At 29.7% G+C, this 57,671-nt stretch carries 52 protein-coding genes and 3 pseudogenes (1 of these 55 running past the window's edge); 13 read left to right on the forward strand and 42 right to left on the reverse strand.

Annotation, left to right across the window (positions count from 1 at the left end; translation table 11 throughout):
• The 6 genes and pseudogenes from KQI42_RS12085 to KQI42_RS12110 all read right to left on the reverse strand — a co-directional run.
• Nucleotides 1–307 (reverse strand): annotated as a pseudogene (locus tag KQI42_RS12085) (RNA-guided endonuclease TnpB family protein); the annotation flags it as partial.
• Between the two features lie 411 nt (nt 308–718).
• Complete coding sequence (locus KQI42_RS12090; RefSeq protein WP_216520108.1) at nt 719–2,203, reverse strand: LysM peptidoglycan-binding domain-containing protein; 1,485 nt, start codon at nt 2,201–2,203, stop codon at nt 719–721.
• A 58-nt stretch (nt 2,204–2,261) separates the two neighbouring features.
• Complete coding sequence (locus tag KQI42_RS12095) at nt 2,262–3,581, reverse strand: Na+/H+ antiporter NhaC family protein (protein WP_216520110.1); 1,320 nt, start codon at nt 3,579–3,581, stop codon at nt 2,262–2,264.
• Nucleotides 3,582–3,619: 38 nt separating this feature from the next.
• Nucleotides 3,620–4,540, reverse strand: a complete 921-nt coding sequence (mnmL, locus tag KQI42_RS12100; protein ID WP_216520112.1) for a tRNA modification radical SAM protein MnmL/YtqA — start codon at nt 4,538–4,540, stop codon at nt 3,620–3,622.
• A gap of 11 nt (nt 4,541–4,551) precedes the next feature.
• Nucleotides 4,552–4,950, reverse strand: a complete 399-nt coding sequence (locus KQI42_RS12105; RefSeq protein ID WP_216520114.1) for an FtsX-like permease family protein — start codon at nt 4,948–4,950, stop codon at nt 4,552–4,554.
• A 248-nt stretch (nt 4,951–5,198) separates the two neighbouring features.
• Nucleotides 5,199–5,897 carry a response regulator transcription factor gene (locus KQI42_RS12110; protein ID WP_216520116.1) on the reverse strand — a complete coding sequence of 233 codons (699 nt, stop codon included), beginning with the start codon at nt 5,895–5,897 and terminating at the stop codon, nt 5,199–5,201.
• Nucleotides 5,898–6,120: 223 nt separating this feature from the next.
• Here KQI42_RS12110 and KQI42_RS12115 point away from each other — a divergent pair, with 223 nt between their 5' ends.
• Entirely contained in the window at nt 6,121–6,483 is a 363-nt protein-coding gene (locus KQI42_RS12115; protein WP_216520118.1) for a DUF3899 domain-containing protein, read from the forward strand.
• A 22-nt stretch (nt 6,484–6,505) separates the two neighbouring features.
• On the opposite strand, the gene alr is transcribed toward KQI42_RS12115, so the two are convergent.
• The 3 genes from alr to KQI42_RS12130 form a co-directional block, all read right to left on the reverse strand.
• A complete protein-coding gene (gene alr / locus KQI42_RS12120; RefSeq protein ID WP_216520120.1) occupies nt 6,506–7,660 on the reverse strand; it encodes an alanine racemase in 1,155 nt (384 codons plus the stop codon).
• 160 nt (nt 7,661–7,820) lie between these two features.
• Nucleotides 7,821–8,450: a class II aldolase/adducin family protein gene (locus KQI42_RS12125; RefSeq protein WP_216520123.1), complete on the reverse strand. Its 630-nt coding sequence runs from the start codon at nt 8,448–8,450 to the stop codon at nt 7,821–7,823.
• Between the two features lie 54 nt (nt 8,451–8,504).
• A complete protein-coding gene (locus KQI42_RS12130; protein ID WP_216520125.1) occupies nt 8,505–9,692 on the reverse strand; it encodes an anaerobic nitric oxide reductase flavorubredoxin in 1,188 nt (395 codons plus the stop codon).
• 140 nt (nt 9,693–9,832) lie between these two features.
• On the opposite strand from KQI42_RS12130, the gene KQI42_RS12135 reads away from it, so the two are divergent.
• The gene (locus KQI42_RS12135) at nt 9,833–10,387 is read left to right on the forward strand and encodes a hemerythrin domain-containing protein (RefSeq protein ID WP_216520127.1); all 555 of its coding nucleotides are present in this window, start codon (nt 9,833–9,835) and stop codon (nt 10,385–10,387) included.
• Nucleotides 10,388–10,404: 17 nt separating this feature from the next.
• Here the strand turns inward: KQI42_RS12135 and KQI42_RS12140 are convergent, their stop codons facing one another.
• Genes KQI42_RS12140 through KQI42_RS12150 form a run of 3 tightly spaced genes read right to left on the reverse strand, consistent with a single transcriptional unit; the run spans nt 10,405 to nt 13,211 of the window.
• Nucleotides 10,405–11,085, reverse strand: coding sequence for a Crp/Fnr family transcriptional regulator (locus KQI42_RS12140; RefSeq protein WP_216520129.1), 681 nt, complete (start codon nt 11,083–11,085; stop codon nt 10,405–10,407).
• Nucleotide 11,086: 1 nt separating this feature from the next.
• The gene (locus KQI42_RS12145; protein WP_216520131.1) at nt 11,087–12,967 is read right to left on the reverse strand and encodes a heavy metal translocating P-type ATPase; all 1,881 of its coding nucleotides are present in this window, start codon (nt 12,965–12,967) and stop codon (nt 11,087–11,089) included.
• 28 nt (nt 12,968–12,995) lie between these two features.
• Entirely contained in the window at nt 12,996–13,211 is a 216-nt protein-coding gene (locus tag KQI42_RS12150) for a heavy-metal-associated domain-containing protein (RefSeq protein WP_216520133.1), read from the reverse strand.
• A 405-nt stretch (nt 13,212–13,616) separates the two neighbouring features.
• Here KQI42_RS12150 and KQI42_RS12155 point away from each other — a divergent pair, with 405 nt between their 5' ends.
• Nucleotides 13,617–14,414, forward strand: coding sequence for a hypothetical protein (locus tag KQI42_RS12155; protein WP_216520135.1), 798 nt, complete (start codon nt 13,617–13,619; stop codon nt 14,412–14,414).
• Between the two features lie 20 nt (nt 14,415–14,434).
• Here the strand turns inward: KQI42_RS12155 and KQI42_RS21365 are convergent, their stop codons facing one another.
• From KQI42_RS21365 to KQI42_RS12180, 3 genes and pseudogenes are all read right to left on the reverse strand, one after another.
• Complete coding sequence (locus KQI42_RS21365; protein ID WP_281420425.1) at nt 14,435–14,560, reverse strand: EAL domain-containing protein; 126 nt, start codon at nt 14,558–14,560, stop codon at nt 14,435–14,437.
• A gap of 47 nt (nt 14,561–14,607) precedes the next feature.
• A pseudogene (locus KQI42_RS12170) lies at nt 14,608–16,691 on the reverse strand (EAL domain-containing protein).
• 65 nt (nt 16,692–16,756) lie between these two features.
• Complete coding sequence (locus KQI42_RS12180; protein WP_216520147.1) at nt 16,757–17,776, reverse strand: threonine aldolase family protein; 1,020 nt, start codon at nt 17,774–17,776, stop codon at nt 16,757–16,759.
• 162 nt (nt 17,777–17,938) lie between these two features.
• On the opposite strand from KQI42_RS12180, the gene KQI42_RS12185 reads away from it, so the two are divergent.
• Nucleotides 17,939–18,562 carry a glycerol-3-phosphate acyltransferase gene (locus tag KQI42_RS12185; protein WP_216520149.1) on the forward strand — a complete coding sequence of 208 codons (624 nt, stop codon included), beginning with the start codon at nt 17,939–17,941 and terminating at the stop codon, nt 18,560–18,562.
• A gap of 134 nt (nt 18,563–18,696) precedes the next feature.
• Here the strand turns inward: KQI42_RS12185 and KQI42_RS12190 are convergent, their stop codons facing one another.
• Nucleotides 18,697–20,289, reverse strand: a complete 1,593-nt coding sequence (locus KQI42_RS12190; protein WP_216520151.1) for a DEAD/DEAH box helicase — start codon at nt 20,287–20,289, stop codon at nt 18,697–18,699.
• A 565-nt stretch (nt 20,290–20,854) separates the two neighbouring features.
• Between KQI42_RS12190 and KQI42_RS12195 the strand changes: the two genes are divergently transcribed.
• Nucleotides 20,855–22,411: an ABC-F family ATP-binding cassette domain-containing protein gene (locus KQI42_RS12195; RefSeq protein WP_216520152.1), complete on the forward strand. Its 1,557-nt coding sequence runs from the start codon at nt 20,855–20,857 to the stop codon at nt 22,409–22,411.
• Between the two features lie 18 nt (nt 22,412–22,429).
• Here the strand turns inward: KQI42_RS12195 and msrB are convergent, their stop codons facing one another.
• Entirely contained in the window at nt 22,430–22,885 is a 456-nt protein-coding gene (gene msrB / locus KQI42_RS12200; protein ID WP_246566473.1) for a peptide-methionine (R)-S-oxide reductase MsrB, read from the reverse strand.
• 87 nt (nt 22,886–22,972) lie between these two features.
• Between msrB and KQI42_RS12205 the strand changes: the two genes are divergently transcribed.
• Entirely contained in the window at nt 22,973–24,745 is a 1,773-nt protein-coding gene (locus tag KQI42_RS12205; RefSeq protein ID WP_216520155.1) for a M3 family oligoendopeptidase, read from the forward strand.
• A gap of 128 nt (nt 24,746–24,873) precedes the next feature.
• Here KQI42_RS12205 and KQI42_RS12210 read toward each other — a convergent pair whose 3' ends face one another.
• Nucleotides 24,874–25,866, reverse strand: coding sequence for an LCP family protein (locus KQI42_RS12210; protein WP_216520157.1), 993 nt, complete (start codon nt 25,864–25,866; stop codon nt 24,874–24,876).
• Nucleotides 25,867–26,101: 235 nt separating this feature from the next.
• Between KQI42_RS12210 and KQI42_RS12215 the strand changes: the two genes are divergently transcribed.
• Nucleotides 26,102–27,871, forward strand: coding sequence for a M3 family oligoendopeptidase (locus KQI42_RS12215; RefSeq protein WP_216520158.1), 1,770 nt, complete (start codon nt 26,102–26,104; stop codon nt 27,869–27,871).
• Nucleotides 27,872–27,928: 57 nt separating this feature from the next.
• Here KQI42_RS12215 and KQI42_RS12220 read toward each other — a convergent pair whose 3' ends face one another.
• The gene (locus KQI42_RS12220) at nt 27,929–28,672 is read right to left on the reverse strand and encodes a putative ABC transporter permease (protein WP_216520159.1); all 744 of its coding nucleotides are present in this window, start codon (nt 28,670–28,672) and stop codon (nt 27,929–27,931) included.
• 191 nt (nt 28,673–28,863) lie between these two features.
• Between KQI42_RS12220 and KQI42_RS12225 the strand changes: the two genes are divergently transcribed.
• Complete coding sequence (locus KQI42_RS12225) at nt 28,864–29,937, forward strand: D-alanine--D-alanine ligase (RefSeq protein ID WP_216520160.1); 1,074 nt, start codon at nt 28,864–28,866, stop codon at nt 29,935–29,937.
• A gap of 5 nt (nt 29,938–29,942) precedes the next feature.
• The gene (locus tag KQI42_RS12230; RefSeq protein ID WP_216520161.1) at nt 29,943–31,352 is read left to right on the forward strand and encodes a UDP-N-acetylmuramoyl-tripeptide--D-alanyl-D-alanine ligase; all 1,410 of its coding nucleotides are present in this window, start codon (nt 29,943–29,945) and stop codon (nt 31,350–31,352) included.
• Nucleotides 31,353–31,431: 79 nt separating this feature from the next.
• Here the strand turns inward: KQI42_RS12230 and KQI42_RS20985 are convergent, their stop codons facing one another.
• The 6 genes and pseudogenes from KQI42_RS20985 to KQI42_RS21370 form a co-directional block, all read right to left on the reverse strand.
• Nucleotides 31,432–31,845, reverse strand: coding sequence for an MOSC domain-containing protein (locus KQI42_RS20985; protein WP_343231690.1), 414 nt, complete (start codon nt 31,843–31,845; stop codon nt 31,432–31,434).
• A gap of 36 nt (nt 31,846–31,881) precedes the next feature.
• Nucleotides 31,882–32,334 (reverse strand): annotated as a pseudogene (gene moaC / locus KQI42_RS20990) (cyclic pyranopterin monophosphate synthase MoaC); the annotation flags it as partial.
• A gap of 3 nt (nt 32,335–32,337) precedes the next feature.
• Nucleotides 32,338–33,294 carry a GTP 3',8-cyclase MoaA gene (gene moaA, locus KQI42_RS12240; RefSeq protein ID WP_216520164.1) on the reverse strand — a complete coding sequence of 319 codons (957 nt, stop codon included), beginning with the start codon at nt 33,292–33,294 and terminating at the stop codon, nt 32,338–32,340.
• Between the two features lie 192 nt (nt 33,295–33,486).
• Nucleotides 33,487–33,744, reverse strand: a complete 258-nt coding sequence (locus KQI42_RS12245; protein WP_216520165.1) for a hypothetical protein — start codon at nt 33,742–33,744, stop codon at nt 33,487–33,489.
• A gap of 40 nt (nt 33,745–33,784) precedes the next feature.
• Nucleotides 33,785–34,375 carry an accessory gene regulator ArgB-like protein gene (locus tag KQI42_RS12250; protein ID WP_216520166.1) on the reverse strand — a complete coding sequence of 197 codons (591 nt, stop codon included), beginning with the start codon at nt 34,373–34,375 and terminating at the stop codon, nt 33,785–33,787.
• Nucleotides 34,376–34,705: 330 nt separating this feature from the next.
• Nucleotides 34,706–34,828 carry a hypothetical protein gene (locus KQI42_RS21370; RefSeq protein ID WP_281420426.1) on the reverse strand — a complete coding sequence of 41 codons (123 nt, stop codon included), beginning with the start codon at nt 34,826–34,828 and terminating at the stop codon, nt 34,706–34,708.
• Between the two features lie 738 nt (nt 34,829–35,566).
• Here KQI42_RS21370 and KQI42_RS12255 point away from each other — a divergent pair.
• Nucleotides 35,567–36,016, forward strand: a complete 450-nt coding sequence (locus tag KQI42_RS12255) for an HTH domain-containing protein (protein WP_343231691.1) — start codon at nt 35,567–35,569, stop codon at nt 36,014–36,016.
• 503 nt (nt 36,017–36,519) lie between these two features.
• A complete protein-coding gene (locus KQI42_RS12260) occupies nt 36,520–36,933 on the forward strand; it encodes a hypothetical protein (protein WP_216520170.1) in 414 nt (137 codons plus the stop codon).
• A 255-nt stretch (nt 36,934–37,188) separates the two neighbouring features.
• Here the strand turns inward: KQI42_RS12260 and KQI42_RS12265 are convergent, their stop codons facing one another.
• The 5 genes from KQI42_RS12265 to mobA all read right to left on the reverse strand — a co-directional run bounded on the left by KQI42_RS12265 (nt 37,189) and on the right by mobA (nt 42,212).
• Complete coding sequence (locus KQI42_RS12265; RefSeq protein WP_216520171.1) at nt 37,189–37,680, reverse strand: hypothetical protein; 492 nt, start codon at nt 37,678–37,680, stop codon at nt 37,189–37,191.
• 254 nt (nt 37,681–37,934) lie between these two features.
• The gene (locus KQI42_RS12270; protein ID WP_216520172.1) at nt 37,935–38,855 is read right to left on the reverse strand and encodes a hypothetical protein; all 921 of its coding nucleotides are present in this window, start codon (nt 38,853–38,855) and stop codon (nt 37,935–37,937) included.
• 456 nt (nt 38,856–39,311) lie between these two features.
• Nucleotides 39,312–40,637 (reverse strand): GHKL domain-containing protein, encoded by a 1,326-nt coding sequence (locus tag KQI42_RS12275; protein ID WP_216520174.1) that lies wholly within the window; start codon nt 40,635–40,637, stop codon nt 39,312–39,314.
• Nucleotides 40,638–40,639: 2 nt separating this feature from the next.
• Nucleotides 40,640–41,350 carry a LytR/AlgR family response regulator transcription factor gene (locus KQI42_RS12280; protein WP_216520176.1) on the reverse strand — a complete coding sequence of 237 codons (711 nt, stop codon included), beginning with the start codon at nt 41,348–41,350 and terminating at the stop codon, nt 40,640–40,642.
• Between the two features lie 250 nt (nt 41,351–41,600).
• Entirely contained in the window at nt 41,601–42,212 is a 612-nt protein-coding gene (gene mobA / locus KQI42_RS12285; RefSeq protein ID WP_216520177.1) for a molybdenum cofactor guanylyltransferase, read from the reverse strand.
• Nucleotides 42,213–42,427: 215 nt separating this feature from the next.
• Between mobA and KQI42_RS12290 the strand changes: the two genes are divergently transcribed.
• The gene (locus tag KQI42_RS12290; protein WP_216520179.1) at nt 42,428–42,787 is read left to right on the forward strand and encodes a winged helix-turn-helix domain-containing protein; all 360 of its coding nucleotides are present in this window, start codon (nt 42,428–42,430) and stop codon (nt 42,785–42,787) included.
• A gap of 6 nt (nt 42,788–42,793) precedes the next feature.
• On the opposite strand, the gene KQI42_RS12295 is transcribed toward KQI42_RS12290, so the two are convergent.
• The 12 genes from KQI42_RS12295 to KQI42_RS12350 all read right to left on the reverse strand — a co-directional run bounded on the left by KQI42_RS12295 (nt 42,794) and on the right by KQI42_RS12350 (nt 56,637).
• Complete coding sequence (locus KQI42_RS12295) at nt 42,794–43,285, reverse strand: MogA/MoaB family molybdenum cofactor biosynthesis protein (protein ID WP_216520181.1); 492 nt, start codon at nt 43,283–43,285, stop codon at nt 42,794–42,796.
• Between the two features lie 54 nt (nt 43,286–43,339).
• Nucleotides 43,340–43,840 (reverse strand): molybdopterin-guanine dinucleotide biosynthesis protein B, encoded by a 501-nt coding sequence (gene mobB, locus KQI42_RS12300; protein WP_216520183.1) that lies wholly within the window; start codon nt 43,838–43,840, stop codon nt 43,340–43,342.
• A complete protein-coding gene (locus KQI42_RS12305; protein ID WP_216520185.1) occupies nt 43,837–45,072 on the reverse strand; it encodes a molybdopterin molybdotransferase MoeA in 1,236 nt (411 codons plus the stop codon). Before KQI42_RS12305 ends, mobB begins: the two co-directional genes overlap by 4 nt.
• Nucleotides 45,073–45,082: 10 nt before the next feature.
• Entirely contained in the window at nt 45,083–46,105 is a 1,023-nt protein-coding gene (locus KQI42_RS12310) for a molybdopterin-binding protein (RefSeq protein WP_216520187.1), read from the reverse strand.
• Between the two features lie 142 nt (nt 46,106–46,247).
• Entirely contained in the window at nt 46,248–47,306 is a 1,059-nt protein-coding gene (locus tag KQI42_RS12315; protein ID WP_216520189.1) for a sulfate/molybdate ABC transporter ATP-binding protein, read from the reverse strand.
• Nucleotides 47,307–47,308: 2 nt separating this feature from the next.
• A complete protein-coding gene (modB, locus tag KQI42_RS12320; protein WP_216520191.1) occupies nt 47,309–47,974 on the reverse strand; it encodes a molybdate ABC transporter permease subunit in 666 nt (221 codons plus the stop codon).
• Between the two features lie 18 nt (nt 47,975–47,992).
• Nucleotides 47,993–48,823, reverse strand: coding sequence for a molybdate ABC transporter substrate-binding protein (modA, locus tag KQI42_RS12325; protein WP_216520193.1), 831 nt, complete (start codon nt 48,821–48,823; stop codon nt 47,993–47,995).
• A gap of 262 nt (nt 48,824–49,085) precedes the next feature.
• Nucleotides 49,086–51,791, reverse strand: a complete 2,706-nt coding sequence (gene fdhF, locus KQI42_RS12330) for a formate dehydrogenase subunit alpha (protein ID WP_216520195.1) — start codon at nt 51,789–51,791, stop codon at nt 49,086–49,088.
• Nucleotides 51,792–51,860: 69 nt separating this feature from the next.
• A complete protein-coding gene (locus KQI42_RS12335; RefSeq protein WP_216520197.1) occupies nt 51,861–52,805 on the reverse strand; it encodes an NADH-quinone oxidoreductase subunit G in 945 nt (314 codons plus the stop codon).
• A 17-nt stretch (nt 52,806–52,822) separates the two neighbouring features.
• Nucleotides 52,823–54,712, reverse strand: coding sequence for an NADH-ubiquinone oxidoreductase-F iron-sulfur binding region domain-containing protein (locus KQI42_RS12340; RefSeq protein WP_216520199.1), 1,890 nt, complete (start codon nt 54,710–54,712; stop codon nt 52,823–52,825).
• A 16-nt stretch (nt 54,713–54,728) separates the two neighbouring features.
• Complete coding sequence (gene nuoE, locus KQI42_RS12345; protein ID WP_216520201.1) at nt 54,729–55,214, reverse strand: NADH-quinone oxidoreductase subunit NuoE; 486 nt, start codon at nt 55,212–55,214, stop codon at nt 54,729–54,731.
• 274 nt (nt 55,215–55,488) lie between these two features.
• Nucleotides 55,489–56,637 carry a double-cubane-cluster-containing anaerobic reductase gene (locus tag KQI42_RS12350; RefSeq protein ID WP_216520203.1) on the reverse strand — a complete coding sequence of 383 codons (1,149 nt, stop codon included), beginning with the start codon at nt 56,635–56,637 and terminating at the stop codon, nt 55,489–55,491.
• Between the two features lie 231 nt (nt 56,638–56,868).
• On the opposite strand from KQI42_RS12350, the gene KQI42_RS12355 reads away from it, so the two are divergent.
• On the forward strand, nt 56,869–57,671 hold the 5' portion of the coding sequence (locus tag KQI42_RS12355; RefSeq protein WP_216520205.1) for a metal-dependent hydrolase family protein. It continues 436 nt past the right edge of the window; 803 of the gene's 1,239 nt are visible here — the first part of the coding sequence; its start codon is at nt 56,869–56,871; the stop codon falls past the right edge of the window.

Genomic DNA, 57,671 nt, shown 5'->3' on the forward strand with positions numbered 1-57,671 from the left:
TAGCTTTTTCAATCAAAGCAAAAAAAGACTTAAAATTTCTATCAACAACTTTTATAATTTGCTGGGCTGAATTGGCATTAAGTAGAGCATAGTTTTCATTATCTTTACAAAGATGATAGATGCTGTTATAGCCTAAGAATTTCTTTTCAGTAAAATAGTATTGTCTAATGTTGTATAGGGCTACATTAGACATATTTTTGCTTAAAAAGCATAACTCTCTTAAAGCTAAATATTCACCTTTAGACAAATGTTTAAGCTGTTGTTTTTGAACACCAAACAAAACCTCTTTAGTAGGCTTTTGGGGCATTTAAATCCTCCTTTCTTAGAAAATTATAGTAATATTATAGTATAGTAGTCATGATTTTACAATAAATGCTATTATTTATGCAATCTAATAAAAGAAAAAACTTAGCTAAAGCTAAGTAAAAATTCACCACCCACCTATAGAGGATGGGTGTACTCTTTTTGAAAAAAGATAGATAAGTTATGCTCACATACAAAAAAGAGCCGCCCTACTCTTAGCAGCTCTCTTAAAATTATAAGGAGGATCTTAAAACTACTCATTCTTTATTTTATATCTTATACTCCATATTATTATTCTACACCAAAATTAGTGAACATTGGTTACAATTACTTTACATTTAGATTACAAAAAGATTAAGCCCAGATATCTGGGCTTAAATATTGAAAATCACATATTGTAGAGCATCTGCTTAAGCTACTGTATAGGTGTTGTTTCAGCTGAGCTAGATGTGGTTTCAGCCGAGCAAGGCATATGGCGTGGTATACAGATTTGTTGACCTGGCATTAAACTACACCAATTTATGTTTGGATTTGCAGCCATTAAGTCCATTATAGATACGTTAAATCTCATTGCTATAGATGATAATGTATCATTTGGCCTAACTACATATACTGTTCCACCAGGACAAGTGATTGGCGGCATAGTAGTTCTTGGTATACATATTAATTGTCCAACCATTAAATTATTTGGATCTATATGTGGATTTGCTGCTAATAGCCTATCTACACTAATATTAAACATTTGAGCAATGCTATAGAAAGTATCCCCTGGTCTAACTCTATAGAAAAATCCATCACATGTAGGTGTAGGAGGTACTCTTTCTGGTATACATATTCTTTGACCTATGCGTAAGTTATTTGGGTCTATTCCTGGATTTACAGCCATTATTGCTTCTACTGTTGTATTGTATCTTATTGCTAATTGATATAATGTATCTCCTGGTCTAATTGTATATGAGAATGTACCTGTTGGACATGTTGGTGTAGGCGGTACTCTTCCTGGTATGCATATTCTTTGACCTATTTGTAGATTATTTGGATCTATTCCTGGATTTACAGCCATTATTGCTTCTACTGTTGTATTGTATCTTATTGCTAATTGATATAATGTATCTCCTGGTCTAATTGTATATGAGAATGTACCTGTTGGACATGTTGGTGTAGGCGGTACTCTTCCTGGTATACATATTCTTTGACCTATTTGTAGATTATTTGGATCTACTCCTGGATTTACAGCCATTATTGCTTCTACTGTTGTATTATATCTTATCGCCAATAGATAAAATGTATCGCCTGACCTAATCGTATAAGAAAATGTTCCTGTCGGACATGTTGGTGTAGGCGGTACTCTTCCTGGTATGCATATTCTTTGACCTATTTGTAGATTATTTGGATCTACTCCTGGGTTCGCGGCCATTATTGCTTCTACTGTTGTATTATATCTTATCGCCAATAGATAAAATGTATCGCCTGACCTAATCGTATAAGAAAATGTTCCTGTCGGACATGTTGATGTAGGAGGAGGCATTGTACCTCTTGGTATACATATTCTTTGACCTATTTGTAAGTTATTTGGATCTATTCCTGGGTTTACAGCCATTATTGCTTCTACTGTTGTATTATATGTCATTGCTAACTTATATAATGTATCTCCTGACTTAATTGTGTATGAGAATGTACCTGTCGGACATGTTTGTGTAGGAGGCGTTGTACCTTTTGGTATACATATTCTTTGACCTACTTGTAAGTTATTTGGATTTATTCCTGGGTTAATAGCCGTTATAGCTTCTACTGTTGTATTATGCATTCTAGCTAATTTATATAACGTGTCGCCAGATTTTATAGTATAAGAGAAGCTTCCTGTTGGACATTTACTATCCATTTCATTATAATCGTACATCTTAACCACCTTTCTTTCTAAAAATTATTTTGCAATACTATATTATGCAAAATTGTGGCTAAGAGTTCCTTTCACTTATTCTTAAATAAATATAATTAATAATAAATGGAAAATATAAATAAAAGGCATAAGGAATAAACCCTAGACTACTTACATTGAGAGTTGTAGTAGGTATGATATTTGAAATATTCCAAGGTATTAGAGGAGATAAAATTACGGCTGTATTTCCTATATCACTTGCTAGTTGATATTTATCTATCTCAAGTTTTTCATATTTCATTTTCATAATTTCACTAGTCATTACTATAGCTATAGATTGATTTCCTCCAAAAGCCGCTGTAAATAAACTTACTGCTCCTGTCACTAAAAATAAACCAGACTTTGAATTTATCTTAGTAAATAAATCATTAACCTTATTAAACAAATCTATTCCATTCAATACTCCAGCTATAGCACAGGATATAAATACTATAAACCCTGCTTTCATCATGGAAAGCATACCTCCACCTTTTATAATGTTTACTAAGGGATTTGAAGGTTCTAAATTATATCCCAAAATTATTGTTTTAAATAAAGAAACCACTGGAACTTGTTGAACTATTTTAGCTACTATAATCCCTATGATAATACTAATAATCATAGATAACTTTACATCTACTTTAAGGATGCTTAGAACCAACATCAATATAGCTGGAAGTAAAACCATAATATTTATAGTATAGGTATGACTTATATCTGATAATATTTCATTTCCAATAATATTTAAGGGATTTTTAAAAGATAAAAACAAATAGGCTATACCTACTATAAGAAAAGGCAATATAGTAGTCTTTAATAACTTTTTCAGCATAGGATATAGGTCTGTTTCTGTCAGATTAGATACTAAATTAGCACAAGAAGACATAGGTGAAGTCCTGTCTCCAAAATAGCAACCAGAAATAATGGCTCCTGCTGCCAAGTTAGGATTAATATTTCCCCCCTTAGCCATTACCATTAGAGCTATTCCAACTGTACTTACAGTACCAAAAGAAGTACCTAACATATAAGAAACTGTTGAACTAATTAGAAAAGCAAACAATATGTAAAATCTAGGATTCATTAATTTCATCCCATAATAAACTATAGCAGGAACTGTTCCAGCAGTAAGCCAAACAGCAGTAACCATACCTATAAGTAAAAATATCTTTACTACAATTAGACCCTTTTTACCACCATCCCACGCCATATATATTATATCCTTACTGTCATTTCCTCTTCTTAAAGAAATTATAGAGAATATTATTAAACATAAAACTAGAAGAAATCCAATATACCATCCTTTTAATACTCCAAGTAATAATACAGCAAAAGATAGAATAAAACCTATTATTATATCCATAGTATATGTATCATCCTTTTTATATAAAATCAGAAATATTATATCATATACTTTTTACCTTGATAAGAGCCTCTTATCTTTAATTCATTATCTATTCCAGAAAGAACTTTTAACTTGTCCAAACTCCACTTAGGCTCATATAATAATTCTTTTTTTCCATCTCCTGTTACTCTATGAACTATCATCTCTTTAGGAAGCAGTTCTAATCCATCTATCACTAAAGATATATATTCATCCTTATCCATTAAGGAAAATGGATTATTTAAATAGTATTCATAAAGATCAGTGCCCTTCTGAATATAAAGTAAATGAAACTTAACCCCCCAAGTATTAGTTTTCGCCACATATCTTATTGATTTGAGAATATCATTATGAGATTCATTAGGAAGACCAAATATCAAATGTGTAACTACTCTAATATTTCTTTTTTTCAATTTCTCTATAGCCTCATCATAAGTAGATAAAGGATATCCTCTCCTAATAAATTTAGCAGATTTTTCATGAATAGTTTGTAATCCTAGCTCGATCCAAAGAAAAGTTTTCTCATTTAATTCTGAAAGTAAATCCAATACATCCTCTCCTAAACAATCTGGTCTAGTGGCTATAGCTAAACCTACTACGCCACTTTCTTCAATAGCTTCAAAATATATATTCCTTAATTCTTCACAGGTAGAATAGGTATTGGTAAAATTCTGAAAATAAGCTATATATCTATTTGTATCCCACTTCCTTGATAAAAGCTTAATTTGTTCTTCTATTTGCTCTTTTATTGACAGACATCTGCTGCCAGCAAATTCTCCTGACCCTTCTTCGCCACAAAAAATACATCCTTTAGTCCCTAAAGTCCCATCTCTATTGGGACAGGTAAAGCCGCCATCTAACGATAGCTTCATTACCTTTTGTCCAAATATCTTTCTTAGCTCATAGTTTAATGTATGATATCTCTTATCTCCCCACATAAAATCATCCTTTATCCTATATATTCTATTAAATGTTTATTATATCTTTGTCTAACGCCTAAGAAATAAATACTTTGAATTATGAAAAATCCAGCTAAAACATATAAACTTTTATTCTTAAAAACATCCTGAGAAGACATGGCTATAATTTTAATTGCCACTGAGGAATGAATTGCTGCAACTATATAAGGTATAAAGAATAAAGTTCCTATTTCTATGGTAGTTATTTTCTTTAACTCTTGTTGTGTAAGTCCTAATTTTACTATGTTTTTATATTTTTCCTTATCTTCATTTAAGTCATTGAAAAATCTAAAATATAGAAAACTACCAGCTCCTATAAAAAATACTACAGCTATAAAGAAACCAATATATAACAACAAGTTAGATTGTTCCATTTCTACTAGGTACATATCTCCTGCTGTTAAAATAATAAATGGATCTTCATACTTTTTATTAAATTCACTTTTTAATTGTTCAGCAATATATCCTGTCTCCGTCCATTTTTCTATGTCAAATTGATAAAGAGAAATATAAAATAGAATAGATTGCTGGTTGTTTCAAGTCCTCCCATCCAATTATAGAATAATAAAAGAATCATAAAGTTTAAAATATATATTAAAATATATCCTAGATGTTCCTTTAAAAAAATCCTCACTTATTAATTCCTCCATGTAACTGCCATTTTATATCCCATTCCTCTTATAGTTTCTATTGCATTGTCTATTCCTAACTCTTCTAACCGTTTCCTAAGTCTAGCTATATTAACATTTAAAGTATTTTCTTCTACAAAAGCTTCATCATCCCAAAGTTTCTCAAGAATAAGTTGTCTAGATACTGCCTTAGGATAATTTTTTACTAATATCTCTATTAAGATTGCTTCTTTTTTTGTAAGTTGAACAGTTATACCATTATACATTAATTCTGGTCTTTCAGGATAGATATATAAGCCTTCTAATTCTACTATCCTTTCAGAAACTTTTAATGAATAATCTCCATAAATCCTTCTCAATTGGCTTTTTATTTTAGCTATTACTACCTCATAGAAAAAAGGTTTGGTTATATAATCATCTCCACCACTTTCTATTCCCATTACTTGTTCCATTTCTCCACCTCTAGCAGATAAGAATATAATAGGGCAATTAGAAATTTTTCTAATCTTTCTACACCAATAATATCCATCAAACTTAGGCAAATTTACATCTAGTAAAACTAAATGAGGTCTTATATCATTAAATTCTTCTAATATATCATCAAAGTTCTTAACCAAATAAGGTCTATATCCATACTTTTCCATATGTTCTGATAATAATTCCCCAATATTTTGATCGTCTTCTACTATCATTATCTTGTATTCCATTTAATTTCATCCCCTTGTTAATAATCTTGTTATATTATACCCTAAAAAATGGATAAAGAGCAAAAGTTAAAATTCACACAAAAATGCAATGTAAATCATTATTTAACTCCATTTTATTTTGTGAATTTTATCTGATTAATATATATTTTTCTATAAAAGTACAAATAAATGTCGTAATTTATGTTATTATATTAGAAAGTTCATTATTAGGGGGAAAATATTAATGAAATTACCGGGGATTTTTGCACTAGCTTTTACAATATTTTATATCTTATTTAACAGAGACGTTAGTCTTATGTATAATTTATCTAATGCTTTTTTTATCGTAGGTATTATATATCTTTTAATTACTTTGGCATTCTATGTAAGAAATGTAGGATTTTTCAAAACTCTTGCCTATCATAGGTATAAAAGAAAGCAATTATCTTCAAAAAGGATGACACAAGAAGGGGAAAGCAATGAAACAATGTCCTTCTATGATTTTTATGAAGAACATTATAAAGATAAATGGTCTGGAAAAGTCTTTATTATTTGGTCTATTCCTCTATTGGTAACTTCTTATGTTATTGCATTCTTCATATTATAAAAGGGAGAAATATTCCTCCCTTTTATTCTAATAAATAATCTAGTACATCATCTATAATTCCATCTTTTACATATATTCTAGGAACACGTCTCGATACTAACGAAAGAATTTCATTTCTATTAGTGTCTGCTAAGTTAGCTACATCAGTTAGGGAAATATTTTCATTCCCTTGATATCCATAAAGTGTAGCTATATCCCCTACTTCTACATTATCTATATCTGTTACATCTACCATACATTGATCCATGCAAATCTTTCCTATAATTTTAGATCTTTGCCCCTTTATATAAAAGTAACCATTATTTGATAATGATCTTGGAATACCATCGCTATATCCCATAGGCAGGGTAGCCACTAAGGTTTTTCTTTCAGCTACAAATATATAATCATAGCTTACTCCTTCTCCCTCATTAATATCAATAAGAGAAGAAATCCTAGTTTCCAAAGTCATAACAGGCTTTAATTCCATAGGAGTATTTCTACTTATATATCCATAAAGACTAGCTCCTGGCCGAATCATATCCATGCAAAACTCCTTATAAACTGCTGCAGCTATACTATCGCATATATGTTTTATAGGAATATGGATATTTTCTTTTTCTAATTCTTCTATAATTTTTTTAAACAAGTTAAATTGTTTATAATCTTCTTTTTCATTTTTCAACGCTAAATGAGAAAAAATACCTTCAATCTCTATATACTTTAATTCATTTATATTCTTTATGACTTCTATACTCTCTTGATTAGGTCTCATTCCTAACCTATGAAAACCTGTATCAATTTTTATATGTACTTTTGGAATCTTGCTTAACTTAAGACCTTCTTCTGAAAGGATTTTACCTTGTTCTAGGGAAAAAATTGTAATAGTAATCTGTCTTTCTACTGCTGATTTTAATTGTTCATTTGGTGTATAACCCATTACCAATATGGGTATCTCGTTAAATTTTTTTCTTATTTCTAAAGCTTCAGAGAGAGTAGCTACTCCTATATAATCTATCCCCTCACCTATGAGAGTTTCTGCCACCTTTACCGCTCCATGACCATAACCATTGGCTTTTATTACTCCGCAAATCCTAGTTTCCTTTGGAATATCTTTTCTAATTTCTCTAAAATTATGACTTAGATAATCTAAATTAACTATTGCTCTTGTTGGTCTAACTTGATTTATATCCATCATGCCTCATCTCCTATACCTTATATATAATCCTATTATAGCTTATCCGTTAATCCTATAGCCAATAAAACATTAAAAGAATATAGTTTAACTATATTCTTTTAATGAATAATTTTTAAAGGTAAGTAAAAGGTTAGGCATAATATATTCTATGCCTAACCTTTTACTTACCAAAGACCTTTATAAATTCACTTTCTTCTATAGGCGTTGGTTCTTTTCCACCTATAACTAAAGAATATAAATAAATCCTAGCCATATCTTCTACATAACCCATCTTTAAGTATGCATCTTCAATATCCTTTCCTACAGTAACTACTCCATGTTTTTCTAATAGACAGGCATCCGATTCCCTTAAAGGTTCTATTATACTTTTCGCTAACTCTATAGTTCCAGGTGTATAGTATTTAGCTACAGGTACAACTCTTCCATAAACAGAACTTTCAAAGACTAAAGGAGGTATTTTCTTTCCCTGAACAGCAAAGGCTGTAGCATGAATAGCATGTGTATGGCATACAGCTAATATATCCTTCCTATTTTTATAAGCTACTAAATGCATTTCCATCTCACTAGTAGGCTGTAGAGACTTTTTATTTTCTATGATATTTCCTTCTATATCTACAACCAATATGGAATCTATATCTAAGTCATTTCTACTTTGACCTGTAGGAGTGATACATATATAGCCTGTTTTTTCATCTTTCATGCTAAAATTTCCTGATTTATGTCTTATAAGTCCTTCTTTTTCTGCTTCAATGGAAACCCTAAAAATTCTTTCTTTAATATGCTCTAACATTTTTTCACTCCTTATATATTAAAATCCTAACCATTTCAGGTTAGGATTTATCCTTTATAATTTTTCTGCAAAATTTTTACCGAATTCCCTACATCTTTCTAATGCTTCATCATCTGGATTCCAAAGTTCTTTTATTCCTTCTTGTATTATATCAATCTTTGAATTTTTTAGTTTTTCTTCCAATATAGCTATAGATTCACCGGACCATCCGTAAGATCCAAAAGCTGCTGCTTTCTTATTTTTAAACCCTAAACCTTTTATCATATCAAGCATCCCACCAGTTGCATGCATTATACTTTTATTTACTGTTGAGGAGCCAAACAACATAGCTTTTGATTTAAATAACTCGGCGATTACATCATTTTTATCAGAATGTGCTGCATTAAATAGTTTTACAGTTACATACTTATCAACAGATTTAATACCATCTGCAATAGCTTCAGCCATTCTCCTTGTGCCGTTCCACATAGTATCATATACTATTGTTATTTGATTTTCCTGATATGCATTTGCCCATTCCATATATTTTTCAATTATTTGCACTGGATTATCTCTCCATATAATTCCATGACTAGTAGCTATCATATCTACTGGTAAATTAAAGCTTAAAACTTCTTCTATTTTCTTGGTAACTAAAGGGCTAAATGGTGTTAATATATTGGCATAATATTTAATAGCTTCTTGATATAGTTCTGCTTGGTCTACTAAGTCGTTATACATTAAATCCGATGCATAATGTTGTCCAAAGGCATCATTACTAAATAATATACTTTCTCCTGTCAGATAAGTAAACATACTATCTGGCCAATGAAGCATTCTAGCTTCCACAAATATTAGTTTATTTTCTCCAATTTCCAATGTATCTCCAGTTTTAACTTCTACAAAGTTCCAATCTTCATGATAATGCCCTTTTAATATTTTAGCACCATTGGCTGTACAATAAATTGGTGTGTTGGGTATTTCTTTCATTAGAAGGGGTAAGGCTCCACTATGATCAATCTCAGCGTGATTTGCTATTATGTAATCTATTTCATTAAGATCTATTTCTTTTTTTAAGTTTTCTACAAACTCTTTAGCAAAGGGCTGCCAAACAGTATCAATAAGTACAGTTTTCTCATCTTTTATTAAATAGGAATTATAGGATGACCCTCTATGAGTTGAATATTCATCTCCATGAAATCGCCTTAATTCCCAATCAATTTTACCAACCCAAGTAACTTTATCAGTCATTTTAAAACTCATAATATTCACTCCCTTTAATTTATATGTTTATCATAACATATGTACCCAATCTTTATAAAATAAATTATTTTTTAAAGATTATTACTTTAAATACAATTAGGGTAATAATAAACAGTAAATATTATATTGAGGTGATAGATTTGAATTCAATAGAAATAATGGTTAAGGAACATGAGAATATAAGAAGGATGCTTAAAGTCATTAGAAAATACTGCTATAAAATAATGACTTGCCAAGAAGTTGATTATGATGATCTTTATAAGGTTATTGATTTTATAAGAAATTATGCGGATAAGCACCATCATGGTAAAGAAGAAGACATTTTATTTAAAGTAATGAGTGAGAAGATTGAAAGGCTTTCTAAAAATGGTGCTATTACTGGCATGTATATAGAGCACGATTTAGGCCGTCTTTATATTTCTAATTTAGAATTAGCTTTAGAAGATTTTAAAAAAGGTAATGATGAAAAGCGATTAGACATTATTGCCAATTTTATTTCTTATACAGATTTACTAGAAAGACATATTGAAAAAGAAAACACAGCTATTTACAAATTTGCAGAAAATATTCTCCCTGAAGAAAGTAAAGCTTTTATAGAAAAGGAATGTAGTACAATTGAAAACTCAGCTATGGAAAATGGCCTTCAAGAAAAATATATAAGTCTACTACAACTACTCGAGGAAAAGTATATATAAGCCCTAAATATAGGGCTTTATTCTATTTTTTCTAAAGCTGCTATATCTAATAAGATAATCCTTCTATGTCCAATAAGCTTTATCAAGCCCATATCCTGAAAATAAGATAGTTTTCTACTTAAAGTCTCTTGACTCATTCCCATATAAGAAGCTAAATCCCTTTTACTCATTTTCAGAACCAATTCTTCTCTTCCATTAGCCATACTTAATAAGGTTTTAGCCAGTCTCTTTTCTACTCCATGTAAACTTAAATTTTCTATTAAATTTTCAGCTTTTTCCAATCTTTTGCTTAGTTCTTCTAAGACTTTAAATGCTATAGCAGGATACTTTTTCATCAGTTCTTTTAATTTTTCTCCATCTATTATACATACTGTAGTCTTATCTAATGCTTCTCCATTATCGGTTAAGGAACTTGAACTAAAAAGAGACAGCTCTCCCATAAACTCTCCAGGCCCTAAAATTCTTATTACCTGTTCTTTCCCAGTTTCTGATAATCTTGTTATTTTAACCTTTCCCTTATGAATTACATAAAGTTTTTCTCCTCTATCACCAGCCGTATAAATCATCTGTCCCTTTTCAAAGGTTCTATCAGTAGTTATTTTTGCTACTTCCACCTTTTCTTCATAGGTTAAACTACTAAATATAGGAACTATTTCTATACAAGTTTTTTCTTCCTCTTTATAGCAACCACAATTCATATTAATCCTCTCCCTTAAGCAGAAGCATAGTCTTAAATTTATCTTTCTCACTATATCCCAATAATCTTACAGCATTTATTACTACTAATAATACACTTAATTCGTGAACCAGCATACCAAAAGATAAATTCACCGTTTTAAAAAGTACTCCTGTTAATAATACTCCTGCTACTATTATAGCAAAATATATATTTTGTTTCATATTATTTACAGTTGCACGACTTAAGCCTACTGCATAAGAAAGTTTTTCTATTTCATCAGACATCAATACTACATCAGCAGTTTCCATAGCAACATCTGTTGACGCCCCACCAATAGCTATACCTAAATCTGCTGAAGCTAACGCTGGAGCATCATTAACCCCATCTCCTACCATAGCTGCTATTCCATATCTTTCTTGTAGTTCTTTTAAAACTCTAACCTTATCTTCAGGAAGTAACTCTGCATAGTATTGATCTATACCTAACTCCTTAGATATAGCCTTAGCTGCTCTTTCATTATCTCCTGTAAGCATAACTATTTTTTCTACACCTAAATTTTTTAAATTGGATATTAAGTTCTTAGCATCTTCTCTTACTATGTCTGCAATAGATATGACTCCCATAATTTCTTTTAAATCTCCAACTATAACTACAGTTTGACCTTTATTTTCTTCTGAATTAATGTAATCTTCCTTATCTTTTATAGATACTCCATTTTGTATAAATAACTTTCTATTACCTATCAAATAAACTTTTCCATCTATTAAAACCTTTAAACCTAAACCAGTAATTATCTCTGCTTCTTCCGGCACTTGAGTAATGCTTCCTAAATCTTTCTCTGCTCTATTTATAATAGATCGACCTAATGGATGTTCTGAATAGGCTTCGCCAATAGCTGTTATTCTCAATAGTTCCTCTTCCTTTAATCCATAAGTCTTAATATTAGTCACCATAGGTTTGCCAATAGTTAAAGTCCCCGTTTTATCAAAAGCTAGTACTTTAATTTTTCCTAGTTTCTCCATGATTTCTCCACCTTTAATTAAAACTCCATGTTTAGCACCATTACCTATACCTGCTACTATAGATACAGGGGTAGATATAACCAAAGCTCCAGGACACGCTATTACTAACAGGGTTAAAGACAATACTAAGTCTTTAGTAAATAAGTATAATGATAAAGATAAAACTATAATAAAGGGGGTATAGTATTTTGAAAACCTTTCAAGAAACTTTTGGGTTTTAGCCTTCTTGTCTTGAGCTTCCTCTACCATTTGGAGTATTCTTGCAAAGGTGGTATCTTCTCCTACTTTTTCTGCTCTTACTATTAAATAGCCTGATTCTATAATGGTTCCAGAAAAAACTCCATCTTCTGCATTTTTATTTACTGGTATAGACTCACCTGTGATAGCTGCTTGATTTACATAAGCAGACCCTTCTATTACAGAACCATCTATGGAAATTTTTTCTCCAGGTTTTATAACTACCATGTCTCCCTTAATTACTTCATTAGGAGAAATCTCTACTTCTACTCCATCTCTTAGTACTCTAGCTGTATCTGGTGCCAAATCTAGTAAAGATTTAATAGAAGATCTAGTTTTTTCTAAAGTTTTAGCTTCTAAATAATCACCTAACATAAATAAAAATGTTACAGCTGCTGCCTCCCAGTATTCTCCTATGAACATAGCACCTATTACAGCTATAGATACTAAGGCATCTATTCCAACTATTTTATACCTTAGAGCAGAGATTGCATTTTTAAATATGGGAATTCCAGCAACAATTGCTGCAGCTATCATTATTATGCTAGTTATTAAATGTTGACCAATAACATTTTTTAGAATAAATGCTATTGCAACTAGAATTCCAGATATTAAGACTCTCTTACCTTTACTTAATCTCATGATACTCCTCCCCCTTGATAATTACTGATTATTTTTCCCCTAAGACTTTAAATCCTAGTTTCTCTATTGTATTCTTTATTACTTCTGAATCTACAATTGATTCTTCAAATGTTACTTTAGCTCTACTAGAATTAAATAATACTTCTGATTCTTTTACTCCTTTGGTTTTTTTAAGTGCACCTTCAATTTTTGCCATACAGTTTGGGCAAGTTAGTGTTTCTAATTGATATGTTTTAGTTATCATAACTTTATACCTCCTATTTTTTATTTATTTTGTACATTTATTATAAAAAATATTAAAGGAAATTACTTTGACCTAAATCAAAATTTCAAAAAATATAAAAAAATAGCAGCAATTAATTGCTGCTGAGGGGGTAGTATTTAAAGTAGCCTACCTTAGATGTATATTTATCTATTTTTATTAATAGATACCCACTTTTATCGCTTTTATGCTTTAAAATATAAAAGTTTATTTTAAATTTATCTTCTATATTATTAACTAAGTTTTTTATTTATTCCTAACATTTCATTTTTATAATACTGCTTAATATAGAGGTTTTCATTCTTATATATTAATTTTTATATCTCTAAAACTTGATATACATAACCTAATATGGTATTTTATTAATAAGAAAAGGATGGTGATAACATGAGAAAATTTTTCAAATGTAGTCTAATGTCTATAATGATTTTAGCAGTTTTAGTAGTATCCTTTGGCTGTACTAGTGATAAAATTACTGCTGATGGTGAAGAAAAGCTAGTCTCTGGATTTGTGACCAGTAAGTCTATGGAAGATGACAAATATTACTTAACTATCCATTTAGCAGAGACTAGTATTGAGGAATCTTCAAATCTTAAATTAGAAGTTAATAACAAGGAAACCTATGATTCTGCAGTTGAAGATGAGTATTATTTAATTTCCTATATAGATAAAGGAGCAGATAATTTAGTCGTTAAAAGTATAGAAATGAATAGTTCCTTAGGTGAAATAATTACTAAAGGTGTAGATATGGGAAATGACAATTCAGATGATGATGGAATTGCATTTGCTACAGACAAGCTTCCTACAGACAACTTAACCTTACTAGATTCTTATATTGTCGATATAGATCAAGATGGATCTGATGAAACTATTGCCTTATATACATCAGCAGAAAAAGACTCTAAAGGAGAAATAATGTGGGATGATGGTCAAAATTGGCTTCTTATAGTACAAGGAAAAGATAAAGATTATATATTATTTAATGACTATCTCCAATTAGGTAATATAAAATTCCATGTATATACTTCTGACGATATTCTCCATATTAACACTGTAGAAACCACTACGGCAGGAATAAAAGTTTCTGACTATAAGTTTGATAACGGAACTAATAGATTCTTAATTGAAGTACCTTTTAGAACATCAGAAAATGTTAATTTACTTCATTCTTCAACGGGATATTAAAAGCAGCTTTTCAGCTGCTTTTATTTTATCATATTTTCTATTTCATCTTTTGATATTGGTTCGCTAAAATAATACCCTTGGGCTTTGTCACATTTTAAGCTTTCTAATATATTCAATTGCTCTATGTTTTCTACTCCTTCTGTCATAACAGTTAGTCCTAATTGTTGGACTAATAAAATTATAGTAGTTGATATCATTTATTCTTTTCATTTATTTCTATATCCCAAATAAAGCTTCTATCTATTTTAAGCTCATTTACATTCATTTCATTTAAATAGCTTAAAATAGAATATCCTGTGCCAAAATCATCTATAGCTACTGATATACCTAATTCTTTGAGCCTATTTAATATATCTAAAGTATATTCTATATCGGAAATAGCAGTAGTCTCCGTTATCTCTAGATTTAAATACTTAGGATCTAACTCTGTTTTTGAGATAATCTTTATTAATTCATACACAAATTCCGGATGTTGAAACTGTTTAGCTGATATATTTACAAACATCTTTATGAGATTGTATCCCTTATCCATCTACTCTTTTCCTTGTCTACAAGCCTCTTTTAGCACCCATTCTCCTATCTGAACTATAAAACCAGTTTCTTCAGCTAAGGGGATAAATTTATCTGGATCTAATAGTCCCTTTTCTGGATTGTTCCATCGGATTAAGGCCTCTAAACCTACAATCTTTTTTGAAACAATGTCAACTTGAGGCTGATAATATAAAGTTAGCTCTTCATTTTCTATAGCTTGTCTAAGCTGATTCAACAATATTAGCCTTTCAAGACCTTTGCTTTCAATTTCTTTATTATATACATAATAACTATTTCCTCCATATTCTTTAGCTTTATATAAAGCTAAATCTGAATTTTTAATTATAGATTGACTGTCTTGTCCCCCTTCTGGATATACAACTATTCCTATACTAGTTGTTAAATAAAGTTCATAGCTTTTTATATAGTAAGGTCTCTTAAAATCTTCTATAATAGTTTTTGCCATTTCTATAGCTTGATTACTGTGGGTTATATCCTTCATCAATATAAAATATTCGTCCCCTCCCACTCTAGCTAACACATCTCCATTATTTAAAAGTCTACTCAATCTCATACCTAATAATTTTAATACATAATCTCCTATGTCGTGTCCTAAAGTGTCATTTATATGTTTAAATGTATCTAGATCTAAATATAAAACAGCAAATGTAGTATTTACTTTATTAATATTTGCATATATTCCTTCGAGTTCTTCAACAAAGTAAAGTCTATTGGGCAAGGAAGTAATAGAATCAAAATATGCCAAATTATATATTTCTTCTTGATGTCGTATTAAATCTTTATTAGCTACTCCTAATTCTCCTGTTCTTTTGTTTACTTCTTCTTTAAGTTTTGTGTTATAAGCGTATAAAGCTAAGAAAATAATGAGTAAAAATATGATTATAGCTACGATCTCCTTAGTATACATACTAATAAAGATTTTACTATATAATACTTCTTCACCAAACCATTTCTTATATATTTTATCATAAGAACCATTCTTCTTTATTTTCTCTATGCCTTTTCCCAATATTTCATATACTACTTTATTCTCAGATAAAGTAACAGGCCCATACTCAGTTTTATCAATAGGGGCCCCTGCTATTTTTATATGATCCAACTTTTTTATTTTTTGAAGATAATAAATTCCTACTAATTTATTTCCTAAAGTCGCCTCCACTTCGTTATTCAATAAAGCTTCTAAAGCTTCACCTTGGCTAGCTTTAGATACAATAGTTGCAAAAGGAATGTTGCTAATTAAACTTTGATTATAACTCTGGGATTGATATGCCATTTTAAGACCTCGTAAATCAGCTACATCTGAAATATGAGTTGTATTCTTGTTAACAAAAATGACTTGTTCGTTTAGAATTGTAGGTTGAATAAAAGTATATTTTTTACTCTTTCAGCATTTCTTGACATACCTAGTAGAGCATCCACTTCTTTATTTTCTAATGCGATTATAGCATCTTGCCACTTCATGGGAACAAAGTCTACATCAATACCCATTTCAATAGCTATGGCATTCATTATATCTATATTAAATCCTTTATATTTCCCTTCACTATCTATAAATTCATAGGGCGGATAATCCATATCCCCTGAAACTCGTATTACCTTAATTTCTTTCTTATGATTGATGCTTGTAGATATATTTTCCCCCTTTGCATGGGAAAAAGAAAAAACACCTATTAGTACTAAAAACAGCACTATAAATTTTTTATTTTTCTTACCCATACAAATCATCCTTTTAAAAAGATAAGTTTAATATTCTCTATTATTCGACATAAATTTTAAAATCCCTCTATGATTTATTTTGTATTTCTTATTACTTCAATAAATTCATCTATGTCTTCTTTAGTTGTATCAAAAGATGTAACCAATCTTACTAGGTTAGTTTTATCATCTAACACATAAAAATCAAATTTCTCTTGTAATCTTTTTATTAAGTCCTTTTCCATATGAGCAAATATCATATTTGTTTCTACATTGTTTTTTAGAGTTATTCTTGGAAATTTAGATAATTCTTCGGAAAAATATTTACCCATGTTATTGGCATTGGTAGCATTTTCTTTCCATAAATCATTTTCTAAATAAGCTATAAACTGAGCAGAAATAAACCTCATTTTGGAAAGAAGTTGCATTCCCTGTTTTCTAAAAAACTTAAAGTTACTGCTCAATTGCTTATTAAAAGAAATTATAGCTTCTCCCATCATCATACCATTCTTAGTTCCACCAAAAGATAAAAGATCTACCCCTGTATCTGATATCATTTCTTTAAAAGTAGTATTCAATGCTACTACAGCATTAGCTATTCTTGCCCCATCCATATGTAAGAACATATTGTTTTCATGAGCAAATTCAGCAAGATCTTTTATTTCTTCTATTGAATATAAAGTTCCTACTTCAGTAGTTTGAGATATTGAAATTATCTTTGGTTGACTTTGATGTTCATCTCCCAAGGAATGAAGAAATTCTTTTACATCTTCTTTATATATCTTTCCATTTCTATTTGGAACATATAATATTTTTGATCCACTAAATTTTTCTAAGGCACCACATTCATCTACATTGATGTGAGCAGTATCACAACATACTACTGCCTCAAATGGTCTTAAAAGACCACTAAGTCCGATTACATTTGCTGCTGTACCTGTTGTCACAAAATATACATCTATATCTTTGCAGAAAAGTTGGCTAATTCTCTCTACTGCCTCCTTAGTAGTAGTATCATTTCCATAAGCATAATCATGTCCAACGTTTGCTTTCACTATAGCTTCTAATATACTGGAATGAACTCCAGAATTGTTGTCACTCATAAACATCTTCATTTTCTTACCTCCATTAGTTATTTTTGTCTAAATCTTTAGAAACAATTATACAATAGTTTCTGCAAATATAAAATAGATATGTTCATGGTTAAATCTTCATATATACTATGATTAAGATTTTATGGTATAATTATTTAAAATTTGTTAGGAGGTATATAATTCGTGGAAAAATACTTGATAGTTATTGCCATTGGTTATATATTAGGTTGCTTTCAATGGTCCTATCTTTTAGGAAAAGCTTTCAAGAAAGTGGATATAAGAACTCTTGGCAACGGTAATGCTGGTGCTTCTAACACAGTAGTATCCCTAGGTTGGAAGTGGGGAGCTATAGTTGCTATTCTTGATATTTTAAAAGCAATTATTTCTATTCTTATTATTAAATATTTATTTAAAATCCTTGTTCTTAAAGAAACAGATTACTATCTTTATTTAAATGGTCTTTCAGTGATTCTGGGTCATAATTATCCTTTTTATATGGGCTTTAAAGGTGGAAAAGGAACAGCTTCTCTTATTGGCATGTTAGCAGCTATAGATTATAGAATTGCAATTTTAGGCATAATCACCATTATTTTTATTACTTTTATAACAGATTATATAGCCTTAGGAACTTTAGGATTAGTAACTTTGTTTGTTATAACAACTATCATCTTTAAATATAGTACAGGAAGTATTTTTATAGCTATTATTATTGCTCTCTTAAGTCTATATAATCATATCCCTAATATAAAAAGAATATTGAAAAAAGAAGAGACTAGATTAAGAAATACTATGGAAAGTAAGATTTAAAATATTATGGGGATTATATCTAAGCAATCCCTTTAATATTTTATTTAATTTAAGTTATTTCTCCATAATCTTCCTATTACATATTTACCCTGTTAGCTTTAATAGAAACAAAAAAAGTCAGAGTATATCTCTGACTATTTTGTTCTAGGATTAGCTATTTCTACTTTAACTTTAATCCCTTTTATTTTCTTATTATTTAATCTTTCAACTACTGCATTAGCATACTCTCCAGGAACTTCTACAAAAGTAAATTTATCATATACTTCTATATTGCCGACTAGTTTTCTTGGTATATTAACTTCTGTAAATATAGCCGCTAAAATATGTCTTGGGCTTACATTTTTTCTCTTTCCAATATTTATATATATACGAGTAGTAGCGTCTAATTGAGTTCTTCCATAGTCTACCATATCTAGTTCCTTATGTCCCTCAAGTCTATTTTCTACCATATAGAATTTCAATAAAGCTGCAGCTATATCGAAGGAAGTGTAATCTTCTTCTAACAACATATCTATAAACTTTTCATATTTTCCTAATTCTTCATTATCTATTTCTTGTTTAATTTTTTCTAATAATTTTGCAGTATATCTTTCTTCTATATCTCTTAAAGTAGGCAAGTCTTTTCTTCCAATTTTAGTTTTAGTATACTTTTGGATGTCCTTTAGCTTGTAAATATCTCTACCTGCCACAAAACTAAAAGCTGCACCTTCTCTACCCGCTCTTGCTGTTCTTCCTATTCTGTGAACATAGTACTCTTCATCTTGAGGCATATCATAGTTAAATACAACATCTATATCATCCACATCAAGACCCCTAGCTGCTACGTCAGTAGCTACTAGAATATCTATAGTCCCCCTTCTAAATTTTGCCATTACATTATCTCTTTGTGGTTGCTTTAAATCTCCATGAAGACCGTCAGCAAAATAGCCTCTAGCTTGAAGTTCTGTCGTTAGTTCATCAACCTTTTTCTTAGTATTACAAAAAACTATAGATAATTTTGGATTATAAATGTCTATTAATCTACTTAATATTTCCGTCTTCATATGCTCTTTTAACTCAAAATAATATTGTTCTACTTTAGGCACTGTAAGTTCTTTATGAACAACTTTAATGATTTCTGGATTTTTTTGATAACGAGATGCAAATTTTACTATTTCTTGAGGCATAGTTGCTGAGAAAAATATAGTTTGTCTTTCTTCTGCTAAACGGTTCATTACCAATTCTATATCGTCTCTAAAGCCCATATCAAACATTTCATCAGCTTCATCTAGTACCATCATTTTTATATTATCAGTTTTCAATGTCTTTCTTCTAATATGATCTATTACTCTTCCTGGCGTTCCAATTACTATTTGAACTCCTTTTTTAAAAGCTTTAATTTGTCTATCTATAGGTTGCCCACCATAAACGGGTATTACAGATATTCCTTTTTTATATTTGGCTAGTTTCCCAACCTCTTCTGCTACCTGTATAGAAAGTTCTCTCGTAGGGCATAACACTAGAGCTTGTAATCTTTTATCTTCTGGATCACACATTTCCACTATAGGTATACCAAAAGCTGCCGTTTTTCCTGTCCCAGTTTGTGCTTGACCAATTATATCTTTACCTTCTAACAAAATAGGTATGGCTTGAGATTGAATTGGAGACATTTCTTCAAATCCCATAGCTGAAACTGCCTTTTTTATCTCTTCAGATAAATTTATCTCTTCAAATCTTAATTTTTCCATGTATTATCAAATCTTCCTTCCTTAATATTGAACTTATTTAGTATACATTTAATATGGCTTAATTGCAAGGAAAATATTAGCTTATTTTAAGCCACAAACTTATCTTTATCTATTTCTTTTTCCTAAATTTAATCCTAAATTTCTATAAATCCTCCTTTCCTTTTGTAAAGGATTTTCCTATAACTTTAAGGGAAGCAAATCTTCCATCACTTATACGCATAACAACTTATATCTCCGCCCATTTCAAGATTTGCCATCTATATAATATTATTTTTAGGTATGAATCTAGATAAGATGTTATCATTGCTTGCCTCTTACATTTATTTTCTACTCTTTAATATTACTTTATTAACGCTCACCATCTATATTCATATAATCTCCCTTACGTTTTTGTCCTCTACTAGTATATCAATATTCCCTATATATTTAAAGTAGATGTCAACATATAAATGATTAAATAAGCTAGATTTCAAGTCTAGATTATTTTTTAATAAGTTTTTCTTTCAATTTTTATAATTTTTTCATATAATCTTATATATATTTACCCTATTGAAAGGAGATAATAATGAGTATTTTAACCGTAAGTAATTTAAGCCATGGCTTTGGTGATAGAGAAATATTTAAAAATGTATCTTTTCGTCTACTAAAAGGAGAACATGTAGGCTTAATTGGAGCTAATGGAGAAGGAAAATCTACCTTTATGAATATAATAACTGGTAAACTGGAACCCGACGAAGGTCAAGTTGAATGGGCTAAAAGAGTTAGGGTAGGCTATTTAGATCAACATACAGTTTTGAAAAAAGGTCAGACCATAAGAGATGTGTTAAAAGAAGCTTTTAAGTACCTATTTGACTTAGAAGAAGAAATGCAGAATTTATATATGCGAATGGGTGAAGTTGATGGAAAAGAACTTGAAATGTTGTTAGAAGAAGTAGGTACTATTCAAGACATTTTAGACCACAACGACTTTTATATTGTAGATGCTAAGGTAGAAGAAATAGCTAGGGGTTTAGGCCTTGAAGATATTGGTCTAGATAGGGATGTTAACGACTTAAGCGGAGGTCAAAGAACTAAAGTCCTCCTTGCTAAACTTCTTCTAGAAAAACCAGATATACTGTTATTAGATGAGCCTACTAACTATTTAGATGAGCAACATATAGTCTGGTTAAAAAGATATCTGTTGGAATATGAGAATGCCTTTATCTTAATATCCCATGATATTCCTTTTCTTAACAGTGTAATTAATTTAATTTATCATATGGAAGACAAGGAATTAAATAGGTATGTAGGAGATTATGATAACTTTGTTAAAATTTATGAGGCAAAAAAACAACAGCTGGAAGCAGCATACAAAAAACAGCAGCAAGAAATTGCAGAACTTGAGGATTTTGTTGCTAGAAATAAGGCAAGGGTAGCTACTAGAAATATGGCTATGTCTAGACAAAAGAAATTAGATAAAATGGAGATTATTGAACTCTCCAGAGAAAAACCAAAACCAGAGTTTAATTTTAAGGAAGGAAGAACTTCTGGAAAGCTATTATTTGAAACTAAGGATTTAGTCATAGGATATGATGAGCCTTTATCTAAGCCTCTAAATTTAACTATGGAAAGAGGACAAAAAATAGCCCTTATTGGTGCCAATGGTCTAGGTAAGACTACCTTATTAAAAAGTATTTTAGGTCAGATAAAATCCGTATCTGGTACAGTAGAATTAGGAGATTATCTTGAAATAGGTTATTTTGAACAAGAAATAAAAGATAAAAATAATAATAGTTGCATTGAAGAGTTATGGCAAGAATTCCCTGGATTTACTCAATATGAAGTTAGAGCAGCTTTAGCTAAATGTGGTTTAACTACAAAACATATTGAGTCTAAGGTTATGGTCCTTAGTGGAGGAGAACAAGCTAAAGTTAGATTATGTAAATTAATTAACAAAGAAACCAATATGTTAATCCTTGATGAGCCTACTAACCATTTGGATGTAGATGCTAAAGAAGAATTAAAAAGAGCCTTGAAGCAGTATAAGGGAAGCATCCTTCTTATATGCCATGAGCCAGAATTTTATCAGGATGTAGTTACAGATATTTGGAATTGTGAAAATTGGACAACAAAAATTTTCTAAACCTCCCATTTGGGAGGTTTAGTCATTAAATAAACTTAGATACTCTCCATAGCCTTCTTTTTCTAAATCCTCTTTTTTAATGAATCTAAGAGAAGCACTATTAATACAATATCTTAGTCCTCCTTTATCTCTTGGACCATCATTAAAAACATGACCTAAGTGAGAATCACCATACTTACTTCTTACCTCAGTTCTTATCATCCCATGACTTAAATCTCTTTTTTCAACTACATGATCACTTTCTATAGATTTAGTAAAACTAGGCCAACCACATCCTGAATCAAATTTATCTTTAGAGCTAAATAGTGGCTCTCCAGACACTATATCCACATATATTCCTTCTTCATCATGATCAAAAAACTCATTATAAAAAGGTCTTTCTGTAGCATTTTCTTGGGTTACTTTATATTGAATAGGAGTTAGTTTCTTTTCTAATTCACTTTTATCTGGTTTAAAATATTTTTTATCTGCCATCATATCACCTTCCTCAAAGATATATTACCCATTTTTAAATATATGATATACTATAATTGTCGATAAAACTTTGAAAGGCGGGATAATATGAGATGGAGTTTAAACGAGCTATATACTTCCTTTGATTCAAAAGAGTACATAGAAGATTTAAGAAAGTTAGATGTATTAATTGAGCTATTTAATAATTGGGCTAATAAAGATTTGCAATCAACAGAAGATTCTGTGGATAAAATAGAAAAATATATAGATAAATCCATAGAAATATCAAACTTATTCACAAAACTAATGTCTTATGCACATTTAACTACCAGTACTGATGCAAAAAATGAAATAGCTTTACAATATGTAGATAAACTGAATATGAAAAATTCAGAGTTAACTAAACCAAATGTTCAATTCCAAAATTTCATAAAAGAGATTAATAATTTAGATGAAATAATTGATTCATCAACATTACTAAAAGAACACGAATTTTATCTAAAACAAATTAAAGAAAGTACAAAATATTTATTAAGTGAAGAAGAAGAAATTCTTATTTCAAAAATGTCTAATACTGGCTCCAAAGCATGGACAAAACTACAAAATATGTTATCTTCTACCTTACTTGTAGATATAACTATAGATGGTGAGTCTAAAAAACTTCCTTTACCTGTCGCAAGAAATATGGCTCATGATAAGGATAAAAATAAACGAAAATTAGCTTATGAAGCAGAATTAGAAGCTTACAAAAAAATTGAAGAATCTTCTGCTGCAGCTTTAAATGGTATAAAAGGTGAAGCTATAACCTTAGCTGAAATAAGGGGCTTCGAATCTACCTTAGATGAAACTTTGGTTAAGTCCAGAATGGATGAAGAAACTTTAAACGCTATGCTTACTGCTATGGAAGAATTTTTACCAGTATTTCATAAATATTATAGAAAAAAAGCAGAACTTTTAGGTTATAAAAATGGTCTTCCATTTTATGAAATCTTTGCACCGATAGGAGAAGTTAATATGAGTTTCACATATAAAGAAGCTCAAGATTATGTAGTCAAAAACTTCAGAACCTTTAGTGATAAGTTAGGTAATTTTGCACAAAATGCCTTTGATAAAAATTGGATAGATGCTGAGCCTAGGGATGGTAAACGAGAAGGGGCTTTTTGCTCTAATTTACACTGTATAGGAGAAAGTAGAATTCTCGCTAACTTTAATGGTAGCTTTAGTAATATGACTACTTTAGCTCATGAATTAGGTCATGGATATCATGGTTCCTGTCTAAAGGATGAAACTATATTAAACAGTAGATACTCTATGCCTATAGCTGAGACTGCTTCTATATTCTGTGAAACCATCGTTATGAATGCAGCTTTAAAGGAAGCCAATGATAAAGAAGCTTTAAGTCTACTTGAATCCTCTATATCTGATGCTGGTCAAGTAATAGTAGACATTTATAGCCGTTTCCTATTTGAAAAAGAATTATTTAAGAGAAGAAAATCCCATACACTATCAGTAAATGAAATTAAAGAAATTATGACAGAGGCTCAGAAGAAAGCTTATGGTAACGGATTAGACCATAATATACTTCATCCATATATGTGGGCTAATAAACCTCATTACTACTATGCAACATTAAATTTCTATAATTTCCCTTATGCTTTTGGCTTACTATTCTCTAAAGGATTGTATGCAGAATACTTAAATAGGGGAGAAGAATTTGTAAAAGAATATGATAATCTTCTTAAAGCTACAGGTAAAAATAATATTAGAGATGTAGCTATGATGATGGATATTGATGTTCACAATCCAGAATTCTTTAGAAACTCTCTAAAATTAGTTGAAAAGGACATAGAAAGATTTATAGAATTAGCAGATAAACAATAGAGACTAGTACAAGTAACTAAAATATAAAATCTCTCGGAATTAGAAACACTTATCAATTCAGAGGGATTTTATTATATAAAAAATCAAAGGGATCATTGTTTATTATTAAATAATTATGTAATTGTAAGCTATTCAGTAAGTAAATAATCGCTAAACATTGTTTTAACCAATGATTCTATTTCTACTTTATCATAAATATAATATGATGTTGGTCCAATATATTTTGCTTCTCCAGGAATTATTTCCGTTGTAATATTGTCCATATCTATTTTGGTTGCAAGTCTTGCACCTTGTAAAACTACACCTATAGGTATGTTGGTTTCCACGTTGTTAAAATATGTTTCAATTAATGCTGGTAACTTCAGTATATTCTTCGGTCTTAGTGTCTGCTTTATTAATTCTTTCATAAACATTTGCTGAGCCTTAATTCTATCTATATCTCCTTCAGGATATTCTACTGTACGATCATTATTCTTTCTCCACCTTAAAAAACCATGAGCTTTGTCTCCATCTAGTACTTGTAAACCCTTTTTTATATTTATATTAAGTGGCGGATCATCTGTAGGATCAGTATATTCCATATCCCTAGGTACATCTATTTCTACTCCTCCTATAGCATCTACTATTTCTATTACAGCCTTATAGTCTACTGTTACATAATAATTTAAATCTATGTTTAAAAGGTCTCTAACAGTATCCACCGCTAAATAGGCTCCCCCTAGAGAGTAGGCTGCATTTATCTTAGAGTCATTTTTCCTTCCCCTTATTCTGACTTTAGTATCTCTGGGAATAGATATTATATTAATCTCACCAGTTTTAAAATTAACTTTACACAACATCATAGTGTCCGATCGATTTCCTGTAGATTGATATCCCTCTTGACTTTTAGCTTTCCTCTCTTTTACTTTATCTATTCCGCCTTTATCATCTATCCCCATTAGCAAGAACAATATTTCATCACTAATCTTACCTTTTTCATCTAAATTAATATCTTCATCACTACCAGTATCAGATACTACTGCTGAATTATTTTTTGAAAAAAACTTTCTATCTACAGCCATAAATATTAGAGTAAAACACATAAAAGCTATTATAAATGACAATAAGAGTTTCTTTTTCATTTGAACACCCCAGTTTTAGTTAGCAATTGCTGAGATATTGTAAGCATTTATTTCAACAAATTGAATTTATATAAATTTCAATTCTATTATTTAAATGATATATTCATATTATCAATACAATACATTTTAGTCAATAACTAGTAACCCAAATTTAACCATATTCTGAAACAAATTGTCCATTTTCAAATATATGATATACTATAATTGTTAATGGCAGTTTGAAAGGTGGGATAATATGAGGTGGAGTTTAAATGAATTATATACCTCCTTTGATTCAAAAGGGTACATAGAAGATTTAAAACAATTGGATGTATTAATTGAGTTATTTAACAATTGGGCTAATAAAGATTTACAGTCAACAGAAGATTCTGTGGATAAAATAGAAAAATATATAAATAAGTCCATAGAAATATCGAATTTATTCACAAAACTAATGTCTTATGCACATTTAACTACCAGTACTGATGCAAAAAATGAATTAGCTTTACAATATGTAGATAAGCTAAATATGAAAAATTCAGAGTTAACTAAACCAAATGTTCGATTCCAAAATTTCATAAAAGAGATTAATAATTTAAATGAAATAATGAATTCGTCAACATTACTAAAAGAACACGAGTTTTATTTAAAACAAATTAAAGAAAGTACAAAATATTTATTAAGCGAAGAAGAAGAAATTCTTGTTTCGAAGATGTCCAATACTGGTTCTAAAGCGTGGACTAAATTGCAAAACATGCTATCTTCTACTTTACTTGTAGATATAACTATAGATGGTGAATCTAAAAAACTTCCCTTACCCATTGTAGAAAATATGGCTCATGATAAAGATAAAAACAAACGAAAATTAGCTTATGAAGCAGAATCGGAGGCTTATAAGAAAATTGAAGAATCTTCTGCTGCAGCTTTAAATGGCATAAAAGGTGAGGCTATAACTTTAGCTGAAATGAGAGGTTTTAAATCTACCTTAGATGAGACTTTGGTTAAATCTAGAATGGATGAGGAAACCTTAAATGCTATGCTTACTGCTATGGAAGAGTTTTTACCAGTATTTCATAAATATTATAGAAAAAAAGCAGAACTTTTAGGTTATGAAAATGGTCTTCCATTTTATGAAATCTTTGCACCTATAGGGGAAGTTAATATGAGTTTCACCTATAAAGAAGCTCAAGATTATGTGGTGAAAAACTTTAGAACCTTTAGTGATAAGTTAGGTAATTTTGCACAAAATGCCTTTAATAAAAGTTGGATAGATGCTGAATCTAGGGATGGTAAACGAGGAGGAGCTTTTTGTTCTAATTTACACTGTATAGGAGAAAGTAGAATTCTTGCTAACTTTAATGGAAACTTTTCAAATATAATTACTTTCGCTCATGAATTAGGCCATGGATATCACGCCACTTGTTTAAAGGATGAAACTATATTAAATATTTCATGTCCTATGCCTATAGCTGAAACTGCTTCTCTATTCTGTGAAACCATTGTTATGAATGCTGCTCTAAAGGAAGCTAATGATAAGGAAGCTTTAAGTTTGTTAGAAACTTTTATACGTGATTCCAGCTATCTAATAGTAGATATGTACAGTAGATTTTTATTTGAATCAGAGTTGTTTGAAAGAAGAAAATCCCATACACTCTCAGTAAATGAAATTAAAGAAATTATGATAGAGTCTCAAAAGAAGGCTTATGGTAACGGATTAGACCATAGTATACTTCATCCCTATGCATGGGTTAATAAACCCCACTATTATAAAACAACAATAAACTTCTATAATTTTCCCTACACTTTCGGCCTATTATTTTCTAAAGGATTATATGCAGAATACTTAAATAGGGGAGAAGAATTTGTAAAAGAATATGATAATCTTCTTAAAGCTACAGGCAAAAATAATATTAGAGATGTAGCTATGATGATGGATATTGATGTTCACAATCCAGAGTTCTTTAGAAACTCTTTGAAACTGATCGAGAAAGATATAGAAAAATTTATAGATTTGACAAGTAAATAATTTATTAAATAAACAACTCCTATTCTTAGTGCTTATCACTAAGAATAGGAGTTTACTTTATTTATGAAGTTCTTTACGAATTAAATCTCTTTTATTTTTTATTTCTTCTATCACATGACTTAGCCTTCCAGTAGTTAAATGTGGATAAGCTTTAAGTAATCTAATATGTCGTCTTTTAAGCTTCAAATAAACTGTTTCTGCCCTTCCTTTTAATATACCTTCCCTAGACCTAATCTTTTTATTTAACTCTTCTCTAATGTTTACCAATTCTTTAAGCACTTTTCTAAATTCTATTAAGGAATTTATAGTTAAAGTTAAATCTATTACAAAAAATATCAGTAATATATTGTATAAAGGCGATAACAAAGAAGCTGGTATAGAATATACTACATATTCCATTATAGGATGAATTACATACATCAATATTACAGAAGCTATTCCCCATGCTAAGGAAAATCTTAAACATACATATCCTTTAATATTGAATTTTTCTTCACTATAATCCCACCATTTCGTATCAAAGACAAGTTCTAAAACATATCCCGTTATATATTCTAGAATTGTAGCAACTACAATTCCTCCTAAAAATAAATATAGTAAATTATTTTTTAAAGGAGTTAAAAATAAGATCATTAATACTGCTCCACTACCATAAATAGGACAAATAGGACCAAATAAAAATCCTCGATTTATAAATTTTTTTAATATAAAAATATGGTAAACCACTTCTATTATCCATCCTATACAGGAATACAATATGAAAAATAAAAAGATATGATAAAAATTAAAAGTATTAAACAATTCATTTCACCCATTCCATAATATTAATTAGTTATATTATAACATCTTAGATTTATCTGAGCATCTTAAACTCTTTATAAATTATTAAGGATATTGTAAGCAAATCGTAAGATTAAATTAATTTATTTGAAAGAATGCTAGTCTATAATAAAATTAATAAGCTATTGATCCTTTAATAGGAGGTTTTAAATATGAAAACAAATATTTTTGTTATATATGGTGGAAAATCAGTAGAGCATGAAGTATCTTTACATAGTGCTTCAGCTATAATGAATGCAGTAAATAAAGAAAAATATAATATTTATCCAATTTATATTACGAAAGAAGGTATCTGGTATAGCCTTGGATTATTAAAAGATGACATAGGAGATATAGAGCAATTAAAAAAGACTAGTTCTTCTACAATACCTTCTTCCATAGGAGACTTCTTAACCAATTATTTAAAACATGACGAAAAAAATATAGTTTTTCCTGCGCTCCATGGAACTAATGGTGAAGATGGAACTATACAAGGACTTTTAGAACTACTAGATATTCCTTATGTTGGTAACGAAGTCTTGTCTTCTGCACTAGGAATGGATAAGGTCATAATGAAAGATCTATTTACAAAAGAGAATATACCACAAGGAAAATATATGTCTCTTAGATTTCATACATGGAAAGACAATAGTGAAGAGTCCTTGGAAAAAATAGAAATGACTATTGGCTATCCATGTTTTGTTAAACCTGCTAGATCTGGCTCTAGTGTTGGTATAAGCAGATGTGAAAATAAGGACGAACTGAAAAAAGGTCTTCAAGAAGCTTTTCTATACGATAATAAAACAGTAATAGAAGAAGAAATAATAGGCAGAGAAATGCAAATATCCGTAGTAGGAAATGATTATCCAAAGGCTTCTGTAGTAGGAGAATTCATTATGGAAAGAAGATTTATGGATTACAATGCAAAATATCTAGATGGAAAATTAATTCCAGTAATACCAGCTAGACTATTAAAAAACCTAAGTGATGCTATGAGAGAAACTGCTATTAAAACTTTTAAAATATTGAATTGTTATGGTCTTGTACGAGTTGATTACTTTGTTACAGAAGACAATAAATTTTACGTAAACGAAGTCAATACTATGCCTGGTTTTACTAAATCCAGTATGACTCCAGCTTTATGGGAAAAAACTGATGGTACTACCTATCCTCAATTAATCGAGAAACTTATTGAATTAGCTTTCGAAAGATATGAACAAAAGAAGTCTATAATAAACGGAAGGTGAACTAAATGATAAGAAGAAACTTAAGAGAAATTCAGGAAATGTCTAGTGGATTTAGCCTAAAAAAAGAACATGAGAAAATTACTATTAATGGTGTTTCTACAGATTCTAGAAATATAAATATTGGTCAGTTATTTGTTCCTTTAACTGGGGAAAACTTTAACGGTCATAATTTTATATACGATGCAATAAAAAAAGGAGCTGTAGCGGCTTTATGGAATCAAGAAGAACCTATTCCTAATATTGATTTTCCCTTTATACTAGTAGATGATACATTAGTAGCCCTTCAAAAATTAGCTAAAGCTTATCGAAGTCAACTAAGCACAAAAGTAATCGGTATTACAGGAAGTAATGGTAAAACATCTACTAAAGACATACTAGCAAGTCTTCTAAAAACTCAATATAAAACTCACAAAACTTTTGGAAACTTTAATAATCATATTGGAGTGCCTTTAACCATTTTAGATATGGATGAAGATACTGAAATGGCTGTTATTGAAATGGGTATGTCAAATTTAGGAGAAATTGAATTACTGTCTTCTATTGCTGCTCCAGATGTAGGAGTAATTACTAATATAGGTGAGGCCCATTTAGAAGACTTAAAAACCAAGGAAAACATTATAAAAGCTAAACTTGAAATCTTAAAAGGATTGAACCCTAATGGACTTTTTCTTTACTTTGGAGACGACTCAATGTTAAAAGAAAAAGTAAAAAGTATTCCTATGAACTATGAAGTTATGACTTTTGGTATTAAACCTTCTAACACTTATCAATTTCAAGTTGGTTTTGTTAATGAAAAAGGTGTTTCCTTCTTTCTAAAAAATCCTATTTCACCAACTTTCTTTTTACCAATGTTAGGTAAACATCAGATATACAATGCTACAGCAGCTATCGCAATAGCTAGATATTTTAATATCTCTTTTGAGAATATACAAAAAGGATTTCTGAAGGTAGAAAAGACAGGCATGAGAAATGAGTTAGTACATGGAAAAGAATTTACTATCCTAAACGATTCATATAAATCTAATCCTACAAGTGTTTTAGCAGCACTAGAAACTGTTTACTCTATGGAAGGTTATAATCAAAAAATTATTGTCCTTGGTGATATGCAGGGTTTAGGAAAATATGAAATTAAAATGCATGAAGAAATTGGACAAAAAATCAATTCAAATAAAGTAGACTTTCTATTTACTATAGGACCAATTTCTCGTCATATTGGCAAAACAGCAATAATGAGCTTTGGAAAAAATAGAGTAACTTCATGTACTGATAAATCTCAGTTAGTTGCAGAGCTTAAAAAAGTTATAAAACCTAATGCATTAATTTTAGTAAAAGCATCAAGAGCATTACAGTTAGAAGAAATTGTAGACAAATTAAAAGAAGAAACTTTTTTATTACATGAAAATATGGTTATATAGAAAGTTAGAAATGAGTTAATATGATTTGCCTATGGAAGTTATTGTAAATAGCCCCTCCTACAATAACTTCCATTTATAATTAGATGACCTCTATGGTATCTCCTTCCCTTACAACTCCACCTTTTAAAACCTTCGTAAATATTCCTTCCTTCGGCATTACACATTTGCCTACCTTTTGAGATATAGCACATCCTGTATGACATTCTTTACCAATTTGAGTTACCTCTTGAATTGTCTCTCCTATAATCAACTTCGTACCTATCGGAAGTTCATAAAGAATTATTCCTTCTGTAGTTATATTTTCCGCAAACACTCCTGGTTCTAATCCTTCTATCCCTTGGTTTTCCATCTTATCAAAACTTTCAATACCAAGCAGACTTACTTGTCTATGCCATTTTCCACTATGAGCATCTCCTTTTAATCCGAAATCTTCAATAAATAAGCCTTCCTTTATTGGTTCTTTAATTACTCCTTTTTCTTTACTAATATTTATAGATAATACCTTCCCCTTTAAATTCTCCCTTACATAGTCACCAGATTTTCCTCCAGTTTTTTTAATAAGCATAATATCTTCTATAACCATATCTTTATCTACAGCTTTACACATATCATATATAGTTAAACAAGCTATTGAGACAGCCGTCAAAGCTTCCATCTCTACACCAGTTTTTCCTATAGTCTTTACTTCTGACTCTACTTCAATAGCATCTTCTAATATATTAAATCTAATATCTGCTCCTGTTAAGAATAAATTGTGACACATAGGAATTAATTCACTAGTCTTTTTAGCTCCCATTATTCCACCAATTTGAGCTACAGACAAAACATCTCCTTTTTCTATTACTCCAGATCTAATCTTTTCTATGGTTTCTTTCCGCATCTTGATTTTCCCTTTTGCTATAGCAGTTCTTTTTGTATCTTCTTTTTCTCCAACTTCTACCATATGGGCTCTTCCACTTTCATTAAAATGAGTAAATTCCATTATTTATCCCCCTATTTGATTCATATTTCTCCTTATATATTTGCCTTCTTCTAACTTATGGGATTCTTCTTTCTCTAATATGGATTTAGTTATTAATTTTTTTATATCTTCTCCGTTCCTTAATGCTTCCTTTATATCGATTTCCTTATTGGAATGAAGACATAGCTTTAACTTTCCTTGAGAAGTTAACCTTATCCTATTACAGTTTTCACAAAACTTACAAGTTATAGGATTTATTAATCCTACTCTACCTTTTCCATTAGGTAATTTATAATATACAGCTGGTGAAGAATTATCTTCTCTTTCAACCTGAGCCAATTCTCTTACTTTATCCAAGACTATACTATTAGAAACAAACTTTTCCTTTGCCCATGGTGCAGCTTCTCCTATAGGCATTAACTCTATAAAACGTACATCTATTTCTTCTTTTTCTGTAAGTTTTACAAAATCTATAATTTCGTCATCATTAAATCCACCAATTAATACTGTATTTATCTTTATGGGAGTTAGTCCAACTTTTCTTGCTTCTTCTATACCTTTTAGAATTTCTCCTAACTTCCCACCTCGTGTAATATAGATATACTTTTCTTCTTTTAAAGTGTCTAAGCTAATATTTACTCTATTTAATCCTGCTTCTTTTAAAGCTGCTGAAAATTTTTCTAAAAGTAATCCATTAGTAGTCATAGCTAAGTCTTTTACTCCAGATAGTTTAGATACTCTTTCTATAAGGCTCACTATGCCTTTCCTTGTTAAAGGTTCTCCTCCAGTAAACCTTATTTTATTTATACCCAAATCTACAAAAGCTTCCGTTATTTCATAAACTTCTTCTAAGGTCAATATATCTTCATGAGAAACCTTTTCTATACCCTTTTCTGGCATACAATAAACACACCTTAAATTACATCTATCAGTTAAAGAAATCCGTAGATAATTAATCTCTCTTCCATAAGAATCTTTCACTTTATCACCTTCTTCATTAGCTTATTAAATCCTTTAATAAGTTAATTAATTATATCATACTAAATACCCTATTTTAATATATTTATATTATATAATTAATTAAAAAAGCTATTTAGGAATATAGAGTATCCCTAAATAGCTTTTAAATAATTAAATTTATTTTTAATTGATGTTTCTATCATTTATATAAGATTATAATAGTCTATAAAAGATGAAATAGCATACTATATTTACTAAGATTAAAAATAAAAGTAATCCTATCCAATCCATTTTATTTTTCTTTGGCTCTTCTATAGAATATAGAAATATTACTTGAAAGTGTGCTAGGACAAATGGTATAAGTTTTAATAAAAGTACATCTGTTATGATAACAACACTTACTGATACTACTAAAACTATCGGATATAGTATTCTAATCCATTGTTTATTATCTAAGTACCATCTATCCATTATTCTTCCTCCTATTAGTATAGTTGTTTTTTATATATTATTAACTTAATTGTCTTCTTTCTAAGAATTTTTGTTTAAGTATTAAATAAGCTATTGAAAACTCTGTCATAGATAACATAAACAATGAATTTATAAATCTATTTGCTACTATATATCCTAAAATTATAATTATGTTTAAAAATATTGTTCTACTTCTGGCTATTTTCTTATTTTTTACTAATTCCTCTTGAGTCTTGGGATTGTTTTTATTTTCGACTGGAGAAAATTTAAATATAGTTATTGTGGAAAAAATTAATGCAAGTAATCCTACAATCGGTTTATAAATATCTAAGGTCATATTTCTTATAATCAGTAAAAAAATATAAATCACTATAGAATAGATATAACATTCATAATATCTCTTTGCATGATATCCTCCTGTATAGGATTTTAAAAAGAAATATACTGATAAAAATATTATTGATGAAATAAATTCTCCCATAATAAATCCAAGTATCAATATAGTAACGGATGTAAATAAGCTAGAAATAACTAATTGTAAACCATAAATATAATTATCTCTCTCTTCTATATCTATTATTTTATTTACTATTAAATAAAAACTTATATCTTCTGCTAATCTTTGTAACATTTAAGTCCTCCATAAAATTGATTTTTATTATATTTATACAATAGCATATCTTAACTATGCCTTGTTTTAAATTACATAGATACTATTAAAAACTTATGAGTAGCAGTATAAAAATAAACTTAGCAGTTTAATTTAAATTCACATGCTAAGTTTATTTTATACTTATGCTAAAACTTTAGTTGAATAAAGATAATATTTAAATGGAAGTATTTACACTGCTAAGCTATATCTCTCTATGATACATAAATCTACTAGTTATCAAACCAACAAGCCCCACATTTATTTAAAATACTGATATAACCTAAATTCCCCACTTCATAATTGCCTTACTTATTTCTTTGGCTTTTTAGGTTCAAATGTTAAAAATGCCGATTGTTTTCCTTCTGCTAAGTCAGTTGCTTTTTTTGATAGCTTAGCTATGTTTTGTAATACTTTTATCTTTGTATTATTCATCCTATTCCCCCCTTTTTAAAATTTTTTAAATAGTATTAAAAATACTATAGAGAACTTTGTTGTAACTAATATAAGTTAAATATTAGTAAATTTCTTCTATATCTATTATTCTATTTCTCACTAAATATTTTTATAAAAATTAAAGCTGTTATTAATTAATCTTTATGCTAGTTATAGAATATCATATCTTGTCCATATTTTGTTTAAAATGGTATGAATGGTAATAAAAATAGCACGAATAGTAATAAAAGATTTAATTATTGAATCACTTCAGAATGAGCACAAAAAACATATAAATCTAATTTAATTTTAGTAGCATAAAATCAAATTTAAAGATATTTTTCAGTCAAGTTAATATTTATATTTTACCTTAACTTGTTTGTTATACATCTTTTATCTAACGTAAACTTTCTGTGTTTTTTAAATTTTTCTCTTGAATATTATTAACTGATTCTAATATGGTATAATTATATATAATTACACTATGTCATAGAAATTACATTACATAATAATTATTTAGATTACTCCAATTGTTATATATTTTAAAATTAGCTCTAATTTTAGAATATAATTTTCTTTAATAAAGTCAATAAACTTATCAAAACATACGTAACATAGATTTAATCTCTTTTGAAATATTACTTATAGCTCATACTCTAATCATAAACTTCAAGTATATTATAAAAATTCAGTATTGCTGGTTATATAAATATTCTTATAAAGAAAGGATGAATAGTCATTAAAAGATATGAATACAATGAAAGAGATTTTGACACAGTAAAGAAAAATATATCTATTGCATTGAATAAATATAATATTGCAATTGAATCTTTAAGTAGAATGGCAAGAGTTGATTTAGATTGGATAAAAGATTATTTAGATGGAAAAAAAGAAATATTTGAAGAAAATCAGTTAAATGAAAATTATTTAAAACTTGAATACATATCTACTTTTTTATCAGGTGCAATATCACTTATTTCTCCAGATGATAGAGTTAAAGGGATTATAGAATATTTAATGGAAGAATATAATATCAGTTATAATACTATTTCCTTATACGCTGATATTGAAAAAGAAGATATTGAGGATTTTATGAAAGATGCTAATTCCATTTCATACGAGAAAAAATACAGATTAGCAACAACAAGTTTATTTTTGCATTTTTTATTTAAAAAACCAGATTGTTAAATCAATCTTTAAGCAAGACAAAATCATAACAGTATTTTTCTTGATATTTATATATATTGAGGAGGAAATTATGAATTATATTAATTTTATTTATGGGACATTAGTTACACTTATTATTTTTATTGTGTTAATAAGATTTTGGATGGAAGTTGCAAATTATATTGGTAACAAACTCAGAATAGATGTTTTTTTTATGAATTTACTAGATAAAATACAGAAACGTAAATAATTAAACTTTTTTATTAAATTAATAAGTATCAAATAGCCCTCACCTTTTAAAATATGTAAAATCTTATAATTCCTTATATTTATTATTATTAATCAAAAGTTAAAGAAATAATAGATAAAAATTCCACCAAAAGTTATACAAATATTTAAAGCAAGTAGAATAGCCGTGATACTAGAAAATCAAAGTTGAACTTAAAAAACAGGGTATATAGTTCTATAAGAAAAGTTAGCTGAATAATGAAGCAAAATTAATCAAAAAGGAGAGCAAATTATGATTGAAAAAAATACATTATCCTATTATCTTATTTTTATCATTAATATTGATCTTAATATTAAATATATTTTTAAAATCTAAAAAAATATATATTAAAAATATAAAAGAAATAAATGTTTATACTTTTAATAATAGTCAAAAATTTAATGGGGACTTTATTTTTAAAATTGATAATATTAATTTAATTAATTCTTTTGAAAAAATTTTGATGGAAAGTAAAACTAAAATTAAATTTAAAGATTCTATTAATGCCAATGATATAACTGAAAGCTATAGTCTAAAAATCAAAGATAAAAATTCTGAAGGAGAATTTTTATTATTTTTATTTATTGGTAAAAATGACAAAGAAAGTTATATTGTTTTTTTGGGTATGATGATATTTATCACATACCATTTGAAAAAACAAAAGAATTAAAAAAAATATTTAAATTGAGTAGGAGGTAACTAATTATTTTAATTACCGTCCTCTCACACCACTGTATGTCAAGCTATCTAACAAGACATTATTTTTCATATAGTAGAATGATAAATGCACTTTAGATTATAGGCAATAAAAATAGAAACTACCTAGCATTAATTGAATCCAGTCCTCTTCTCATCCTCAGGAAAGTTATGCTATTTAGAAATATAAAATAACTCTAAATAGCCTTCAAATCAAATTGGATTTTTATTAATTTTTTGTTTCTAAAAGATCTCCCAAATCTTTATCCATTGTAGATATCGTAAAATATTTTCCTTGTATTTTTGCAATACAATAGTTATCTTTTATCTTAAATGTTAAATAATTTAAATCTTCACTTATTTTATCTTTCTCAATTTCATCTGATTGTTGAAAAATTTGTATCGATACTAGTAATGATCCGTTCTTAAAGAAGTTAACTTTAAAAAATGGCCTAACTATATATTGATCAATTATCTTTTTATTAACATTTACATCAGTAATAGGGAAAAATTTTTCCTTAAATAATTCTAAATTATTATTGTTCTCAAAAACTATTTTATCAGTTTTATATCCTATCACTTCAATTTTATCAGCTTCATGCATATTATCATGAAGCTGCACCCATTTTTTATTATTATGCAGTCTATAAATACCTTTTAAAGACAAAATTAATCCAACTATTATTAGACTCAAAAAAATAAATCGTCTTTTATTATTCATTATAAAGCTCTCCTTAAAAATTAGTTCAATATAATGGATATTGCATAAATTATAAAATTTGAATTTCTGCACTTAAGCTAAACAAACAATTTATAGCATTTCCTAATGCCATCATTCATTAAAATTTTTAAACTTAAGTGCTAAAAATTCAAATTATATGACGTCTTTTTATTCAAGATACGATTCTATTGTAGAAATACGTTAAAATATAAATAAAGCATATATTATTTATATTCTAAACTTAAAGATAATATCTACTGATGAAACTGAATATAGTTATCTATTCCTTTTCTTAATAAAGCTTCATTATCATTAAAATCATAATCTGCCCTTTCACTCTTGTATTGTGATGCAGCACTTCTATCACCTACATAAGATCTTCTATTTATAGTTTTTCCTGCTCGATATGGATATATATTGCGTACTTCTACTATTTTATTATAATGTACTTTTGAAACATATTCATTCGCTGTAACATCTTTTATAACTCCATATCCTCCTGTACCTAAACTTACAATAGTAAAAACTGTATTTATAACTGTAGTTGGCCATGAAACTAGAGCTGCTATGGCACTAACACTCATCCCTGCATAAACATCCCAACTATAATGTTTGTACATTTCAAAATGCATACTTTCATATAACTTTCCTGTGTATCCACGATAAACTAAACTTCTTAAATATTTAGAAGAATATTCTTTTCCATAGTAACTTTCAAGATCAGCAGTAATCTTTGAAGCTATAGATGAATCTGTTGAAAGCTCTATAGGTTGTGTTATATTCTCATTAAAATCTACAGATAACTGTTTATCTAGTTTTATCTTATTATTTAATACATCTGTCCTCAGCACATCAAAGTTTTCAATATTAAAATCTTCTGTTCTATCGTTAATAATTGTTGAGTTAATTAAATTAGGCTCTAATTTATCCTTCATATTAATTTCAGCATATCCATTAACATTTTCCGAAATACTTAATGTAAAATTATCATTATCTTCATAGTAATAGTAAGTGTCACCAATCTTAGTAATCTCCTTAATTACTATTCCATCATTTTCAATACTTTCAATTATTTCTATATTAGGATTTAAAGACATCTCAGAAGCAAAGACATTGAAATTCATACTTACCATCATAAATACCAATATCATTGAAAATATTTTCTTAAACTTCATAATTTATCCCCCCGTTTTTTAAATTAAACTTCCTAATAAAAGCATATTCATATTATTTAGCCCTTAGTTTTTTAGACTCAAATGTTAAAAATGCCGATTGTTTTCCTTCTGCTAAATGAATTGCTTTTTTGACATTCTAGCTATGTTTTGTAATATTTCTCTTCCGTATTATACATTTAATTCACTCCCTTCTCAAAGTCTTTTAAATAGTATTAAATATTCTGCTGAAAACTTTGTTATAGTTAATATAAACCATAAATATTAACAATTTTCCTCTATATCTATTATTTCATTTGCTATTAAATATCTTCTATCAGAAATCAGTAACTAATTTTAATTACACAATACCATATCTTATCCATATTTTCTTTAAAACGGCATGAATGGTAGTGAAAACGGTATGAATAGTAAAATGAAAGTAAAAAGAAAAAAGTTAGACCATACAAATCTAACTTTTCATATTATAGGTAACATTATACTTAATATAAATTCTTCATTGTTATATTCATAATTTAATATTCCATTATATCTTTCTACTACTGTTTCTATACTTTTAACTCCAAATCCATGATTTTCTTTATCTCTCTTTGTGGTTTCCAGTTGTCCTTGCTCATTTATGGGATTAGTTATTGTAGGATTAGATATTTCTATAAATAAGTAGTCTTTATACGGATTTATTTTTATTCTAATTTTTCTTTTATTCATATCTTCTATCTTTTCATTTGCCTCTATTCCATTATCTAATGCGTTTCCTAAAATACTACATAAATCTAGGGGTCTTATATTTATATTTTCTGGAATACTTACTTTTATATCCATATCTATATTCTTTTTATTTCCTTCAGATTTTTTTTGATTCAATATAGTATCTATAACATGATTCCCACTTTTAATCCAAGTATAAGTTTGTATGGCTTCATCTCTTAAGTTATCTATATACTCCTTCATCGTATCTAATTTATTTTGTTCTAATAATTTATCAATACAGATTATATGGTTTTTAAAATCATGATGAGTTCTTCTAATACTTTCATATATTTTTTCTTTTTCTTCAATTTCTTTTGTCAGCATTTCATTTTTTATTTCCATTATTTTATAATTGCTTCTTTCCTTATAAAATTCATTTAATTTTATGAAGACATAATAAGTTATTAAAACTATTGATAAAGAGCCCATAGAAATGGATATTATCAGATATTGTATCTCTAAACTTATGCTGCTTGTAATTAAGCCTATCCTAAATAATATTAATAGGTTTACTCCAGATATTAAATATACAAATAAAATCCAATGCCAATAATATTTAGGAATATTTAAATCTTTTTCTTTAAAACTATTTTTTATAAATCTTAAAAATAAAAGTAACAGAAATTTAGATAATTGGGATAGAAAAAGTCTAGCCCAAGTTTGATCTACAACAGTATCATATATATTTCTATCAGTAAAATAACTTACAATGTTTACTGATAAAAGATCACCAAATACTAGAAAGAAATAAAATATAGTCACATAGGTTATTTTACTTTTAATATTTCCGTTAAACAATTTTTTCGCTACAATTAAAAATACTATATAGACTAAGGTTGTACGTAAAATAGAGTATATCTTTATTTCGGTTAGTATGAATATAAAAGTGGATAATATAAAAATGGATAAATAATAGATCCTATCTTTCACCTTTTTATTTCTATTCAATACAAATTCTAAAAAATCATAAAGTAGAAAAACTTCTACCAAACATAGCATATATTCATATATACTCCATATTAAAGGCTTAGGCATTCTTATCCACCCCTTGCCACTTTAACAAATCTTTTCTTTACTTCTTCTATTCTATATCTGCTAACTGGCAACTTCTTCCCATTATCTAATGTTACATCTAGATCACCTATACATTTTATATAATTTTCATTTATCATACAACTCATATGTATTTTGATAAATTCTCTACCTTGAAATACATCTTCTATATCCTTAAACCTTCTAATATTACTTATATACTTATGATTAAAAGTTATTATTTGGACATTTCTATCTATAAACTCAAAGTACAATATATCATTTATATATAATGCTACTTCTCCTTCTACAGTTTTAAATATACACTTTTCATATGTTAGCTTTCTCATTGCATTTTCTAATGCTTCCTTTAATTCAGTATCTATATTGCTTTTCCTAATAAATCTAAATGTATTATATCTAAAAGTTTTATATACTTCATCTTCCATAGAAGTAAGAAAAATCAATATGGTTTTTTTATCCTTTTTTCTAATAATTTCGGCTGCTTCTATACCATCTATCTTAGGCATATCTATATCTAGAAATATAATATCAAATGGCTTGTCTGACTTACTGTAAGATTCTAATAGCTTTATACCATTTATGAACTTATGAATTTTCGCAGCCTTTTCTATATTTTTTAAAGTTTCTATGATTTCTTGCTCTATATAATCTAAAAAATGTTGATTATCATCACAAACTGCAATATTTATCATTTATATCTTCCCCCTTTGTAATATATTTCCAACTATAGGTTAACATAAGTCTTTAATAAAAACAATAAGACTTAGATAATCGGCAAACAAAAAAACCTCTATTTTAAAAGTAGAGGTTTAATATAGTATGCAACTTAAAAATTTTTGCTATTTAGATTTAAAGAATATTCAAGTATTATCATGTCATTTTCCATAAAAATATCTTCCACTCTTCACTTTAGTGATATCTATGTTTCTAGATGATTTCATATTATCTACTCCAGTTATTGAAATAATTTTCCAAATACAAGCTTAAATCTTCTTTAGTATTTAAGTTTAAAAACATATCCCAGTTTGGGCTAAACTTTCTTGCTTCTTTTTCTTCAATATAAAAAATATTTAATTTCTCTAATAATGAATAAATAGATCTTTTATTTGAAAGCAAATGTTTTTCAATATTATTCACTATATCCTTTGAATAAAAGCTGCTAAAAGGCTCTATCCAATTTCCACACTTAGTAACACATCCGTCTATATTCATATTCTCAATCTGTTTTTTCATATACTTAACATACTCTATATTAATATTTGGCATATCACAAGCTACTACGAAAGAATACTTGCTTGAAGCTTCCTTTAATCCTACATGAATGCCTCCTAATGGCCCCTTTTCTTTAAGAATATCTTTAGCTACTTTATGAGTAACATCCAAATAACATTGAAGTTTATTGGTTACAATAATTATTTCATCGAATTCCTTTTCAAGTTCGTGAATTAATATGTCCATAAGCCTTTTTTCATGGATTTCTATGAATTGTTTATCAAAACCCATTCTAGAGCTTTTACCACCAGCCAATATTATTGCTGTACCAAACTTTTCCACTCTATCACCTTTTAGTCAAGTCATTTATTATTAACTTCCTATTTACATCTTGATTTTATAATAGTCTAAACATACTGTCAATATTTGTAATTATTTAAATCTGCTTCTTATCATAAGTCGAAAACTTTTAATTACATCATATTTGCAAATGATATATCTATAAATTATAATTATCTATATATTGATAAATGTCTAATTATATAGGAGTTGGTAACATGTCTAACAATTTTAATGATAACTTAGATTACCATATTAAAGCTACAGTTTTTCTTAATAACTCAATATTTGGCCCTGGTATTTCAAAGATCATGAAATTAGTTAAAGAAACCAATAGTCTATCAGAAGCATATAGAATTATGGGACTATCCTCTAGTAAAGGATGGAAAATTATAAAAAAAGCCGAAAAAGATTTAGGTTTCCCTCTATTTGTTACTACAATAGGTGGTAAAGGCGGTGGAAAGTCTAATCTCTCTAAAGAAGGAGAAGATTTATTAAATAGGTACGAATCCTTTATTTCTGAATTGAATATAGAGGGAGAAAAACTTTTTCAAAAGTACTTTCTAGATAATAAATAAAATTAATTATTTTCTCCCACATTCAGTTGCTTGACCTACCAATATTTCTAGTCCATGGTGAACACTATCTAGAATATAATCTAAGGATTCTTTTACTGCCTTAGGACTACCTGGCAAATTGATTATTAGAGTTTTATTTCTTATACCTGATACCCCTCTAGATAACATAGCTCTTGGTGTAATTTGAAGGCTATAATTCCTTATGGCTTCAGCTATTCCATTTGCCATCCTATGACAAGCTTTTATTGTAGCTTCAGGTGTTACATCCCTAGGACTAAATCCTGTTCCACCCGTTGTTAAGATTAAATCCAATTTTAAATTGTCTGACATATAAACTATCTCTTTTAAAATAATATCTTCTTCATCAGGCACTATTATTTTTCTTTCTACTTTATAACCCTTAGACTCTAATATTTCAGCTATTAGTTCTCCAGATTTATCTTCCCTTTCTCCTAACGCACCCTTATCACTTGCAGTTATTATTCCTACCTTAAACATATTAATCACTCCAGTTAAATTTATATACCTTTATTCTTTATTAAGGAATTTCTCTTAATTATTATTTGTTTTTAAAAATTTTTCCTCTATTAAATCAACTATTTCTTTTGTTTGAGAAAAGTCAAATTGAGGTATGGTTTTATTGAAAGGTGTATCCGTAATAATTCCAAATAATTCATCATCCTTAGAGCATAACTTTTCAGCTATTTCCTTTCTGAATACTTCTAATTTAGGCTTGTTTTCGGCTTTATATCCTTCTGTTATTATAATATCCACATTGTTTATTTTATTTATTACATCTTCTAAGCTATATTCTTCCTCCAATTGTTCAATAATTGCCATCTTCTTTGAAGAAGATATAGTAACTACATTTGCCCCTGCCTGAGCATGTAGCCATGTATCTTTACCGGGATGATCTATATCAAATCCATGAACATCATGTTTTATAGTTCCAACTCTATATCCCCTAGATCTTAATTCTCTAATAATATTACATAGAACCCTAGTCTTACCTACGTTGGACTTGCTGCCAACAATTGAAAACACAGGTATCATTCTCCCACCTCTAAATAATTTATTAATTGAACTTTTATTTTATCCCCTTTTTTATAGGGACCCATACCACTAGCTACAAAAAATAAAGAATTCTTTTCTGACAAGCTAGATAAAACTCCTGAGCTATGTTTATTCGGAAGTTTTGTATAATATTTTCCATCTTTTTTATAGGTGAAGGCTCTAATATATCTATTTTGGCTGCTAATTTTATTAGAATTGTTTTCCAATAGGGAATCTACTTCCATTAAATTATATTTTGTTTTTCCCCTTAATCTCAATATGGTTGGTCTTACAAACTGCTCAAAAGTAATATATGCTGCTGCTGGATTTCCCGATAATCCAAATAAAAACTTATTTTCATATTTTGCTACAACTATAGGTGTTCCTGGTTTCATTTTTACTTTCCAAAATAAAATTTTCCCTCCTGTCTCTTGGAATGCCTCTTTTATAATATCTGCATCTCCTACAGATGCACCTCCTGTTGTAATTATAACATCAGCCCATTTTAATGAAGATTTCAATACTCTTGTAGTTTCTTCAATATTGTCTTTGCAAATACCTAGTAGTACAGGCTCTCCTCCCCATCTTTTAACTTGTGCTGCAATGGTATAGGAATTACTATTTCTTATTTTACCTTCTTTTAGTTCTTCATCAATGTCTACAAGTTCATCTCCTGTAGCTAGAATAGCTACCTTAGGTCTATCATATACCTTTATATGACTTCTTCCTAATGAAGCTAGAATACCTATTTCAGCTGGTCCAATTACTATTCCTTTTGGCAAAACTATATCACCTGATTTTATATCTTCACCCATTTTTACAATATTAGACTGTGGTTTTAGATAGTTAAATATTTTTACCTCTTTATCTGTAAATTTTGTATCTTCATATTTCATAACTACATCTGCACCTTCTGGTATCTTTGCTCCCGTCATTATCCTTATAGCTTGGCCATTGTTTATTTTCTTATTACTAACATATCCTGCTTGTATTACGTCTATAACTTCTAATGTTATGGGAGAATCTTCAGTAGCATATATGGTGTCTTCTGATCTATATGCATATCCATCAAGAGGAGATCTGTTAAAAGGCGGTATATTTATATTAGATTTAATGTCTTCAGCTAAAACATAATCTAAGCTATCTAAAAGAGAAATCTCTATAATATTAATATCTATATGTTCATCTGCAAGTATTCTATTTGCATCCTCTATGGAAATATTTATTAACATTTTTTCCTCCTTAGCATTTTCCAAAATGACAGTCAGGGAAAGTACATACTTTACAGGATAAACACTGTCCCCCATACCCCATTCTGGAAATATCTTTTCTATGAATCCTTTCTCCAGCCAACACTCTAGGTAATAATAAATCAAAAGCTGTAGTATGGGCAAACATTACACATCCGGGCAACCCAAATACTGGAATACCATCTAGATATGCCAATAATAGCATAGCTCCTGGCAAAATAGGTGTTCCGTATGTTACAATATCTGCACCTGTAGCTTTAATAGCTCCTGGGGTTTTATCATCTGGATCTACTGACATTCCTCCAGTAACAATAATGAGTTCTGCTCCCTTTGCTTTTGCTTCTAAAATCTTATCTCTTATGATTTCTAACTCATCTGGAACTATTTCTTTATAAAATATCTCTGAACCAAAAAACTTTACTTTGTTTTCAATAACTGGACCAAATTTATCTTCAATTCTTCCTTTATACACTTCAGAACCAGTTATTATTAATCCAACTTTTAAGATTAAGAAAGATTTTATCTCAAACATTGGTTTCTTATCTTTCACCATATCTTCTATAGCATATATTTTATCCTTTTCTATTGTTAATGGAATTATCCTACAGCCTCCTAATAAAGTATCTTCCGTTACATATCTATTTTCATGTATAGTAGCTAAACAAATATCACCAATATCATTAACTTCATCCAGCAGTTCTCTGTTGATTTTTAAAAGTCCTTTACACTTTGACTTTATATTAATCTTTCCTTCACCAGGTTCAGAAAAGCAAACACCTGAACCTGCAAACAAATTACCTAAACGTATGGCAGCTTGGTCTTCATGAAACTCACCCTCACTTAATTCAAAAACATATACGTGTTCTTTTCCTATCCTTAATAGTCTTTCAATATCAATTTCTCTAATAATATGACCTTTCTTAAAAGCTATTCCTTTAAATTCTCCAGGCACTATTTCTGTTATATCGTGACCCAGTACCATACCTACTGCGTCTTCAGTCTTTATACTATCCATTAATATCACCCCAATATTTGTTAACTATTTATAAGTTAAATTATATAAAACTAGTATGCTTGTTTCAACAAAGAATTGATTATATAGAGATAGCTATATGTGTTAAAATAGCTTTTATTTAAGCTATCTTTATATAACATAATTAATCATTTAACAACAATATATGTTCTTTGTTAAAATGTAAATATACAGACTGCTTATCTTTTATACCATTAAATTCATCCTCTGAAATTTCCATATAAATTTTAAAGTTAGAATCCATATCATCCTTTCCTATTGATGAAAGAACTAAAATATAAGAGAATAGATTATTAACTACATCTAATATATTAAATTTAAAGGTATTCTCTGATTTATCATTTGAACTAAGCTTTAAATTATGAGTATAGATACCAATATATTTTACATTTTCTTTTACTGCGTGATTACAAATCAACTCTACGCCTAGGTCAATGACATATACTTTATTATCAGAAATCTTTCTTGCCCTAAAAATATTCTTACATCCCGTTAATATTGCAGTAGTATAAGTAGTAGGATGATTGAACAGAATTTCTTTATGATTTATTTCCTCTATTTTACCATTATTAAATACTGCAACTTTATCACATATTCTATAAACTTCATCTTTATTATGGGATACATACAGTGTACTTCCCTTATGAGCTTTTAATATGGAAATTAACTCTTGCTCCATTTGCCATCTTAGATGTTCATCTAGTGCAGAAAATGGCTCATCTAACATCAGTATTTCTGGTTCATTAACTAACATTCTGGCTAATGCTACCCTCTGTTGTTGTCCACCCGATAGTTGATGAGGATAATTATTTTCTAATCCTTCTAAAGAAAAAGCTCTTATTTTTTCATCTATAATTTCTTCTTTATTCTTTTGTTTTTTAGGTACTCCAATAGCAATATTTTGTTTTAAGGTCATATTAGGAAAAAGGGCATAGCTTTGAAATAACAGACCAACTTTTCTTCTTTGAGGTAATAAGTTAATCTTTTTCTTGCTATCAAAAAGTACTCTATTGTTTAATATAATCTGACCTTCATCTGGTTTTTCAACTCCAGCTATACATTTTAATGTCATGCTTTTCCCACAACCTGAAGCACCTAAAAGAGCCAAAGTTTCACCATTGGTTTCAAATTCTACATCCAATTTAAAATTATTAAATTCTTTTTTTATCTTAGCATAAAGCATGGCTAATTACCTACTTTCCCCACTTGTACTCTTTCTAATTTATTCATGATAATCATAGATACAAATGAAATAATGACCATTACAGTAACCCATTTATAGGCTAAAGTTCTGTTTCCAGCTTGAACAGCACTATAAACAGCAACTGCCATTGTTTGAGTCTTGCCTGGAATATTACCTGCCAACATAATAGTAGCTCCAAATTCTCCTAATGCACGAGCAAAAGCCAATATAGTCCCAGCCATTATGCTAGAGAAACTATTAGGCAGCATTAGCTTTAAGAATATCTTGTGATTAGATAATCCTAATGTCTTAGCTACATAAATCATATCTCTATCTAATTGTTCAAAAGCCCCCCTGGCAGTTCTATACATCAATGGAAAGGAGACAACAGCAGAGGCTATAATGGTTGCAGCTTCTGAAAAAACAATGGAAACATCATATAAACTTAAAAACCTGCCTACTAAGCTGTTTTTGCCTAATAATATCAATAAAAAGAATCCAACTACAGTGGGAGGTAGAACTAGCGGAAGTGTTAAAACACCATCCACTAGCCCCTTAAACTTATTTAATTTTGTAGTCAAATATGCAGCATAAATCCCTAAAATAAAAGTTATTATAGTTGCTATAATTGCTGCCCTTAGAGATATTAATAAAGGGGAATAATTCATGTTATCCTCCATTCCTTTCTATTTCATTGAGAAACCATATTTCTCAAATAATTGAACAGCTTCGTCACTGGACAAGAAATCTAAAAATGATTGGGCTTCATCTATATGTTTACTTTCTTTAACTATTCCTACAGGATAACTAACTTCTTTGTGACTTCCTTCAGGTGCTTCAGTAATGATTTTAACCTTTTCTGACGTGTAAGCATCCGTTGCATAAACTATACCACAATCAACTTCTCCACTTTCTACCCAAGTAAGAACGGTTCTAACGTCACTACCTAAAACAAACTTTGGGTTAACCTTGTCCATTATATTTAAATTATTAAATATTTCTTCACTATATTGACCTACTGGAACGTTACCAGGATCCCCAATAGCAATTTTTTTAATCTCATGTTTAGTTAAGTCTTCAAAGGATGTAATTTCTAGATTACGGTCTTTCGGAGTAATAAGTACTACTTTATTTACTAATAAAGTTTTTATTGTTCCCTCTAGAATATGTCCACCTTCTTCCAAAGCCTTCATTTGCTTTTGAGCTGCTGACATAAATATATCAACTGGTGCACCTTCTTCTATTTGAGCTTGTAAAGCTCCCGAGCTTCCAAATGTAAATTTAAGAGTAGTCTCAGGCTCTATAGTTTTATATACTTTTTCTAACTCACCTAAAACGTCTGTTAAGCTTGCTGCTGCTGAAACAAGTAATTCAACTTCTTCTTTTGGTTGGTCTGCTGACATAACTGGACTCTCATCATCTTGACTTTTGTCCTGTGGCTTCTTACTACACCCAGCCAAAGAAGTAAGTACTAAAACACCTACCAACATAAAACCTAAAAACCTTTTTAACTTCATTTTTAAATCCTCCTTAATTTATATTATCTAGAAACAGAAAAATTTTCCCAGACTTAAACTTTAACTAAAATAACTAACCAATACTCTCAATCTAGAGTAACGAAAATATTTTTTTATCGCCTTTCCAGACGATTTATTATTATTTATACTTAGTCGACGATCCTATACTACGGTTTGTGGATAGTCTTAGCATTAATTGGTCTTAATAGATGAATCCTGTTAAAGCAGGATTCATCTATTAAGTTTTCCATTCTTTATTTAATCATTTAGCTAATTCTAGTTCTTTTTCAACTTTTTCAACCTTTTCTACTCTTACTGCTGAAATCTTATATTCAGCCGTTTTTGTAATAGGATCATAGGCCGAATTAGTAAGTTCGTTTACAGGGGATTCTTTATAGTGGAATGTCATAAACATCATTCCTGGCTTAACTTTGTCAGTTATTGTTATCCTAGTCAATATAGACCCTCTTCTTGAAATAACTCGCACAAAGTCTTCTTCTTTTACTCCTAATTTTTCAGCGTCTACAGGATTCATTTCTGCAAGCTCATAAGGTCTTATGTCATCTAATTTTTTAGAGTGCCTAGTCATTATATTATAGTGATATAGCATCCTTCCAGTTGAAAGAAGTATGGGATATTCTTCACATACAAGTTCTGCTGGTGCTTCATATTCAACTGGTATCATCAACCCTTTTCCTCTTGGGAATGTTCCTTTATGAAGATATGGTGTTCCAGGATGTTCTTCTGTTGGACACGGCCATTGTATTCCTACCTTGCCTATTCTCTTATAAGTTATACCTCTATAACTAGGTGTAGTTAATCTTATTTCATTAAATATATCCTCAGAGTTTTTATAATCAAAACCTTTTGCTCCTAACTTTGTGGCTATTTCACTTAGTATCTTCCAATCTAGTCTACATTCACCAGGAGCTTCAACAGCTTTTTTAACTCTTTGTACTCTTCTTTCTGTATTTGTAAATGTACCATCCTTTTCTGCATAACATGTTGCAGGAAGTATAACATCAGCAAATTTGGCAGTTTCTGTTAAGAATAAATCTTGCACTACCAGAAAGTCTAAGTTCTCTAAGGATTTCTTAACATGGTTTGCATCTGGGTCTGTAAGTACAGGATCTTCTCCCATAACATACATTGCTTTAACATTTCCTTTAAGAGCTTCATCTAACATCTCAGGTATCCTAAGACCATTATTAGGATTTAACTTTACATTCCAAAACTCCTCAAAAAGTGCTATATTTTTTACTTCAGATAAATTTTGATATCCTGGGAACGTATTAGGAAGAGCCCCCATATCACAAGCTCCTTGAACATTATTTTGTCCACGTAATGGATTTATTCCTGCATTTTCTATACCAAGATGTCCTGTTAACATAGCAAGGTTTGCAAGATTCATAACATTTGCAGTTCCTGTAGTATGTTCTGTTATTCCTAAAGTATAGAATATGCCTGCTTTTTTAGTACTTGTGTATAGCTTAGCAGTTTCATATAATATCTCTTCAGATATTCCTGTTATTCTAGCTACTACTTCTGGAGGGTATTGTTCTATTACTTCTAAGACATTTTCAAATCCCGTACAACGAGTTTCTATAAATTCCTTATCATGCCATCCTTCTTTTACTATAATATGCATTAATCCATTTATTAAAGCCGCATCAGTACCTGAATTTACGGGTAGCCATAGAGTAGCCATTTCTGCCAATTCTGTACGACGTGGATCTATTACTATAAGCTTTGAACCATTCTTAACTGCCCTTTTCATTTTATTACCTATTATAGGATGAGCCTCTGTAGCATTAGATCCAATTACGAATAATACTTCATTGCCCTCCACTTCTCCGATGGAATTTGACATAGCTCCACTTCCTAATGTAGTTGCAAGACCTGCAACTGTAGGAGCGTGTCAGGTTCGAGCGCAATGATCTACATTATTTGTTCCTAATGCTACTCTCATCATCTTTTGAAATACAAAGTTATCTTCATTAGTACAACGTGCTGAACTTAATCCTGCTATAGCATCTCCACCATATTGCTCCTTTACATCTTTAAGACTTTTAACTACTAATCTTATAGCTTCTTCCCAACTGGACTCAACAAATTCTCCATCTTTTTTAATTAATGGTTTAGTTATTCTATCAGGACTGTTTATAAAGTCTGTATGATATCTTCCCTTTACACAAAGGGATTTTCCATTTACTGGTGAATCAGGATTAGGCGTTACTCCTACTACCTTTCCGTCTTTAACATTTAAATCGAAATTACATCCTGTTCCACAAAATGGACAAGTAGTACGAACCTTCTTTACTTCCCAAGGTCTTATGCCCTTTAACTGTTTGTTTATAAGAGCACCAGTAGGACATGCAGTTATACATTGACCACACATTCTGCAATTCTTATAGTCAATAGGTTTATCAAAACCTGTGGTAACTTTAGAATTAAAGCCTCTATTTGTAAAAGCAATAGCAGAAGTTACTTGGATTTCACTACATACCCTTACACATTTTCCACATAGTATACATTTGCTTTGATCTCTTTCTATAACAGGATTTAGACTATCTATAGCATAATTCTTTCTTTCTCCCTTAAAGGAACCCTCTCTTACTCCATATCTATAAGCATAATCTTGGAGTTTACATTCTCCAGATTTTTCACAAGTCAAACAATCCATAGGATGGTTTGATAATAATAGATCTAAAATATCTCTACGTACCTTAACTACTCTTTCAGATTCTGTATATACCACCATTCCTTCTCTTACTTTGGCTGAGCAAGATGCAACAAGTTTCTTAGAGCCTTCTACTTCTACTATACATAATCTACATCCACCAAAGATTGAAAGCTCTCTGTCATAACATAAAGTAGGAATATCTACTCCATTCTCCCGAGCAGCCTCTAATATAGAAATGTCTTCCTTTACTTCAACCTTTTTTCCATTCATAATAAATGTAATCATATTTTCACCTCCACATGCTACTATACAAAATTTACCTTTGGTAAACTCCTTTATCATTACTAAATTTCACTAATCACTTTTCTTGCTCTTCTCTACATCTTCTATTTTTTCCATAATATCTGATAACCCAAGAGTTTTTGCCCAACTTGATTCAACGAATTTTCCACCTATCTTTCTATAAGGAGTGTCTGGATTATCAAGGTTCATTAATTCTGTGGTCAATCTTCCTTTTAAACATAGAGGTCTGCCATTTGAAGGTGATTTAGCTCTTATTGCAATATTTTTCTTGTTTTTAGATAATACTTCAAACTCACAACCATAGGCACATACTTTGCAATTTATGGTTTTTCTATCTGCATCCCAAACTCTTGTCTTCCCAAGCTGTCTTTTATCTATCAATGCCCCTACAGGACAAACTGCTACACATCTATTACAAGATACACATTTAGAAGTTGCAAAAGTCTGGTCTGCATCTAAGACTATTCTAGTATCATAGCCTCTTTCAGCAAAAGATAAAACCTGTCTTTCACCTACTTGATTACATGTTCTAACGCATTTCCCACATAGAATACATTTACTATTATCCTTTAATATATATGGACTAGAAGTATCTATTAGTTTAGGTCTTTTTGCTCCTTGATGATCTTTGAACTTAATCTCATATCTATAAGCATATTTTTGTAATAAACATTCTCCTGCTTTTTGGCAGGTTAGGCAGTCGTTTGGATGACTGTCTAAAAGAAGTTGTAGTAATTCTTTTCTTACCATTACCACTTTTTCGGATTCTGTATAAACTACCATACCCTCTTTAACCTTTGTAGAGCAAGAAGTTTGAAGCTTGTGGCTTCCTTCTATTTCCACTATACATAATCTGCAAGCTGCTGCTATTTCTAAATTAGGATCATAGCATAAAGCAGGTATTTCTATATTAAGTTTTTCTGCAGCTTGAATTATAGTATAGTCTTCAGGTACTATTACTTGCTGTCCATCTATAGTAAGAGTTATATTCTTCATTCTACTTCCTCCTATCTTTATTTTTTAATAACAGCATTAACTGGACAGGCAGCCATACATGCTCCGCATTTTATACATTTTTCTGTATCTATAACATGCCTTTCTTTTACCTTGCCACTTATACAAGCTACTGGACAGTTTCTAGCACATTTAGTACAGCCTATGCAAGATTCTGTTATATAATATTGTAATAAAGCTTGACAAGACCCTGCTGGACAAGTCTTATTATATATATGAGCTTCATATTCATCTCTAAAATACTTTAATGTTGTAATTACTGGGTAGGAGGCCGTTTGACCTAATCCGCATAAGGAGGCAGAACTAATAGTTTCTGATAAACTTTCTAGTCTTTCAATATCTCCCTCTTCTCCTTTACCTTCTGTTATCCTTTCTAAAATTTCCAACATTCTTTTAGTTCCCTCTCTGCAAGGAACACACTTTCCACAAGATTCTTCAACAGTAAAATCTAGAAAAAACCTAGCAATATCAACCATACAATTGCTCTCATCCATTACTACCATTCCGCCAGAACCCATTATAGAGCCAAGTTTCCCTAAAGATTCAAAGTCTACAGGTGTATCTAAAAATTCTGATGGTATACATCCTCCCGATGGTCCTCCTGTCTGAACAGCTTTAAATGCTTTGTCTCCAGGTATTCCTCCACCTATGTCAAAGATAATATCTCTTAGAGTAACTCCCATAGGTATTTCTACTAAACCAGTATTTTTAATTTTACCTCCTAGGGCAAATACCTTTGTACCAGGAGATTTTTCCGTTCCAATATTTCTAAACCATTCTACACCTTTCTGAAAGATAATGGGAACGTTTGCAAAGGTTTCAACATTATTTATAATAGTTGGTTTTTGCCACAGTCCTTTATGAGATGTTCTTGGAGGCTTGTTTCTAGGCATTCCTCTTCTTCCTTCGATAGACTCCATTAAAGCTGTTCCTTCGCCACATACAAAAGCTCCTGCACCTAATCTTAGTTCTATGTCAAAGCTAAAATTTGTGCCCAGTATATTGCTTCCTAACAATCCATATTCTCTAGCTTGTTCTATAGCTATTTGAAGTCTTTGTACTGCAATAGGATATTCTGCCCTAACATAGATATACCCCTGATCTGAACCTATTGCATAACCTGCTATAGCCATAGCTTCTAGTACTGAATGTGGATCTCCTTCTAAAATACTTCTATCCATGAAAGCACCTGGATCTCCTTCATCTGCATTACATATTACATATTTTTTATCTGATTCATACTTAAAAGCTTCTTCCCATTTCCTTCCTGTTGGGAATCCTGCTCCACCTCTACCCCTTAATCCTGAATCTTTAACGATTTGAATTACTTCTTCAGAAGTTTTTTCTGTTATAACTTTAGCTAAGGCCTCATACCCTTCTAGAGCTATATATTCTTCTATATCTTCAGGAGCTATAACTCCACAGTTTCTTAAAGCTATTCTGGTTTGCTTCTTATAAAAATTTACTTCACTTACAGGCTTTATTTTCTCCTCTTCATATGCTTCCTTAAATAAAATTCTTTTAACTATCTCTCCATTAAATAGATGTTTTTCAGCTATCTCCTCTACATCTTCTAAGGTTACATGACTGTAAAATACACCTTCTGGATATATGACCACATTCGGTCCAGATTCACATAGACCAAAACAACCTGTAAGAACTACTTTTATTTCTTCCTCTAAACCTTTTTCCTTTACTTTTTCTTCTATTAACTCTTTAATCCTATCTCCATTGGAAGAGTGACAGCCTGTACCACCACAGACTAATACATGGTGTTTTCTCAAACCTTCTTTTTCCTCAATAGATTCTTTTCCAAGTTCACTTTGCCTTAACTTTATTCTCTTTAACCCTTCCTCTTTTATTTCGTTTAGTTCTCGAATAGTCTTCACCACCTACACCTCCAATTTATCTATATTTATCTATTATTTTTTCCACATCATCCACTGTCAGCCTACCATAAACATCATCATTTACTACTAAGACTGGTGCTAGTCCACAAGCACCTAAACATCTAGTGGCAGTGATGGAAAACTTTCTATCTGGTGTAGTTTTTCCTACTTCAATTCCTAAAGTTTCTACTACTTTATTTAATATATCTTGTGCTCCTCTTACATAACAGGCTGTTCCTAAACAAACACCTATTTTATATTCTCCTTTTGGTATTAAGGAAAACTGGGAATAGAAGGTAGCTACTCCATATACCTCAGATAAAGGTACGTTTAAATCCTTAGATATGATTTGTAAAACTTCTTCAGGTAAATATCCAAACAACGCTTGAGCCTTTTGCAGTACAGGCATCAACGCTCCCTGCTTGTTTCTATTTTCCTTAATAAATATTTTAAAGTCTTCAAGTTTTTCTTTGTTTTCTTCCCAGTCAAATTTAAACTCCATTTTAGCCCTCCTTTATTAATACTAACTTGATTTTAAAAAAGACAGCATTTTAAAACTGTGCTGTCTACTACAACCATTGTTAATTTTATGACAATTGGGATTTTTATGATTATTTTATGAAATCTAAATTTTTTGTCAATTCATTTTATAAATACTCTTAAACATATTATAATACTTTTTAATCTTTGTCAATGTCACCACTCCCACTTCAACATTTTATCAGTCTATTTATTTTATTATAAAAACCTAGATAATATTACCTAGGTTTTTATAATTATATCATTTCTAAAAATGCATTAATTCTTGTATTTATTTGTCCTACATCTAATTTTGAATAATCTGTCTCTATGTATAAATATGGCTTTTCTTTTTTCTCTGTAACAAATTTCTTTACATTATAGGATTCTACATTAAAGGTATGGCAAGCTTGAAGAACAACTTCTATAACTCCATCTATTTCATATTCATCTATCATTTCATCTAAAGCTATGAATCTTCTTGGATTTGGAGTCATTATGGAACAGCTGATATTTAAATACTTCTCTGTTAAAGCGTCTATTGGATCTATAGTTTCATCTACTAGTTGAGCCTTTTCTCTAACACCACAGCAGTTCTCGAAGGCTACTATATCTGCTCCAGAATCTTCTATCGTTTTTAAAACCTTATCCCTAACTCCTCCTGTTGGACAACCAGTTATAAGGATTCTTGGTCTGCTGGACTTCTTTCCTTTTAACTCCTTTTCATATTTCTCTTTTAATTCCTTAGTCCTATCCTCTATAAAGCTACATTGACTCTTTCTGTCAAACTGAAATCCTAAAGTTTCCATTACAGTGTTGATTTCATAGCCTGTTATAGGAGATGGATTAAGTTTCCCAAGCTCATAAAAGTCGAGTAAAACCTTTCTTTCATGGTTTCTTTCTTTTATAGACTGTTTTAATTTTTCATTAGTAATCTCTATATTAAACTTTTCCTCTAAAGTTTCCTTTAACCTCACCATTTCATCTCGCCAATATCTAAAGGCATGATCCTTATCTTGTCCTTGAGGTAAATGCATTACATGAGTAGGTCTTATCTCATTTAATAATTCATACATTTTTTTCTTACCATCACAAGTAGTTTCTCCTACTATCATATCAGAAAAGTAAAAATAAGGGCATTTTTCTGATACTGCAAAGCCATAGCTGGATTTAATTAAAGGACATAGATTTTTAGGTAAATGCATTTCCGCATCAGCTATAGGTTCATCACTGGTACCACACAGTCCAACTGGTACTGCTCCTGCTGCGTATATTAACTCTATTGGTGTATAGGTACAAAAAACTCCAACTACATTAGTCCCTTGTTCTTTTAAAGCCTTTACTTTTAAAAATCCCTCTCTTCTAGCTTCCTCATAGCTTTCAAAATTCTCAGGTAATTTTATCATTAACTCAGCTCCTCTATTGTAAATCCTTTTCTAACTAAATTATATTCAAAAGAAGAGTTGTTAATCAAATAAGAGTTCTCTATACCATGTATGAGTTAAATCAATTTTACCTATAGTTTTTTACTAAACATTTATTTTGTAAAATATAACATCTTTGATCCTTGATAATAGCTATGTAAAAAGATAGAATATAAGTGGAAATAAGAATAGAAATCATAAGGGGGAAATATAATGGCGAAAGTTGCATTTATTGGTGGTCTATTAATAGATGGTACTGGAAAAGAAGCAGTAGAAAATTCATTAGTCCTTGTGGAAGATAAAAAAATTGAATATGCTGGTCCAATGATGGAAATTGGTGAAGATTACGAAAAAGTAGACATTGCTGGTAAAACTATTATTCCCGGTTTAATCGATTCTCATCTTCATTTTAGTGGAAATTTAACTGACGATGATACTGAATGGGTACTAGAACCCGTTATCCAAAAAACAATAGTTGCTGTAGCACAGGCTCGTGAAGCACTAGAGCACGGTCTTACATCTGTAGGTGAAATTTCACGCTCGGGCATACATATCCGAAACATGATTGAGGAAGGAATAATTCCTGGACCTCGTGTAGTTACAACTGGACTTGGTTTTTGTAGAACAGCAGGTCATGGAGATTCACACAAACTGCCATTAGGATATAACAATGATTCCCATCCTTGGGCTGAACGTGTTGATGGTCCTTGGGATCTTCGTAAAGCTATAAGAAGAAGACTTCGTGAAAATCCAGATGCAATTAAAATCTGGTCAACAGGCGGAGGAATATGGAGACATGACGCAAAGGCTGACACCCATTACTCTATGGAGGAAATTCAAGCAGTGGTGGATGAATGCAACATGGTAGGTTTACCTGTATGGTCTCATGCTGAAGGTTATGAGGGTGCTTTAAATTCTTGCAAAGCTGGAGTATCTGCAATTATTCATGGCCAAGAACTAAATGAAGAATGTTTAGAAATAATGAAGGAAAAAGATATAACCTTTTGCCCAACTCT

Source organism: Tissierella simiarum (assembly GCF_018917865.1).
Lineage (GTDB): Bacteria > Bacillota > Clostridia > Tissierellales > Tissierellaceae > Tissierella_C > Tissierella_C simiarum.

Coding starts and splice junctions, on each gene's coding strand:
- KQI42_RS12090 (WP_216520108.1), bottom strand. CDS start 2,203: ATGTACGATTATAATGAAATGGATAGTAAATGTCCAACAGGAAGCTTC.
- KQI42_RS12095 (WP_216520110.1), bottom strand. CDS start 3,581: ATGGATATAATAATAGGTTTTATTCTATCTTTTGCTGTATTATTACTT.
- mnmL (WP_216520112.1), bottom strand. CDS start 4,540: ATGTGGGGAGATAAGAGATATCATACATTAAACTATGAGCTAAGAAAG.
- KQI42_RS12105 (WP_216520114.1), bottom strand. CDS start 4,950: ATGTACCTAGTAGAAATGGAACAATCTAACTTGTTGTTATATATTGGT.
- KQI42_RS12110 (WP_216520116.1), bottom strand. CDS start 5,897: ATGGAATACAAGATAATGATAGTAGAAGACGATCAAAATATTGGGGAA.
- KQI42_RS12115 (WP_216520118.1), top strand. CDS start 6,121: ATGAAATTACCGGGGATTTTTGCACTAGCTTTTACAATATTTTATATC.
- alr (WP_216520120.1), bottom strand. CDS start 7,660: ATGATGGATATAAATCAAGTTAGACCAACAAGAGCAATAGTTAATTTA.
- KQI42_RS12125 (WP_216520123.1), bottom strand. CDS start 8,450: ATGTTAGAGCATATTAAAGAAAGAATTTTTAGGGTTTCCATTGAAGCA.
- KQI42_RS12130 (WP_216520125.1), bottom strand. CDS start 9,692: ATGAGTTTTAAAATGACTGATAAAGTTACTTGGGTTGGTAAAATTGAT.
- KQI42_RS12140 (WP_216520129.1), bottom strand. CDS start 11,085: ATGAATTGTGGTTGCTATAAAGAGGAAGAAAAAACTTGTATAGAAATA.
- KQI42_RS12145 (WP_216520131.1), bottom strand. CDS start 12,967: ATGAGATTAAGTAAAGGTAAGAGAGTCTTAATATCTGGAATTCTAGTT.
- KQI42_RS12150 (WP_216520133.1), bottom strand. CDS start 13,211: ATGATAACTAAAACATATCAATTAGAAACACTAACTTGCCCAAACTGT.
- KQI42_RS12155 (WP_216520135.1), top strand. CDS start 13,617: ATGAGAAAATTTTTCAAATGTAGTCTAATGTCTATAATGATTTTAGCA.
- KQI42_RS21365 (WP_281420425.1), bottom strand. CDS start 14,560: ATGACAGAAGGAGTAGAAAACATAGAGCAATTGAATATATTAGAAAGC.
- KQI42_RS12180 (WP_216520147.1), bottom strand. CDS start 17,776: ATGAAGATGTTTATGAGTGACAACAATTCTGGAGTTCATTCCAGTATA.
- KQI42_RS12190 (WP_216520151.1), bottom strand. CDS start 20,289: ATGGAAAAATTAAGATTTGAAGAGATAAATTTATCTGAAGAGATAAAA.
- KQI42_RS12195 (WP_216520152.1), top strand. CDS start 20,855: ATGAGTATTTTAACCGTAAGTAATTTAAGCCATGGCTTTGGTGATAGA.
- msrB (WP_246566473.1), bottom strand. CDS start 22,885: ATGGCAGATAAAAAATATTTTAAACCAGATAAAAGTGAATTAGAAAAG.
- KQI42_RS12205 (WP_216520155.1), top strand. CDS start 22,973: ATGAGATGGAGTTTAAACGAGCTATATACTTCCTTTGATTCAAAAGAG.
- KQI42_RS12210 (WP_216520157.1), bottom strand. CDS start 25,866: ATGAAAAAGAAACTCTTATTGTCATTTATAATAGCTTTTATGTGTTTT.
- KQI42_RS12215 (WP_216520158.1), top strand. CDS start 26,102: ATGAGGTGGAGTTTAAATGAATTATATACCTCCTTTGATTCAAAAGGG.
- KQI42_RS12225 (WP_216520160.1), top strand. CDS start 28,864: ATGAAAACAAATATTTTTGTTATATATGGTGGAAAATCAGTAGAGCAT.
- KQI42_RS12230 (WP_216520161.1), top strand. CDS start 29,943: ATGATAAGAAGAAACTTAAGAGAAATTCAGGAAATGTCTAGTGGATTT.
- KQI42_RS12245 (WP_216520165.1), bottom strand. CDS start 33,744: ATGGATAGATGGTACTTAGATAATAAACAATGGATTAGAATACTATAT.
- KQI42_RS12250 (WP_216520166.1), bottom strand. CDS start 34,375: ATGTTACAAAGATTAGCAGAAGATATAAGTTTTTATTTAATAGTAAAT.
- KQI42_RS21370 (WP_281420426.1), bottom strand. CDS start 34,828: ATGAATAATACAAAGATAAAAGTATTACAAAACATAGCTAAGCTATCA.
- KQI42_RS12265 (WP_216520171.1), bottom strand. CDS start 37,680: ATGAATAATAAAAGACGATTTATTTTTTTGAGTCTAATAATAGTTGGA.
- KQI42_RS12270 (WP_216520172.1), bottom strand. CDS start 38,855: ATGAAGTTTAAGAAAATATTTTCAATGATATTGGTATTTATGATGGTA.
- KQI42_RS12275 (WP_216520174.1), bottom strand. CDS start 40,637: ATGCCTAAGCCTTTAATATGGAGTATATATGAATATATGCTATGTTTG.
- KQI42_RS12280 (WP_216520176.1), bottom strand. CDS start 41,350: ATGATAAATATTGCAGTTTGTGATGATAATCAACATTTTTTAGATTAT.
- KQI42_RS12290 (WP_216520179.1), top strand. CDS start 42,428: ATGTCTAACAATTTTAATGATAACTTAGATTACCATATTAAAGCTACA.
- KQI42_RS12295 (WP_216520181.1), bottom strand. CDS start 43,285: ATGTTTAAGGTAGGAATAATAACTGCAAGTGATAAGGGTGCGTTAGGA.
- mobB (WP_216520183.1), bottom strand. CDS start 43,840: ATGATACCTGTGTTTTCAATTGTTGGCAGCAAGTCCAACGTAGGTAAG.
- KQI42_RS12305 (WP_216520185.1), bottom strand. CDS start 45,072: ATGTTAATAAATATTTCCATAGAGGATGCAAATAGAATACTTGCAGAT.
- KQI42_RS12310 (WP_216520187.1), bottom strand. CDS start 46,105: ATGGATAGTATAAAGACTGAAGACGCAGTAGGTATGGTACTGGGTCAC.
- KQI42_RS12315 (WP_216520189.1), bottom strand. CDS start 47,306: ATGCTTTATGCTAAGATAAAAAAAGAATTTAATAATTTTAAATTGGAT.
- modB (WP_216520191.1), bottom strand. CDS start 47,974: ATGAATTATTCCCCTTTATTAATATCTCTAAGGGCAGCAATTATAGCA.
- modA (WP_216520193.1), bottom strand. CDS start 48,823: ATGAAGTTAAAAAGGTTTTTAGGTTTTATGTTGGTAGGTGTTTTAGTA.
- KQI42_RS12335 (WP_216520197.1), bottom strand. CDS start 52,805: ATGAAGAATATAACTCTTACTATAGATGGACAGCAAGTAATAGTACCT.
- nuoE (WP_216520201.1), bottom strand. CDS start 55,214: ATGGAGTTTAAATTTGACTGGGAAGAAAACAAAGAAAAACTTGAAGAC.
- KQI42_RS12350 (WP_216520203.1), bottom strand. CDS start 56,637: ATGATAAAATTACCTGAGAATTTTGAAAGCTATGAGGAAGCTAGAAGA.